This is a genomic window from Mesorhizobium sp. LEGMi-168a (assembly GCF_058312955.1).
Genome location: NZ_JBZEGV010000010.1, coordinates 56,829 through 114,499, shown reverse-complemented (window position 1 = coordinate 114,499; position 57,671 = coordinate 56,829). Strand labels below are relative to the sequence as shown.

General features: G+C 61.3%; 44 protein-coding genes and 1 pseudogene (2 of these 45 cut by a window edge). 16 read left to right on the top strand and 29 right to left on the bottom strand.

Features of this window, described 5'->3' with window-relative positions; translation table 11 throughout:
* The 6 genes from AC4FWB_RS15825 to nadC form a co-directional block, all read left to right on the top strand.
* Nucleotides 1-353: the end of an adenosylmethionine--8-amino-7-oxononanoate transaminase gene (locus tag AC4FWB_RS15825; protein ID WP_491027120.1), read on the top strand. It extends 913 nt beyond the left edge of the window; the window shows 353 of its 1,266 coding nt (coding positions 914-1,266); the start codon falls outside the window, past its left edge; it ends in the stop codon at nucleotides 351-353.
* Nucleotides 350-1,333, top strand: a complete 984-nt coding sequence (bioZ, locus tag AC4FWB_RS15820; protein ID WP_491027119.1) for a 3-oxopimeloyl-[acyl-carrier-protein] synthase BioZ — start codon at nucleotides 350-352, stop codon at nucleotides 1,331-1,333. Before AC4FWB_RS15825 ends, bioZ begins: the two co-directional genes overlap by 4 nt.
* A gap of 147 nt (nucleotides 1,334-1,480) precedes the next feature.
* A complete protein-coding gene (locus AC4FWB_RS15815; protein ID WP_491027118.1) occupies nucleotides 1,481-2,446 on the top strand; it encodes an NUDIX hydrolase in 966 nt (321 codons plus the stop codon).
* 66 nt (nucleotides 2,447-2,512) lie between these two features.
* The gene (nadA, locus tag AC4FWB_RS15810; RefSeq protein WP_491027117.1) at nucleotides 2,513-3,487 is read left to right on the top strand and encodes a quinolinate synthase NadA; all 975 of its coding nucleotides are present in this window, start codon (nucleotides 2,513-2,515) and stop codon (nucleotides 3,485-3,487) included.
* Nucleotides 3,484-5,028 (top strand): L-aspartate oxidase, encoded by a 1,545-nt coding sequence (locus tag AC4FWB_RS15805; protein WP_491027116.1) that lies wholly within the window; start codon nucleotides 3,484-3,486, stop codon nucleotides 5,026-5,028. The genes nadA and AC4FWB_RS15805 overlap by 4 nt, the downstream gene beginning before the upstream one ends.
* The gene (nadC, locus tag AC4FWB_RS15800; RefSeq protein ID WP_491027115.1) at nucleotides 5,025-5,882 is read left to right on the top strand and encodes a carboxylating nicotinate-nucleotide diphosphorylase; all 858 of its coding nucleotides are present in this window, start codon (nucleotides 5,025-5,027) and stop codon (nucleotides 5,880-5,882) included. Before AC4FWB_RS15805 ends, nadC begins: the two co-directional genes overlap by 4 nt.
* A gap of 107 nt (nucleotides 5,883-5,989) precedes the next feature.
* On the opposite strand, the gene AC4FWB_RS15795 is transcribed toward nadC, so the two are convergent.
* Genes AC4FWB_RS15795 through AC4FWB_RS15780 form a run of 4 tightly spaced genes read right to left on the bottom strand, consistent with a single transcriptional unit; the run spans nucleotide 5,990 to nucleotide 10,902 of the window.
* Nucleotides 5,990-7,060 (bottom strand): adenylate/guanylate cyclase domain-containing protein, encoded by a 1,071-nt coding sequence (locus AC4FWB_RS15795; protein WP_491027114.1) that lies wholly within the window; start codon nucleotides 7,058-7,060, stop codon nucleotides 5,990-5,992.
* 3 nt (nucleotides 7,061-7,063) lie between these two features.
* A complete protein-coding gene (locus AC4FWB_RS15790; RefSeq protein WP_491027113.1) occupies nucleotides 7,064-7,558 on the bottom strand; it encodes a Rab family GTPase in 495 nt (164 codons plus the stop codon).
* A 13-nt stretch (nucleotides 7,559-7,571) separates the two neighbouring features.
* Entirely contained in the window at nucleotides 7,572-10,229 is a 2,658-nt protein-coding gene (locus AC4FWB_RS15785) for an OmpA family protein (protein WP_491027112.1), read from the bottom strand.
* 7 nt (nucleotides 10,230-10,236) lie between these two features.
* A complete protein-coding gene (locus tag AC4FWB_RS15780) occupies nucleotides 10,237-10,902 on the bottom strand; it encodes a hypothetical protein (RefSeq protein WP_491027111.1) in 666 nt (221 codons plus the stop codon).
* Between the two features lie 758 nt (nucleotides 10,903-11,660).
* Here AC4FWB_RS15780 and AC4FWB_RS15775 point away from each other — a divergent pair.
* Nucleotides 11,661-14,591, top strand: coding sequence for a trifunctional glycosyltransferase/class I SAM-dependent methyltransferase/polysaccharide deacetylase (locus AC4FWB_RS15775; RefSeq protein WP_491027110.1), 2,931 nt, complete (start codon nucleotides 11,661-11,663; stop codon nucleotides 14,589-14,591).
* 142 nt (nucleotides 14,592-14,733) lie between these two features.
* On the opposite strand, the gene AC4FWB_RS15770 is transcribed toward AC4FWB_RS15775, so the two are convergent.
* Nucleotides 14,734-15,414, bottom strand: coding sequence for a redoxin domain-containing protein (locus AC4FWB_RS15770; RefSeq protein WP_491027109.1), 681 nt, complete (start codon nucleotides 15,412-15,414; stop codon nucleotides 14,734-14,736).
* Between the two features lie 18 nt (nucleotides 15,415-15,432).
* A complete protein-coding gene (locus AC4FWB_RS15765) occupies nucleotides 15,433-18,732 on the bottom strand; it encodes an ATP-binding protein (RefSeq protein WP_491027107.1) in 3,300 nt (1,099 codons plus the stop codon).
* A 239-nt stretch (nucleotides 18,733-18,971) separates the two neighbouring features.
* Between AC4FWB_RS15765 and AC4FWB_RS15760 the strand changes: the two genes are divergently transcribed.
* Complete coding sequence (locus AC4FWB_RS15760) at nucleotides 18,972-20,726, top strand: adenylate/guanylate cyclase domain-containing protein (protein ID WP_491027106.1); 1,755 nt, start codon at nucleotides 18,972-18,974, stop codon at nucleotides 20,724-20,726.
* A 17-nt stretch (nucleotides 20,727-20,743) separates the two neighbouring features.
* Here the strand turns inward: AC4FWB_RS15760 and AC4FWB_RS15755 are convergent, their stop codons facing one another.
* The 3 genes from AC4FWB_RS15755 to AC4FWB_RS15745 all read right to left on the bottom strand — a co-directional run bounded on the left by AC4FWB_RS15755 (nucleotide 20,744) and on the right by AC4FWB_RS15745 (nucleotide 24,000).
* Complete coding sequence (locus AC4FWB_RS15755; RefSeq protein WP_491027105.1) at nucleotides 20,744-22,129, bottom strand: hypothetical protein; 1,386 nt, start codon at nucleotides 22,127-22,129, stop codon at nucleotides 20,744-20,746.
* A gap of 203 nt (nucleotides 22,130-22,332) precedes the next feature.
* Nucleotides 22,333-22,857 (bottom strand): GNAT family N-acetyltransferase, encoded by a 525-nt coding sequence (locus AC4FWB_RS15750; protein ID WP_491027104.1) that lies wholly within the window; start codon nucleotides 22,855-22,857, stop codon nucleotides 22,333-22,335.
* A gap of 75 nt (nucleotides 22,858-22,932) precedes the next feature.
* Complete coding sequence (locus tag AC4FWB_RS15745; protein WP_491027103.1) at nucleotides 22,933-24,000, bottom strand: hypothetical protein; 1,068 nt, start codon at nucleotides 23,998-24,000, stop codon at nucleotides 22,933-22,935.
* Between AC4FWB_RS15745 and AC4FWB_RS15740 the strand changes: the two genes are divergently transcribed.
* On the top strand, nucleotides 23,962-25,380 hold the full coding sequence (locus AC4FWB_RS15740) for an adenylate/guanylate cyclase domain-containing protein (protein WP_491027101.1): 1,419 nt from the start codon (nucleotides 23,962-23,964) through the stop codon (nucleotides 25,378-25,380). The genes AC4FWB_RS15745 and AC4FWB_RS15740 overlap by 39 nt on opposite strands.
* 23 nt (nucleotides 25,381-25,403) lie before the next feature.
* On the opposite strand, the gene AC4FWB_RS15735 is transcribed toward AC4FWB_RS15740, so the two are convergent.
* From AC4FWB_RS15735 to AC4FWB_RS15705, 7 genes are all read right to left on the bottom strand, one after another.
* Nucleotides 25,404-25,883, bottom strand: coding sequence for a class I SAM-dependent methyltransferase (locus tag AC4FWB_RS15735; RefSeq protein ID WP_491027099.1), 480 nt, complete (start codon nucleotides 25,881-25,883; stop codon nucleotides 25,404-25,406).
* Between the two features lie 9 nt (nucleotides 25,884-25,892).
* Complete coding sequence (locus AC4FWB_RS15730; RefSeq protein WP_320302082.1) at nucleotides 25,893-27,074, bottom strand: ABC transporter permease; 1,182 nt, start codon at nucleotides 27,072-27,074, stop codon at nucleotides 25,893-25,895.
* Nucleotides 27,071-28,069: an ABC transporter permease gene (locus AC4FWB_RS15725; RefSeq protein ID WP_491027098.1), complete on the bottom strand. Its 999-nt coding sequence runs from the start codon at nucleotides 28,067-28,069 to the stop codon at nucleotides 27,071-27,073. The genes AC4FWB_RS15730 and AC4FWB_RS15725 overlap by 4 nt, the downstream gene beginning before the upstream one ends.
* 2 nt (nucleotides 28,070-28,071) lie before the next feature.
* Nucleotides 28,072-29,970: an ABC transporter substrate-binding protein gene (locus tag AC4FWB_RS15720; RefSeq protein WP_491027096.1), complete on the bottom strand. Its 1,899-nt coding sequence runs from the start codon at nucleotides 29,968-29,970 to the stop codon at nucleotides 28,072-28,074.
* Entirely contained in the window at nucleotides 29,967-31,862 is a 1,896-nt protein-coding gene (locus AC4FWB_RS15715) for an ABC transporter ATP-binding protein (RefSeq protein ID WP_491027094.1), read from the bottom strand. Before AC4FWB_RS15715 ends, AC4FWB_RS15720 begins: the two co-directional genes overlap by 4 nt.
* A 145-nt stretch (nucleotides 31,863-32,007) precedes the next feature.
* Nucleotides 32,008-33,348: an adenylate/guanylate cyclase domain-containing protein gene (locus AC4FWB_RS15710; RefSeq protein WP_491027093.1), complete on the bottom strand. Its 1,341-nt coding sequence runs from the start codon at nucleotides 33,346-33,348 to the stop codon at nucleotides 32,008-32,010.
* A 369-nt stretch (nucleotides 33,349-33,717) separates the two neighbouring features.
* On the bottom strand, nucleotides 33,718-34,896 hold the full coding sequence (locus AC4FWB_RS15705) for a DUF3095 domain-containing protein (protein ID WP_491027091.1): 1,179 nt from the start codon (nucleotides 34,894-34,896) through the stop codon (nucleotides 33,718-33,720).
* 74 nt (nucleotides 34,897-34,970) lie between these two features.
* Here AC4FWB_RS15705 and AC4FWB_RS15700 point away from each other — a divergent pair, with 74 nt between their 5' ends.
* Nucleotides 34,971-36,059: a glycosyltransferase family 4 protein gene (locus AC4FWB_RS15700; RefSeq protein WP_491027089.1), complete on the top strand. Its 1,089-nt coding sequence runs from the start codon at nucleotides 34,971-34,973 to the stop codon at nucleotides 36,057-36,059.
* Complete coding sequence (locus tag AC4FWB_RS15695) at nucleotides 36,056-36,826, top strand: polysaccharide deacetylase family protein (RefSeq protein ID WP_491027087.1); 771 nt, start codon at nucleotides 36,056-36,058, stop codon at nucleotides 36,824-36,826. The genes AC4FWB_RS15700 and AC4FWB_RS15695 overlap by 4 nt, the downstream gene beginning before the upstream one ends.
* A 51-nt stretch (nucleotides 36,827-36,877) precedes the next feature.
* On the opposite strand, the gene AC4FWB_RS15690 is transcribed toward AC4FWB_RS15695, so the two are convergent.
* The 4 genes from AC4FWB_RS15690 to AC4FWB_RS15675 all read right to left on the bottom strand — a co-directional run bounded on the left by AC4FWB_RS15690 (nucleotide 36,878) and on the right by AC4FWB_RS15675 (nucleotide 41,270).
* A complete protein-coding gene (locus AC4FWB_RS15690; protein ID WP_491027086.1) occupies nucleotides 36,878-37,732 on the bottom strand; it encodes an MBL fold metallo-hydrolase in 855 nt (284 codons plus the stop codon).
* Nucleotides 37,733-37,856: 124 nt separating this feature from the next.
* A complete protein-coding gene (locus tag AC4FWB_RS15685; protein ID WP_491027085.1) occupies nucleotides 37,857-38,306 on the bottom strand; it encodes a cyclic nucleotide-binding domain-containing protein in 450 nt (149 codons plus the stop codon).
* Between the two features lie 38 nt (nucleotides 38,307-38,344).
* Nucleotides 38,345-41,059, bottom strand: coding sequence for an ABC transporter transmembrane domain-containing protein (locus AC4FWB_RS15680; protein WP_491027084.1), 2,715 nt, complete (start codon nucleotides 41,057-41,059; stop codon nucleotides 38,345-38,347).
* Nucleotides 41,060-41,063: 4 nt separating this feature from the next.
* A complete protein-coding gene (locus AC4FWB_RS15675; protein ID WP_491027083.1) occupies nucleotides 41,064-41,270 on the bottom strand; it encodes a hypothetical protein in 207 nt (68 codons plus the stop codon).
* Between the two features lie 80 nt (nucleotides 41,271-41,350).
* Between AC4FWB_RS15675 and AC4FWB_RS15670 the strand changes: the two genes are divergently transcribed.
* Nucleotides 41,351-42,025 carry a class I SAM-dependent methyltransferase gene (locus AC4FWB_RS15670; protein WP_491027081.1) on the top strand — a complete coding sequence of 225 codons (675 nt, stop codon included), beginning with the start codon at nucleotides 41,351-41,353 and terminating at the stop codon, nucleotides 42,023-42,025.
* A gap of 226 nt (nucleotides 42,026-42,251) precedes the next feature.
* On the opposite strand, the gene AC4FWB_RS15665 is transcribed toward AC4FWB_RS15670, so the two are convergent.
* The 6 genes from AC4FWB_RS15665 to AC4FWB_RS15640 all read right to left on the bottom strand — a co-directional run bounded on the left by AC4FWB_RS15665 (nucleotide 42,252) and on the right by AC4FWB_RS15640 (nucleotide 49,814).
* Entirely contained in the window at nucleotides 42,252-43,448 is a 1,197-nt protein-coding gene (locus AC4FWB_RS15665; RefSeq protein ID WP_491027079.1) for a glycosyltransferase family protein, read from the bottom strand.
* On the bottom strand, nucleotides 43,445-44,689 hold the full coding sequence (locus tag AC4FWB_RS15660; RefSeq protein ID WP_491027078.1) for a glycosyltransferase: 1,245 nt from the start codon (nucleotides 44,687-44,689) through the stop codon (nucleotides 43,445-43,447). The genes AC4FWB_RS15665 and AC4FWB_RS15660 overlap by 4 nt, the downstream gene beginning before the upstream one ends.
* Before the next feature lies 1 nt (nucleotide 44,690).
* Nucleotides 44,691-45,905, bottom strand: a complete 1,215-nt coding sequence (locus AC4FWB_RS15655; protein ID WP_491027076.1) for a glycosyltransferase family protein — start codon at nucleotides 45,903-45,905, stop codon at nucleotides 44,691-44,693.
* A gap of 339 nt (nucleotides 45,906-46,244) precedes the next feature.
* Nucleotides 46,245-47,210 (bottom strand): formylglycine-generating enzyme family protein, encoded by a 966-nt coding sequence (locus AC4FWB_RS15650; RefSeq protein ID WP_491027074.1) that lies wholly within the window; start codon nucleotides 47,208-47,210, stop codon nucleotides 46,245-46,247.
* Between the two features lie 16 nt (nucleotides 47,211-47,226).
* The gene (locus tag AC4FWB_RS15645) at nucleotides 47,227-48,735 is read right to left on the bottom strand and encodes an arylsulfatase B (RefSeq protein ID WP_491027073.1); all 1,509 of its coding nucleotides are present in this window, start codon (nucleotides 48,733-48,735) and stop codon (nucleotides 47,227-47,229) included.
* Between the two features lie 77 nt (nucleotides 48,736-48,812).
* Nucleotides 48,813-49,814: a SphA family protein gene (locus AC4FWB_RS15640; protein ID WP_491027071.1), complete on the bottom strand. Its 1,002-nt coding sequence runs from the start codon at nucleotides 49,812-49,814 to the stop codon at nucleotides 48,813-48,815.
* 689 nt (nucleotides 49,815-50,503) lie between these two features.
* Here AC4FWB_RS15640 and AC4FWB_RS15635 point away from each other — a divergent pair.
* The 3 genes from AC4FWB_RS15635 to AC4FWB_RS15625 all read left to right on the top strand — a co-directional run bounded on the left by AC4FWB_RS15635 (nucleotide 50,504) and on the right by AC4FWB_RS15625 (nucleotide 54,115).
* Nucleotides 50,504-51,193: an AraC family transcriptional regulator gene (locus AC4FWB_RS15635; protein ID WP_491027069.1), complete on the top strand. Its 690-nt coding sequence runs from the start codon at nucleotides 50,504-50,506 to the stop codon at nucleotides 51,191-51,193.
* Nucleotides 51,194-51,417: 224 nt separating this feature from the next.
* Nucleotides 51,418-51,741 (top strand): hypothetical protein, encoded by a 324-nt coding sequence (locus AC4FWB_RS15630; RefSeq protein WP_491027068.1) that lies wholly within the window; start codon nucleotides 51,418-51,420, stop codon nucleotides 51,739-51,741.
* A gap of 91 nt (nucleotides 51,742-51,832) precedes the next feature.
* Nucleotides 51,833-54,115: a mechanosensitive ion channel family protein gene (locus tag AC4FWB_RS15625; protein ID WP_491027067.1), complete on the top strand. Its 2,283-nt coding sequence runs from the start codon at nucleotides 51,833-51,835 to the stop codon at nucleotides 54,113-54,115.
* Between the two features lie 5 nt (nucleotides 54,116-54,120).
* Here the strand turns inward: AC4FWB_RS15625 and AC4FWB_RS15620 are convergent.
* The 3 genes and pseudogenes from AC4FWB_RS15620 to AC4FWB_RS15610 form a co-directional block, all read right to left on the bottom strand.
* Nucleotides 54,121-54,401, bottom strand: a pseudogene (locus tag AC4FWB_RS15620) (hypothetical protein); the annotation flags it as partial.
* Between the two features lie 209 nt (nucleotides 54,402-54,610).
* The gene (locus tag AC4FWB_RS15615) at nucleotides 54,611-55,699 is read right to left on the bottom strand and encodes an ATP-binding protein (RefSeq protein WP_491027066.1); all 1,089 of its coding nucleotides are present in this window, start codon (nucleotides 55,697-55,699) and stop codon (nucleotides 54,611-54,613) included.
* Entirely contained in the window at nucleotides 55,699-56,388 is a 690-nt protein-coding gene (locus tag AC4FWB_RS15610) for a response regulator (protein WP_491027065.1), read from the bottom strand. Before AC4FWB_RS15610 ends, AC4FWB_RS15615 begins: the two co-directional genes overlap by 1 nt.
* Nucleotides 56,389-56,865: 477 nt before the next feature.
* Between AC4FWB_RS15610 and AC4FWB_RS15605 the strand changes: the two genes are divergently transcribed.
* Nucleotides 56,866-57,671 carry the 5' portion of an efflux RND transporter periplasmic adaptor subunit gene (locus AC4FWB_RS15605; RefSeq protein ID WP_491027064.1) on the top strand. It continues 322 nt past the right edge of the window, so 806 of the gene's 1,128 nt are visible here — the first part of the coding sequence; it begins with the start codon at nucleotides 56,866-56,868; the stop codon falls past the right edge of the window.

Below are 57,671 nucleotides of genomic sequence, written 5' to 3'. Positions count from 1 at the left end.
CGGCCGCACTCGCCAATGTCGAAATCTGGCAAGACGAGCCGGTCGCCGAGCGGATCACGGCCTTGAGCGCGCTGCATGCCGCTGGTCTTCAGCGTTTTCGAGGAAATCCCTGCTTCAGCGACTGCCGGATGACCGGCACGATCGCGGCGCTCGATCTGCGCACAGGCTCTGGCGGCTATCTGGCCGAGATCGGGCCGAAGCTGCGGGCATTCTTCCTTGAGCAGGGACTGCTCATACGCCCGCTCGGCAACGTCCTCTATCTGCTTCCGCCCTATTGCATCACCGGCGACGAGCTCGACCGGCTTTATGACGCCATCGAGGAGGCCGGCGAACGCTTCGGCTCGAGGCCATGAACAGGTCATCGTGCATCCTCGGGCTTGGCCATTGTGCGCCTGGGCGCAAGGTTGCGAATGCCGAGATCGAGAACAATCTCGGCCTTGAGCCGGGCTGGATCGAACGGCGCACCGGAATTCGGTCGCGCTTCTGGGCAACGGACGACGATACCCTGTCTGGCCTTGCCGCTCAGGCCGGCGACATGGCGCTGGCGAATGCCGGTATCGATCGGAGCGACATCGGCCTGCTGTTGCTGGCCACCTCGACCCCCGACCATCTTCTGCCACCCAGCGCGCCGCTGGTTGCGCATCGGCTTAGACTTGGCCGCGCCGGGGCGATCGATCTGACCGGCGCCTGCGCCGGCTTCATCTATGCGCTGATGTTCGCCGATGGATTCACCCACCTGCACGGCAGACCGGCCCTTGTCATTGCCGCCAACATTTTGAGCCGGCGCATCAACCCGACCGAACGCGCCAGCGCCGTGCTGTTCGCCGATGCCGCCGGCGCAGTCGTGATCGGCCCGTGCGAGGATGCCGATCGCGGCATCCTTGGCGCTTCGGTCGACTCGGACGGTTCGCGCTACGGGCTGATCCAGATTCCGGCCGGCGGCAGCAACAGACCGTTCCACGATGGTCTCGATATCGAACAAACCCGGATGACGATCATCGACGGCCGCGAAGTGTTCAGCAAGGCGGTGGAGATGATGACCGCCTGCTCGCAGGAGGCGCTGGGCGCGGCCCGACTGAAACCGCAAGACATCAGCCGCTTCGTGCCGCATCAGGCCAATGCCCGCATTTTCGACGCGGTCGGTAGAAACCTCGGCATTCCCGATCATGCAATCGTCAAGACGATCGCCGAATACGGCAACTCGTCGGCCGCGACGATTCCGCTCTCCCTATCGCTCGCCAATCAGGCCGAGCCGTTCCGGCCCGGCGAGAAACTGCTCCTGGCGGCGGCTGGCGCCGGGCTCAGCGGCGGGGCGCTTGTGGTCGGCGCCTAGAATTGAAAGTCGCGATCAATACAATCAGAAGGGCTGGAAGGTGTCACATATGTTGCGCAACTGCAGCGCTGATGTACAACTCACCTTGATCTCCTGGAACTATCCGGTTCGCCTGCACTCTTGGGGCCTAGGGTTCACTGAGACGAGATGCAAGACAGGGTGTTATCAACGACGCAACAGCCGGAGAAAGAAGGTCAGCGGCATTCCATTGCAGCGGAACTGATCGCGGTTCTGGTCGCGGTGACAAATGGTCAACCGCGCGTGATGACCATCGATAGTGGCAAGGCCCTGCCGTCCGGTCCGTTCGAACTTACGCATCGTTCGTTGCAGTCCGGCCTGAGGGACTGGGTCGAGCAGCAGACTCGGCATCCCCTTGGCTACATCGAGCAGCTCTATACCTTCGCCGACCGAGACCGCGTGGGCGACGCGTCGCAACGGATCATTTCGATCAGCTACCTCGCGCTCACCCGAGAGGAACAGTCCGAGCCCGCCGGCAAGGCGACATGGCGCGATTGGTATGATTACTTTCCGTGGGAGGATCAACGCCACGGCGTCCCGCCCGCATTGCACCAGGTGATCGTCCCGCGGCTGAACGCCTGGGCGGACGCCGCGGACAATCTCTCGATGCGTGGCGAACGCCGGCAGCGGATGGGCATTGCCTTCGGCCTTGAGGGTCACGGCTGGAACGAGGAGCTGGTGCTGCAACGCTACGAGCTGCTTTATGAGGCAGCACTGGTCGGGGAAGCGCATCGCGGTGCGGGCAGTGACGAGCAATTGGTCCCTGGTCCGTCGATGGCGGGGGATCACCGGCGCATCCTGGCAACCGGCATCGCCAGATTGCGCTCCAAGATCAAATACCGGCCTGTCGTGTTCGAGCTGATGCCGCCTGTCTTCACCCTGCTTCAGCTGCAGCGGACCGTGGAAGCGCTCGCCGGGAGGCTGGTCCACAAGCCGAACTTCCGGCGCCTGATCGAACAGCAGGAGCTGGTCGAGGAAGCGGGAGAGACGGCAGCCGACACGGTCGGACGGCCGGCCAAGCTTTTCCGCTTCCGTCATGCCGTTCTCGACGAACGGGCGGTGGCGGGGACGAAATTGCCGCTGTCGCGGGCTTGACAACCTTTATTCTCACAGTGAGTATATGCGTCAATTATACTCATATTGAGAATAATTGGAGCGCCGATGCCTGTTTCGCTTTCGACCGCCGCGTCCCTCTATGATCGCGTCCGGCGGGTGATCCCGCCGATCGAATGGCCAGCCTTCACCGACGACATCGACGCTATCCTGGCGCTGAAGCGCGAGCGCAACGCCGTCATCCTGGCGCACAACTATCAGACGCCGGAAATCTTCCACTGCGTGGCCGACATCGTCGGCGACAGCCTGGCACTGGCCCGCAAGGCAATCACGGTCGATGCAGACCTCATCGTGCTCGCCGGCGTGCATTTCATGGCCGAGACAGCCAAGCTGCTCAATCCCGACAAGACCGTGCTCATTCCGGATCTGGACGCGGGCTGCTCGCTGGCCGACTCGATCACGGCTTCGGACGTACGCCTGATGCGGCAGCGCCATCCGGGCGTGCCGGTCGTGACCTACGTCAACACCTCGGCCGCCGTGAAGGCCGAGTCCGACATCTGTTGCACGTCTGGCAATGCGCTGGCGGTGGTGGAATCGCTGGGAGCGCCGCGGGTCATCATGCTGCCCGACGAATATCTGGCACGAAACATTGCGGCTCAGACAAAGATCGAGATCATCGCCTGGAAGGGGCACTGCGAAGTGCATGAGCGCTTCACGCCCGCCGACATCCGCGAGCTGCGCGAGGCGCATCCCGGCGTCACGGTGCTTGCCCATCCCGAGTGCCCGCCGGAGGTTGTCGCGGAAGCGGATTTCGCGGGTTCGACGGCGGCGATGTCCGACTATGTCGGACGGCACAAGCCGGCTCGCGTCGTGCTGATGACCGAATGTTCGATGAGCGACAACGTCGCCGTCGAGCATCCCGAGGTCGACTTCGTTCGGCCCTGCAATCTCTGTCCGCACATGAAGCGCATCACGCTCGCCAACATCCGCGCGGCGCTGGAGCAGAACCGCCATGTCGTGACCATCGCTGACGAAGTGGCCAGCCGCGCGCGGCTCGCCGTGGAACGGATGCTGGCGGTATGATCCTGGATGTCCACGACCTCGCCGGCCGGCCGATTATCGTCGGCGGCGGCATTGCCGGGCTGATGACGGCACTCCATCTGGCGCCCGAGCCGGTGGTTCTTCTGTCGCGCTCGCCGCTTGGCGCGGATGCCTCCAGCGCATGGGCGCAAGGCGGGCTTGCCGCCGCCCTGGGCGGTGACGACGACCCGGCGCTCCATCTTGCCGACACGCTTGCCGCCGGCGATGGCCTTTGCGATGCGGAGGCCGTTCGGCGCATCGTTTACGCCGCCCCGTCCGCGATCGAAAACTTGGCGCGGCTCGGAGTTCGCTTCGACCGCACGCCCGAAGGAGCATTGCGTCTAGGTCTCGAGGCAGCCCATAGCTGCCGGCGCATCGTTCATGCCAGCGGCGACGGCAGCGGCCGGGAAGTCATGCGCGGACTTGTGGCCGCCGTGCGGTCCACCCCGACGATAACGGTCCTTGAGGGTGTCGAGGCGCGCCGGCTGGCCGTGGCGGATGGCTGGATCGTCGGTGTGCAGGCCAGTTCAAGAACTGGTCCGGTGCTGCTCACCACAGGGCGGGTCGTCCTCGCCACGGGCGGTATCGGCGGACTTTTCCATGACTCGACAAATCCGCTTGGCAGCTTTGGGCAGGGCCTGGCGCTCGCCGCACGCGCAGGCGCCGTTCTGGCCGACATGGAATTCATTCAGTTCCACCCGACCGCGCTCGACGGACCGGACCGTCCGATGCCGCTCGTCAGCGAGGCGGTTCGCGGCGAAGGGGCAATCCTCGTCGATCAGACAGGCCGGCGCTTCCTCGATGGCGTGCCGGGCGCCGAACTCGCGCCACGCGACATCGTTGCGCGCGCAGTCTGGAGACATCTGGCAGGCGGCCATCAGGTCTTCCTCGACGCACGCCAAAAGCCCGGCCCGGCATTCGCGCGGCGTTTTCCAACGATCGCATCCGCCTGCCGCGCCGCCGGCGTTGATCCGGCGCAAGACCTCATTCCCATCCGGCCGGCCCAGCACTACCACATGGGCGGTATCGCGGTAGACTTGGCAGGACGCACATCGGTCCCTGGACTTTGGGCGTGCGGAGAAGTCGCCTCGACAGGGCTGCACGGCGCCAACCGGCTCGCCAGCAACTCGCTGACCGAAGGGGTCGTCTGCGCGCGCTGGGTCGCCGAGAGCGTGGCCGGTTCGTGCGACACCATCCTTCGAACACCGTTCGCGGCAACTGACCGGGCCGCGCCCGACCCAAGGCCTGCGCGCCCTCTCCTGTCGCGCGCGCTCGGCGTCGCGCGGGATGGCGAAGCGCTGAAGGCGGCGGCGAGCGCTTTGCTGCCGATGGCGCAGCGGAACGACGCGGCATCCGATCCCGCCGCGGTCGGGCTGATGATTGCGATTGCGGCATTGCAGCGCCAGGAAAGCCGGGGCGCTCACTTCCGCACGGATTTTCCTGGACATGCAGCCGTCGCCCGACGCTCCAGAATGACGCTCGACGCCGCCTTGGCGGCAGCGCGTGAGCTCCACCACGCCCCGAGGCTTGAAGAGGCCCTATGAAAAACCTCTCGTCCCTTCCCGAAATCATGTTCGAAGCGCTGGTGCGGACGGCTCTTTTCGAAGATCTCGGCCGGGCGGGCGACCTGACCACGGACGCTATCGTTCCGAAGGACTGCCGAGCCACGACCGTCCTTGCGGCGCGTCAGAGCGGAACTGTCGCCGGGCTCGATATCGCAAGGCTCGCCTTCCGGCTGCTCGACCAGGATGTGGACGTGGTCGTGCACACGCCTGACGGCAGCGAGGTCGCGCAAGGTCAGGTCATCGCATCGGTGAGCGGCCCGGCACGGGCCATTCTCACGGCCGAGCGGACGGCGCTCAATTTCCTGTGCCATCTCAGCGGCATCGCCACGGCGACGGCATCGATCGTGAAGGCCGTTCGCGGGCACAAGGCGCAAATCGTCTGCACGCGCAAGACGACACCCGGATTGCGCGCGCTCGAAAAATACGCCGTGCGCGCCGGCGGGGGCTCCAATCACCGTTTCGGCCTCGACGACGCGATCCTGATCAAGGACAACCACATCGCCATCGCCGGCGGAATCCGCCCGGCGATCGGACGGGCGCGGACCGGCGCCGGCCATCTCGTCAAGATCGAAGTTGAGGTCGACACGCTGGCCCAGCTGGACGAAGCCCTGGCGCTTGCCCCGGATGCCGTCCTGCTTGACAACATGTCGACCGACGAACTGGGGCAGGCGGTTAAATTGGTTGCCGGCCGGGCGATCACCGAGGCGTCGGGCAGGATCACGCCAGAGACTGCGCCGATGATCGCCGCGACCGGCGTCGACCTGATCTCCATCGGCTGGCTGACACACAGCGCGCCGATCCTCGATATCGGGCTCGACTACCCGGAACTCTGAACGCGACTCCTCTCGACGCGGTCCGTCCCGAAACCGGTTCCCACTTTCGGGAGACATGCTCTAGCTTGAGATGCAGTGCGCTCCAGGGTCGGCACGGCCAAGCGGCATCAGGCCAGGAGCCGCCACATTCGCACACGACCGGTACCGCGCAACTCCGTTTCCGCGAGTGGGTCGCAGCCAAAATTTGGTCCAAGCAGTTTGTGAGTTGCATCCGAAATACGGATTTCATCGGGCTCGGCAGCCTTTTGAATGCGCGCGGCGAGATTGACGGTGTCGCCCCACAGGTCATAGACAAACCGCCTTTTGCCTATGACGCCCGCCACGATCGGTCCGGAGTGAATTCCAATTCTGAGACTTAGCGGTTCGCCTGCAAAGCGCTCGCGCCTGGCCGCCTCCCGCAGCTCTAGTGCATAGTGCGCAAGGGCTTCTGCATGATCGGATCGCGCGGTGGGCAGGCCAGCGACCGCCATCACGCAATCGCCGATGGTCTTGATCTTTTCGCAGCCATGTTGTTCCGAGAGCAGATCCGCCGCCTTGAAGAAGTAATTCAAAATAGCGAGCGTCGTCACGGCTCCGACGCTCCGCGCTCTTTCCGTAAAACCGACGATGTCGGCAAAAAGCACACTGACCTCAGCGTGGTTGTCTGCAATTTGCTCGTCCGCTTTCAGCCGCTCCGCGATCGACGCGGGAAGAATGTTGAGGAGCAGGGATTCGGCGCGCCGGTATTCGCGCGATAGACCCTCCTGGCTCTCCTTCAATGCCTCGTTCGTCGATTGCAGCTTCGCATTGAGTTGACGCTCCCTCTCCTGCAGGAGCGTCATTTCATAGGCCTTCTGTTGAAGCCGCTGCTGGTTGTCGCGCTCGGGAGTGGCGTCGAGAAAGAGCAGCCACACCGAGCCGCCGTCGCCAAAGAGGTGAAGGTTCGCGACACGCCCGCCGGGCAGCTCCATCATGGGCATATGATATGGCAGCTCCGGGCAAGGCAGCAGCCCTTCCATGAATTCAAGCTGATCGGCAACAGGCTTGCCAACGCGAAGTGACGAGAGTCCGTAATGTTCAACGTTGCCGCCCTTCGCGGCTATGCATTGCCGGGCGTCAATTTTCAGATATGCGGCAGAGCGCTCATTATAGAAGAAATCGTATATCCAGCTTCTGACTTCTTTCGGCAACCTGGGCATGGTCTACTTGGCGACCATCGAAGCAAGCTGATGAAACGCATCGTCGACATGTTCGCCCGAAAGCGCGCTTGTCAGATAGATTTGCCACCCACGTTGCTTCAGTTCGTCGATCTCACCATCCGATATCGCCCACCGGTCGGCCAGATCGGATTTGTTGAACAGCAATACGAACGGCATGGCGCCGAATTCGGCCTCGGCCCGCTCGCGCAGCGTGAGCGCCACGGCAAGAGTAGCGGGCCGGGTTCCATCGACGACAAGCACCAGCCCGGTCGCACCTCGCACATAACTGACGCGGAATGAGCCGATATCGTCTTCGCCGGCCAAATCCCACAAAATCAGATCCACGGTTTTGTCCGGGAGCACGACACTCTTCTTGTCGATTTTCACGCCTACCGTCGTCAGGTAGTTTTCCGAGAAGATGCTTTGGACAAACCTGCGTACCAGGCTCGTCTTTCCGACAGCGAACCCGCCCAACATGCAGATCTTTTTTTGCAGCATTCCGGGCTCCGCACTACTCCAGGTTCACAGTAATCGAGACCCGGCGATTAGTGGAGCTCCCCGTTCGACTATTTTCGGGCACTACCGGCTCGAAGGTGCCCGCGCCCCGAACCAGCAGCAATTCCGGAGCGACGCCGCGCTTGTTGAGAAGCGCACGAACTGTCTCGGCGCGGGCGGCGCTGATCGACGCGTTGGCCGTCTCACGGCCCGTGGAGTCCGAATGGCCGGTTAACATGAACCGCGCCGTTACGCCTGACTTGCGGGCACTTTGGGCGAATTCCTTCAGCTGATCCGCCAATCTGTCGAGCACCGGCGTCTGCTCTGATCCCGGCACAACTTTGCCGGAAGAGAAGAAAATATCGGTCGCCTGGATGGCCTCTCTCAAATAGTTAAGTTCTGCAAGGTTCAGCTCACGCAGCTGCGAGACATCCAGAACCACTCCGTCCGCCGAAAGTTGTTCGGCGGCGGCCTGCGCCCGGTTGATCCAGGCGGCAGGAGCCTCACCCACGACAACGATGCGACCCTGGATGATCGAAAGCCGAACCGATTTCGGCGGGGTCAGCGACGCCGTCAGCCGCTTCACCACGAACTTCGGATCAAGGCTCTGATAGAATTGCCACTGTGAATGAACGCGGGCAGGATCAACCTCCGTTCCGGACAGCAAAGCTTGCGGGTCGGTGGCAAGCGGGTCTCTCAGGCCCGAAATGTAGAAGTGTCCGCCCCTCGCCGTTTGTTGGGCAACGATGATTCCCGGTTGGGCCTCAAGTCGCGACACATAATACTGCCAATGCTCCGCCGCGCGTGCTTCGGGGCTCACATCATGAACCATGGAGATGTCGAATTCCGGTCCGCCTGCCGAAAGCTGTCGGGCCGCTGCGCGCGCCCGATCTATCCAGGTGTCGGGAGCCTCACCCTCGGCAACGATGTGACCATTGACAATCGAAAGTCGTACTGTATCCGGCGGATACAGCGACGCCGTCAGCCGCTTCAATACGAACTCCGGCTCGAGGCTCTGATAGAATTGCCACTGCGAATGAACGCGGGCGGGATCGACCTCAGTTCTGGACAACAGCGACTGCGGGTCGGCGGCAAGCGGGTCTCTCAGGCCGGCAATATAGAATTGGCCGTCGCGTATCTTTTGTTCGGCAACGATGATGCCCGGCTGGGTCCCCAGCCGCGACACATAAGCCTGCCAGCGTCCCGCCTCGCGTTCTTCCGGGCTCGTCACTTCGCGGACCCCGGCGACATCGAATGCCGGCCCCCCCGCCGAAAGTTGCTGGGCGGCGGCCCGCGCCCGGTTGATCCACGCGGCGGTGGCCTCGCCCTCGGCAACGATGCGGTTGTCGACGACCGAGAGTCGCACCGATTCCGGCGGCGCCAGCGACGCCGTCAGCCGCTTCAACACGAACTCCGGCTCGAGACTCTGATAGAATTGCCACTGCGAATGAACGCTGGCGGGATCGACCTCAGTTCCGGACAACAGCGACTGCGGGTCGGCGGCAAGCGGGTCTCTCAGGCCGGCAATATAGAATTGGCCACCGCGCACCTTTTGTTCGGCAACGATGATGCCCGGCTGGGTCTCCAGTCGCGACACATAGGCCTGCCAGCGCTGCCCGGATTGCCAGGAAAGAAAGAACCAACCGCCTGCCGGAATCAAAACCAGCAGGACTGCAGCCACCACCAGCCACGGAAATCCCTGGTTTGCTTCCTCATGCTTCAGTTCAACACAGGTCTGCAACCGCGTCTCTACGCCGACCAACTGCGAACTGTCGCCGTCAAACTGCTCTAAAGCCTGTGAGCAATCTTCATGGATGCGAAGCAATGCATCGCGAATTATCTCATGCAGTTCCTCCGGCGGATTTCCCCGGATCACCGCAACCAAGGTCGCAAACGGTCCAACTTCCGACCAGAGACGAAGCTCCCCGAAACGGATAGTGTCCAGGCCGCTCTGTTCTTTCTCGTTAAATGAGTCCCTTACAAAATCTTGAATTGCGCTAAGCATCGAAGAAATTAGTTGCGGATCTTCGCTCGTTGCGTTTTCGGCCGTTACATGCGCAATCAAAAGCCCGGAGGCGCGGTGAATGAGAAAGGCATGCTCCACCCGATAGACAAGAGAATGATTAAGGACAACTTCCGAAAAGCTTGCTCCCGTTCTCCAGGCTTCAAATCTCCACTTAAGTCCATGCCAGGTAAATATGTGTCTTAAAGATTCATTCAACGACTGAAAGGTCTGGTCGATTTTTTCGCCGATCGACTTGCGAATAGCCGGCAGAAACACCGGATATAATATATCCGTCAGCGTGCTTGGGTCCTTCTGGATGGACCGTTGCGCAGCCCTTTCGACAGCCGGCGCAAGGGCCTCGCCGAGTTGCGCACGAGAAGCAAGTGCGGCCGCATCGGGGAGAACGCTCCCCACCGCAGCCGCAAGCTGCTCGGGTTCGTCGAGCAGGTGCGAAACTCGTGAAAGCTCCGAAATTTCGCGGCCGACTAGCAACTGGCGCAGCGTTTCCATGCGAGGATCGGCGGTTGGAACGCCGTCGAGACGCGCACGATGATCCGGATCAACGTTCCGGGCAATTTCGATCAAAAGGCGAGCGAGAGCCTCGCGATCAATCTCGGTATCGTTCGAAGCTCTTTGAGGAAGGCTGATTGGGTCGACGGTCGACGTCAAGTTCCGATCAACTCACTTTCCAATTACGCTCCGAGTTGCCCTTGCTGCCGACGGGATCCTGATTCAGGCATTTTGCGACCTCGACAAACAGGCCAGCCAAAAGATTTCGGTCGGTCTTGACGTTGCTGAGATCGGAAAACACTTTCTCTATCAGCATCTGAACGCTTTCGTTCTTGTGCTTGATTTCCTCACGCAGCAAATGATCGTTTCGATTTATCCGGTCCGCAACTTCGCGCTCAAGCTCACTCAATTGATCCGACAACGCGCGCACCTGCTTTTCAAGTGCCTGATTTTGCTCGCGAAGGTTCCGGTCAATCTCCTTGTCGGCCTCGGCCCGCGCATCCTTTTCGTGCCGCAATTGCGTCGCAAGCGAATCAACCTGCTTCTTCGCATTTGACTCGTACGTTTCAAGATTGCGCTTGGCCTCGGATTCGACATCCTTGAAGCGCTGCAAGACCCGTTCTTCAAGCTTGGAAAAGCGGCGGTCATAGTCCTGCATCTGGTTGCCGAACAGCAGATCACGTATCTTGTCGACACCTACAGCGTCGCCAGGGGCCCCGCTCTCGCGAGCTTGACCCGCCATGAAGTTCAGTCCGTTTCCCTCTGCATTCCCTATCAGATTTGCGTCCGCTTTGTTTGCTGAAGAAGCGGCACTCGAAGATTCCTTAGCCATCACTATGCCCCAATTGCCCAGTGCAAAACTCGGAAACGAGAAATTATGTCAGACAAATACCCGACCCGCAAGCTGGAATCCTCTTGACTTGAGTTGATTCGCGCGATCCTTGTTCGACCCTTGGACTAGCAACCAATACACGAGATCCGATTGATGCCCCCTTGCATCTCATTTTTATGGCGGAAATAGCCAGCTAATCCAATTGGTCATTCGTTGTAATCTACCAACGAAAGTAGTATTATGAGGATATATCTACTGATTGGTAAATAAATTTCGCATTATCTTTAGATTAACTGCAATTCGATTATCTAGATACGTAGATACTTTATAGCACCGGCCTGCATACTGTAACCGTCACCTCCCAACGCGGGCCCAACATCGAAAGAAAGGTCTTCTTCCGGATGGAGAATGGCCGTTCGAGAATGCAGGGGCAACGGCTGTTATTGGCGCAAGGCCGCCTGCGACCCTTGCATTAGCGATGTCTACTTTCGATGTATCGACAGGACCTTAGAAATGACTGCCATGCGGCACATGCCAGGCTTGAGCGCTTGCCATTCGAGCCTGTCTTCAAGTCCTTCTTGCCTGCCTCTAATTCGTCCCGATCTTGACAGGGCAGTGCTGCCGTCCGATGCCGTGATCCGTTTTGACATCCGCCGACTCTTGCCGAAGAAAACGGAAGCTCGATGATCGAGGACAATGCTACCGTAGGTGTTTCGGGATCCTCGTTCTACCTTCGAACCAGGCGCGGGTAAGACGGCGTGGCGCACAATCCCTTGGTTTCAATCGTGGTTCTGGCGCGCAATGCCGAAGCAACGCTGGCGCGCGCGCTCGATTGCCTTCTCGATCAGGAAATATTGGATTGGGAGGCGATCGTCGTCGATGACGCCTCCACGGATCGCACCCCCGCGATCATCGCCGGTTATGTGGAGCGCGATGCCCGATTTCGGACGTTGAGCTCTTGCGCGCATAGCGCCGCCGGCGCGCGCAATAGCGGGATTTCGACAGCGCGCGGCCAATGGCTCATGTTTCTGGACGCTGACGATTGGGTGGACGCCAGCTTCCTTGCGAAAATGCTGGCCGCACTGAAAGCCGCTCCCGATGCGATGGCCGCCTATTGCGGTTCTCGGCGCGTGATGCCCGATGGCGAACTCATCCCGTCGAGCATCTCAACGGAGGTTGCGATCCAGCCCTTCGAAACTTTCGCTCGCCAGTGCGCCGTTCGCACTCACGCGCTGCTGGTCGACCGGGAGACGATTGTCGAGTTGGGCGGTTTCGATGTGTCGCTGCGCACCTGCGAGGACTGGGATCTGTGGCAACGCCTCGCACGGCTAGGCAAAAATTGGGTGATGGTCGACGAGCCGCTCGCTTTCCATCGGATCAGCCCTAACTCGCTCTCCCGCAATTCGACGCAGATGCTGGCAGATGCGGAAATCGTGATCGCCTGCGGCTTTTCTCGTGACCCCAGGGTCAAACACCCGGCATCGGCTCACGCCAATGGAGCGATCGAGGCGAATGGCGGCACCGCTTCCGAGGCACTCGCGTGGTTCGCGTTGTGGAACGCCGCGTCGGATTGCGGCCGCGGCCCGCGCTCGATCGACCCGTGGTCCCTGCGCGCGCTCCCGGCAGGACGTAAGTGGGCGCGTGAGATCGCCAAGGTGGCCTTCGATGGCCTTATGGCAGGAAGCCTGTCGGCGCCAGCCCAATTGGCTGCCAGGTGGGACAGGTTTGGCGGCTCCATTACCGAGTTGATCGTTGAACTCGGCAAAGTCTGGAACGATCCCGTCGCGGGTCGCCGCGTCCAGTATCACCTTGAGCAAATGCTTCTTGACTTCGACGACCTTGCCGCGCCGCGCAGGCTGGCGCGGACACTCGGAATTCGCGTCGACGCTCGAAACCCGGCCCCGACCGAACTTCCGGAGGGAATCGATCGAATTTATGCCCATCTGATGATGGATGGCCAGATCGAGGCTCGCGTGCAGTTCGGCGTACTCGGGAAAGTGACAAAGCGTCATTGGATTGAGTTGGCCCTGAATTTCGTGCCCCCTGAGCGGCTTGCACCGCAAACGGGTGCCGGCGCCGACAGGTTAAACAAGTTTGCAGCCAAGGCATCGTTGTCCATAGCGGAACGCTGGCCTGATCGGGACAGCCACTTCGGCAAACTCGCGCGATTGGCCGCGGAGGCGCGGCGGCTGGTTCGGTCGAGCGCCGAACCTGCAGAGCGTTTTGCAGTGCCGCGCCGTGCACGAGCCGCGGATGGGCAGGGCAATGATCGTACGTCGTTCTGGAATCGCCGTTTCGCGACCGAGGATCCCTGGAACTATCGTTCGCCCTATGAGCAGGAAAAGTATGAGCGGCAGCTCGAAATTCTGCCTGCCGGTCGCATCGAACAGGCGCTTGAGCTGGCCTGCGCGGAGGGTCACTTCACGCGGCAGCTGGCGCCGCGGGTGGGCCATTTGACCGCAACCGACATCTCCGGCGTAGCCGTTGGGCGGGCGCGCGCGCGATGCAGCGATCAGCCGAATGTCGAGTTCGGCGTACTGGATTTCTCCGCGGACACGCTTCCGGGCGAGATGGATCTGATCGTCTGTTCGGAAGTGCTCTACTACCTGGATGATCTCGATGAGTTGCGTCGCATCGCCAAAAAATTTGTTGCGGCGTTGGCGCCTGGCGGCAGTTTCGTCAGCGCACACGCATTCGTGCTCCGTGACAATGTCGAAAGGACGGGCTTCGACTGGAACACTTTCGGTGCACAAGCGATCTCGCAGACGCTGGCTGCGACCGAAGGCCTCGTCCTCGAGCAATCGATCCAGACCGAGCTCTATCGCATCGACCGCTTCCGCCGCCTGTCGCCAGACGACGTGGTGGCGGAACCGGTGATTGATCATGTGCCGATCCGCGCGCTCATCGGTATTGGAGTCGCGCGAAATATCGTCTGGGGCGGGGCACGGGCCTTGCGCCGCGACGTCGCACGCAGCGAGCGGCGGCAGCGTATCCCGGTCCTCATGTATCACGGTGTCTCCGACGACGGTCCGGCAGCCCTCGCCCGTTTTCGGCTCACGCCCGCCGCATTCGAAGGCCAGATGAAATGGCTGCGCGCCAATGGCTTTCACGCGGTCATGTCCGAGCAGCTGGAATGGTCCATCGCCAACCGCCAACCTTTCGCTGGCCGCCCGGTGCTCATCACCTTCGATGACGGCTTCCAGAATTTTGCCGACCATGCCTGGCCGATCTTGCGCGCGAACGACCTGACCGCGGAAGTGTTCCTGGTAACGGACCTGGTGGGTGAAAGTGCACAGTGGGACGCCGACAGCGGTCCGCCGACGCAGCTTATGGACGCCGGGACAGTGCGACGCCTCGCCGGCGAAGGTGCGTTCTTCGGAAGCCATCTGGCGACGCATCGCGCGATCGATGGTCTGTCGAGTTCTGACTTGGCCGCCGAGCTCCTGCGCTCCCGTATGTTCATCGAACGGTGGACCGGTCGGCCGACCACGGCGTTCGCGGCACCCTTCTCCGTCACTGATCGACGGCTTGGCCGGCTGGCCAAGGAGTGCGGCTATCGGATCGGCTTCGGCGGCAAACATGGGCCGGCGGACCTCGATTGCGATCCCATCGACCTTCCGCGCATCGAGATTCGCGGGGATCGCTCGCTCGACGACTTTGTTGCCCGTGTCGAGGCCGTGCTCGAATGAACGATGAACTTGTCGGCCGGGTGCGAGCTGGCACGAGCGTGCGGGTCATTGCCGGGACCGTATATTCCGGCTCGCCGAGGCCGCGTCTAGATTTGTGACCCGCTTTTCCTTCCGTGTCCCGCCCGTCACCTCGTTCGCAAGTCTATTGGGTGACTTGGGACACGGCTGACATCAACTCCTGCGGGTTTGCCGCCTCAAACATGTGTCGCCCGCCCTCTGGAACCTCCGTGAAGCTCCAGCGGACGATCCCCTGCCGGTCCAGCAGGAACTGACCTATCAGTTGTCCGTGTCCCGTTGCCATCATCTGCTCGTCGACTTCGGTCACTTCGTAATTGTCCTTCTTGTCGAGGAATTCGCTGGCCGCAAAAGGATCCATGGGACCGGGCAACTCGCTTGGCATGTCGATCCGCATCTCCTTCACCGCTGCCATCGAGACCTTGTACGGCCAGATCGTCTCGTCTTGGGTGAATTCGAGATTGGGCAGTCCAAAGGCACGATGTGAAGCGCGCTCAGGGTCGGAGGCCGCAAGCAGATTCGGCATCGGGTGGTAGCGGAAATAGAGACGCGCCCGTTCGATCGGCGTGTTGACCACCGTCAGGCTCTGCACGCCCTTTTCGCGCAGCTCCGGATCAAGCCGCGCCTGGGCGGCGATATGGCGCCGGCAAAACGCACAATGCAGACCTCGAAACAGGCCGACCAGAACCGGTTTTTGTCCGCGAAAGTCGTCAAGCGCGATCTTGCCTTCCTGGGTAATGGCGTCGAGCACCACGTTCGGCGCACGGTCGCCCGGTTGAAGCGGCATCAAGTCAATATGCGCGGACATTTTCAACCTCCCGCCCGGCTAGTCGAGAAAAGGCAGCACCACAAGCGCTTCCGGGTCGAGCCCGTGCTGGGCGCATATACCCTGCGCCAGGGAAAAGTAGCGTTCGGCCTCGGCCAGATTGTCGAGGTCGAGATTAAGCGTTGCCAGACCATCATAGCACGGAAACAGCAGTTGGGGCTCGCCCGTTTCGCGGGCCACGTCCAGTGCTTCGTGGAACAAGCCAACCGCCAGTTCCGGACGGCCGTTGCACTGGTGGATCTGCCCAAGCACGATCAATGGCACCGGCAGGTGCTCGCGCTGGTCGAGCGCCCGGTCGATCTCGATGGCCTTCTCGGCAGCAGGCACGCCCTCCGTTGGGCAGCGATCCGTGAAGGTACAACAAGCGACCGCCAGATTGGCGAGGAGGCGCGCCTGGAAACCCAAATCACCAATACGGCGCGCCACTTCAAGACCGCGCCGACAGACCTCTATGGCCTGTGCCGGATTGATGGTCGTGTAAAGCACGCCGAGATTGGTGTAGCCGCGGCAGGCCGCGCCCAGCAGACCGGCGTCTTCGGCCAATTCAATGCTACGCTCAACCTGACGCACCGCTTCAAGGTCGCGCCCAAGGCGAGCCAGCGCGACAGCCTTGGTGTTGAGCGCCTCGGCGGTCACAAGAGTGGCATCACGCCCTACCTCGGAGACATGCTCCGTTGTCAGAGCGCGTACGCCATCCAGCGCCGCGTCTGCCCATTTTGCCGCGAGAGCGTGATCTCCGCTACGGAACGCCTGTCGGCCACGTTCCTGCCACAGATGCGCCTGCTCGATCGGGGCATCCGCTCCATCGAGGAGCGCTGCCGCTTCGGCGTAGCGGGATTCTGCGTCGTCCCGCTTGCCGACGTCCCAGAGCAGCCGACCGATCTTGCGCAAAACCCGCGCCGCAGCGACACGATCGGCTGCCTCGCGGTGTGCCTGCAACACCGTCTCGTAGTGGTGGTGCGCGATCTCGCGGCGGCCTACCGGGCCGCTCAAATCGGCAATGCGCTCTGCGATTGCCAGTTTGAGCGGCGTTTGCCCGGTCGCGCTCAACGCGGTCAATGCTCGCTCGTAGAAACGAAGGGCGTCGTCGTTGGCGTATATCATGCGCGCGCGATCGCCCGCCGCCTGCAGGTACTGCGCTCCCTTTTCCCGCTCGGCGCTCTCTGCGAAATGATGACCGAGCACGGTCAAATCCTCGAGCCGCTCCGGCTTGTCGCCGTACAATTGCTCCAAGGCGGCACCGACCCGCCCGTGGATATCGGTCCGGCGTTGCAGGAGCAGATTCTGGTAGATCACGTCCTGCAGCAATGTTTGCGTAAAGCGGTAGCTTTGCGACGAGACCGAGCCTGATCCAGCGACTTCCTCGATGATTTCGGCATCGCAAAGCAGCTCGCAGCCGGCTTCCAGCCGGCCGGGGTCGGCTGTCACGGCTCTCAGAAGTGCGGCATCGAAGCGCGGGCCGATCACCGCGGCCTCCTGGGCCAACCGGCGCACCTCCTGGGGCAGCCGGTCGACGCGAGCAAGCAGCATTGCCTGGATCGTGGCGGGAATGCCGGTTGCGATATCGCCTGCCACGGTGCGCCACCGCTGGCCCTCGCGCGTCAGTACACCGCGATCGATAAGGCCGCGAACGATCTCCTCTATAAAAAGGGGGTTGCCGCCCGCGCGCTCGAGGATCTGGTCGGGAAGCTTTCCTGCGGACTTTACCCAGTTCTCGCCGAAAAGCGCCGCCAGCAGGCTGCGTCCGTCACCGCTGTTGAGCGGTGAAAGCCTGAGCGCCGTGTGACTGACCCGACTTGAGTCGAGCTGGCCACTGTCCGGCGCCGGCCGATGCGTGACCAGCACCATCAACCGCGTGCGTTCCAACCTGTCCATCACGAATCGTAGCGCCTCGAGCGAAACGGCGTCGGCCCAGTGCAGGTCTTCGACGACAATCAACAGCGGCGACAACGCGAGCCGCCGTTCGACGATTGTGCGGACTGCGTAGAGAATTTGCCGCCGCAGCTGCTCGGGCTCGACATGCTGCAAGGTGGCATCGGGGTCGCCAAGGCCAAGCACATGGTAGAGCAAAGGCATCAGCCGCCGCGCCTCCTCGCCCTGCAGGCCGAGATCGGCAAGCAAGGCTGCGAGCTTCCCCCGCATTTCGTCCCCATTGTCGTTTTGCATCATCCCGGCAGCGCTGCGCACCACTGCGCCCAAGGCGCCAAATGATTGCTCGCCCAATGGCGAGCACGTGGCCTGCCGCACGGCGACATTGCGAAAACGATCCTCGTCGCCGACGCGGGCGACGAACTCCTTCACCAGCCGCGATTTGCCGATACCGGCTTCTCCGACGAGGCGGACAAGTTGGGCCGAGCCGCTGCACGCCTGGTCAAGGCTCGCCAGCATTCTCTGGAGCTCCGCACCACGACCTATCATCGGTGCGCTGAGGCCGAGCGCCTCGAGTCCGCGCGCTGCGCGCGGCGCCGCAAGCGGGGCCTCCAGTCGATGGACGAGAACACTGCCGGCCTTGCCGCGAAGCACGACATCACCCAGCGGCTCGTAAGAGAAGGCATGCCGGGTCAGCCTGTGAGTGAGCTCGCCGACCAGCACCTCACCCGGTGCGGCCAGCGATTGCAGGCGTTGCGCCGTATTCACCGTGTCGCCGGTCACGGAATAGGATTTGGCGGTGCCGATGCCCAATCCGCCAGTGACGACGGGACCAGTGTTTATGCCGATGTGGAGCAACAGAGGCGATCCGGAGTGGGGGGCGTTTTCGCCGAGCCGCGCCGTCCGGGTGATCATGTCGAGAGCGGCGCGAAGCGCACGTTCCGGATCGTCCTCATGCGCGACCGGCGCACCGAACAAAGCGAGCAGTGCATCGCCGATGAACTTGTCGACGAAACCACCAAAGCTTCGCACGGCCGCCGTCAATTCCTTGAACAGTTCGTTCTGCAGCGCTTGCATGACCTCGGGGTCGAGCTGCTCGCTGAGTGTCGTGAAGCCGCAAAGGTCGGCGAACAGGACCGTCACCGTCCGGCGATCGGCGTCAGAGACGGGATGCAGCCCTTCTTCGCTTTCGATGGTCGGAAGCAGCGACGGAGTACGAGAAGGCGGCACAATGGTCCGGCTTGGTGTCGGAGCGGGCCGTTCGACGGCTTTTGCGGGCGCACCGACGCTTGCCCCACATTTCGGACAGAACTCGAAATCAGGTGCGCAGAGGTAGCCGCAGTTGGCGCATGGCACGGGCTGGCGCCTGCCACACTTCGGACAGAAAGCGTAACCGCCCTCAACCTCGAAACCGCAGCCCGAGCAGTCCATGGATCAACCTCACTTGGGCCGTGACGGCGTCATCTCGCCACGCACTTCTCGGCCGCAATATTCACAAGGATGAACCCATAACCGTCGACCAGCAAGCGGCAGCGCAAAATGGGCATCGAGCGATCCATGCGGGTCCGGCGGCAGAGCGCTGCCGATTTGGGCGGCTGCTTGGCCGTCGTTTGCGAAATTTCCCTCTTACCCTGCGTCTCCTGCTATCGTGGGGATGAGGTGACGCACCCATGAGCGAGAATCGTAAGCTGGTCGCAATCCTGGCCGCCGATGTGGTCGGATACAGCCGGCTCGCGGGCGCGGACGAAGATCGTACTTTGGCGAGATTGCGGGCGCTGCGCAGCGACCTGATCGATCCGACCATCGAAGTGCATCATGGGCGGGTGATCAAGCGCACCGGGGATGGGGCGCTGGTTGAGTTCCGCAGTGTGGTGGATGCCGTGCGCTGCGCCGTTGAGGTTCAAAACGGTATGATCGAGCGCAATGCCGGCGTGCCGCAGGACCGCCGCATCGAGTTCAGGATCGGCATCCATCTGGGGGATGTGGTCGAAGAAAGCGACGGCGACCTGATGGGCGACGGCGTCAACATCGCCTCGCGTCTGGAGGGCGTCGCGGCGCCCGGCGCCATCTGCCTGTCCGAGGATGCCTATCGCCAGGTCAAGGCCAGGCTCGACCTCTCGGTCAGCGATCTCGGCAGCACACAGCTCAAGAACATCGCCGAGCCGATCCGGGTCTATTCGCTGCAAGTCGGCGCCGGGACCAAGGCGGCCGCGCCCCCGGAAACCGCGACGGCAGCACCGCCGAGACTGTCGATCGCCGTCCTGCCGTTCGCCAACATGAGCGGTGACGCCGAACAGGATTACTTCGCCGACGGCATCTCTGAAGACATCATCACCGCGCTGTCCAAGCTGTCGCAGCTCTTCGTCATCGCACGCAATTCGTCGTTCACCTTCAAGGGCCAGAACGTCCGCGTGCAGGAGGTGGGCACGAAACTCGGCGTGCGGCATGTGCTTGAGGGCAGCGTACGCAAATCGGGGAACAGGGTGCGCATCACCGCGCAGCTCATCGATGCAACCTCGGGCGGCCATCTTTGGGCGGAGCGGTTCGATCGCGACCTGACCGACATATTCGCCGTGCAGGACGACGTGACGCAGCGGATCGTCGCTGCGCTGGCGCTCAATCTGACTGAGGGTGACCGTCAGCGGCTGGCGCCCGAGCGCCCACGCAACATGGAGGCGTATGACTGTTTCCTGCGGGGCCGGGAGCTGTGGTACCGGCTGACGAAGGAGGCGAACGTCGCAGCCCGCGACCTCTTGCAACGTGCCATCGAACAGGACCCGGGCTTTGCCTCTGCCCACGCCTTCCTCGCCCTCACGCACGGGCTCGATTACCTGAACAGGTGGGGTGCGTCGCCGCCGGAATCGATGGCGCAAGCGGAAGAGGCCGCAACACGAGCGGTGGCGCTGGATGACAGCGATCCCTGGGCGCACTGGGCGCTGGCTATCGTCAAGCTTTATACACGACGGCACGATGGGGCCATCGACGAGGCCGAGCGCGCGATAGTCCTCAATCCGAACTTCGCCGAAGGGCACGTCATCCTCGGCGAGGCGCTGCACTATTCGGGCAGATCCGAGGAGGCCCTCGAAAGTTTCGGCCGGGGGAAGACCTTGAATCCATACTTTCCGGATGTGCTTCTGCACTTCCAGGCTTTGGCCTTGTTTCAACTGGGAAGGTACGAAGAGGCCGTCGACCTCTTGATGCAACGGCTGGCTCGCAACGCTGTTACCGACGTCTCTCGCGCGCTCCTGGCCGCCAGCTACGGCCATCTGGGCCGTTTCGCCGAGGCCCGCACGGCATGGCAGGAGGTGCTTCGCGTCAATCCCGACTATTCGCTGGAATACCGTCGCAAGGTCTTGCCCTACAAGAACCCTGCCGATTTCGAACTCATGGTGGACGGGCTCCGCAACGCCGGTATCGTGCAATGACAGGTGAGGCGTGAGGCTCAGGTCGGCTTGATCTCTGCCTGGCCGATCTTGCGCCATCGGGAGTCCTCGCGAACCAGTTTCAGGCCGTCGGTCGTCTCGGCAAATGTCCGCAAACGATATTGCCGGAGCAGGTCCGGGAAGAGCGCCCCTTCCGGCAGACCGGCAAGCTGCGCGCGGACCGAGATCTTTTCATCGATGACCCGCATGCCCCAGGCATTTTCCCGAACTTGCAGCTCCGCGGCCAGATCGCGCTCTTCCGGTGCGTTTTCGTCCAGCACAGCCAGCAGGATCGAGTGGAAAAGCGCCACATAGCCAATCTGTCTCAAGCCGCCCACAACCCGCACGCGCGGCAATATTGCGAGGACGAGGAACATCAGGAACAAGTTCGGCAGCAGCACGCCGTCCAGCAGCGCCTGCTTGAGATGCAGCCGCTCGAACGGGATGGAAAGACCATGCGGCCTGTCAGGCTCGATCAGGTACCCGTTCTCGACGACGAGCTTGCGCACCCGCTCCTCGCGGATGCCCCAGAAATAGGCCGTGGCATCGGGCAGGAATCTGCCAAATGGCCCCGATGCGGCCTCTTGCAAGGCACGTTCGAGACGCTGGCGCCTTGCGGGCTCGATGAGCAGCCTGGAAAGAAGGCTGCCGTCATATTCCAGATGCCGCGCCATGGCAGCCGCGGCGAGCCGATCATCGATGAAAACCGGCAGAACCGTGCCGGAACGATCCCAATCGGCGACCAGATCTTCGTTGAGGGCTGTCAGCGCATCGGCGGCGGTTCCAAACACCTTGTCCTGGCTGGCAAGCAGCGTGCCCAGCCAGCGGCTGGCATCCGTTTCGTCGCCCACCGCTTCGAGCGCGCGCTTGTTGAGGGTGACGGGACCGGCCGCGCAGGCACTTTTGCGGCACAGTTTGTGGCGCCCCATGCCAAACAGGTTGACCTTGTCGTCGCCGACATCGAGCCATCCCGGCCCCTCCCGGCCAATTGTCTCCATGGTCATCGTCGTTCCCATGAAGCCGAAGAAGGCCGACAGCCCGTTTTCGACCGCGCCGAGCCAGGCAAGCAGGAGGGCATCGAAGGTGATCCGGTCCATCAGAAGCAGGCAGTGCAGGCCGGCCTGAATCACCGGTCTGTGCTCGAATTCTTCGAGGGCCTTGCCGATCTCTTCAGGCTGCATGATCACACCGAGGCGCTGATGCAGGACCTCGCGCAGGATCGAGCGGGCAGCGATCGCGGGGCCCGACGCAGGCCTTGCCACCGGCCGCCACAGATGGCGGGCGTAGTCGGAAACCGGTGCATTCCAGTTCTGCTCGATGTCACGCACGACTTCCGGGCAGAGCAGCGACAGCACAGCCAGAATTTCCACCGGAGGCGCAGGGATAGGGTCAACTCCGTCGGTCATTGGTCCCGTCTAGCCGCTTTGCCGTGCAAACGCCAAGGGAGACCAGACTTGCTGGATGCGGCGGGCCATACACAGATCGTCAATTCGATCCGGATGGTGTGAGATGAAATTGACCGTATCCAACGGAGTTCTCCAGCAATCACCTGTTCGCGGTCTCGGCACGAACTGTTAGTCAGCTAAACAGTCGGGCCCAACAGCGGATCTCAGAACCGCAGCCGTGCCATGCTCAGGAGGTCGTGGTACTGCCCGTCAGTAAAACCGGCCTTCACATGCCGGCCTTCGACCTCGAAGCCGTGGCTTGTGTAGAGACGGATGGCGGGTTCGTTGTCGGCATAGACGGTCAATTCAACCCGCTTCAGGGCGCGCCAGTTGTCGGCCACGTCAAGCAGCGCGCTAAGTATGGCAGAGCCGATACCCTTGCCGACAAAGGCATCGTCAAGGCCGATATTGATCTCGCCGATATGCGAACGGCGCGGTGAATCCTGCGCGACCAGCCTGCCATGGCCGACGACCTTGCCGTCCAACTCGGCAACGATCCAGGTGGTCTCCTGGCCGGACTTGGCGATGCGTCGCTCCACCTGCTCCACCATCTCGAAAGGCATCCTGAGCGTGCCCCGGCGGAAGCCCGGCATGTTGAAGATGGCGCAAAGCGCTTCCGCGTCGCTTGGCCGGACGGACCGGAGCTGCGGCTGGATTTTCGCGGAGGACGGCGAGGTCGTGCTGGTCATGGCGTTCCCCGGCGAGAGCAATCGGCCCGGCACGATGCACCGGACGGCACCTGAAAATCCAGTCGTCTCTGCAACCTATGACGCCGGTTGCGAGCTAAAATAGCGGGAGGCGGCGTAGAGTTTGAAGACGCCGCTGATGCCGATCCAGCCGAAAAGGACGAGCCAGCACAATGTCCCGGTCGCCCTCCAGTCGATCCGGTGCACCGCAGCGTCGGTGAGGGCGAGGCCAAGGATGGCTAGCAGGCCAACCAGAAACTGCGCCAAGCCGAGCACCAGCAGTTCCTCGCGCGGCGCGCTTTTCCAGACGAGATATATGCCGCCGGCACCGGCGAGGAAAATGGCGCTGTAGACCTGAGCGTGGAAGCCATCGACCGGCCATGGCCAGAAGCCGCCGAATGTCAGGGGAAAGAGCAGCAGGCCGACGCCATAGAGCCCAAGGATCGCCGATTCCACCGCCATGTAGCCGCGCCATGCGGAATTTAAGGCCACGCCTTTTGCAGAAGGACGGGCCCTGGCCCGCCACAGGAACAGCCCGGATACGGCGACCGAAGCAAGATAGACCAAAAACCAGAGCCAGGGCGCTTTGCGCTCGAAGTTGAAATAGCCGAGATTGATGAACGAAGCCGCCGACACGATAACGGTGAAGATGAAGGCCATAACGAGCACGAGCCTGCCGGGCGACCAGCGATTCCAGACCAGCAGCGCCGCCATCACGACCATTTCGGCGGTGTAGAAGCCGCCGAGGAAGCGGGCATTGAACGGCGTGACGGCCCAGGGCCAGCGCGGCTTGACCAGCACAGGCGCGAAAAACAGGCCGGCGCCTACGATCAGGACGATGATGACAACCGCCGAGAAAAGCCGCAGGGCCGCGGGAAATGGTGGGTTGTCGGGTGTCGACATGGGAAAAGTCCCAAAGATGAATGCCCTATGGATTATCATAATGCCGCTTGCGGCCGGTGAAAATCCGGCGAACGGAAATTGAACTGTCACCAGACCTGTCCATTCGAATGGCCGTACGGTCCGTTTCGAAGTAAGATGGAGCGGTCGGACCGAAGACCGGTCCGGTCGACACGCCTCGGGGGTGCATTTTCCGGAGCCTGCACGATGAACGAAGCTCAGGATCTGTTCTCGCTTCTGCAGCAATCGACCGATGTCGATCCACAGGCAATCGACGCGATCAGGCGAACCATCGCGGAGGGCAAGGACCGCGAACTTTGCCGCATCAATGCGCCAGCCTTCGCCAGCAAGCATGGCCTCGACGAGGAACGCACCATAAGCGCCTTTCTCCATGCGGCGCGCGTGGGCATCTTCGACATTTCCTGGAATGTTCTATGCCCCGGCTGCGGCGGCGTGCTCGACACCAATGCCACGCTGAAAACCCTGCAGAAGGACGAGTACACCTGCGCGCTGTGCTCCGAGGACTATTCGCCGACCCTCGACGAGATGGTCGAGGTGACATTCACCGTCAGTCCCCGCGTGCGCAGGATTGCCGCGCACAATCCACACGAACTGCCGTTGGTGGAATATTTCCGCCAGATCTACTGGGCGTCCGGCGTCGATCTGCCGGAAGAAGAAGATTTCGCGAAGACGATGGAAGCGTTCTCGCTGGAGGATATCGAGCTTGCGCCCGGTGAAAGGGCGGTTCTGCCCATACAGCTTCCGTCCGAATTCATCATCGTATTCGAGCCGGTCACCCATTCAGTGCAGTTCATCGACGTGAAGGGCGAGCCAACAAAAGAGCGCCGAAGCCTCTCTTTGGTTTTCGACCGCGACCATATCCAGAGCCAGACGCTGGAGATGCAACCTGGCCCGTTGCGCATTTCGCTGGAAAACAGGACCGACACCCGCGTGCTGCCGGCGGTCTTCATTGCCGGCCACGAATTGCATGATCTGCTGGGCAAACGCCGGCCCTTCCTGACCGCCAAGCGCCTGCTCACCAACCAGACGTTCCGCGATCTCTATCGCACGGATACGCTCGACATCAACCAGCGCCTGAAGATCACCAGCCTGACCTTCCTGTTCACCGACCTGCGCGGATCGACCGAGCTTTACGAGCGGGTGGGCGACCTTTCAGCCTTCGATCTCGTGCGCATGCATTTCCAGGTTCTGCACGAGATCGTCGCGGCGGAGGCAGGCGCGGTGGTGAAGACGATCGGCGATGCGGTGATGGCGACCTTCCCGACGCCCGATCGTGCGATTGCTGCGGCCCTCAGGATGCGCGATGCCATGCGTGCGCTCAACGACAAGAGCGGCCGCGAGGATCTGCTGCTCAAGATCGGAGTCCATGCCGGCCCCTGCATCGCGGTGTCTATGAACGAGCGGCAGGACTATTTCGGCCAGACGGTCAATATTGCTTCGCGGGTCCAGAACCTTGCCAACCCACAGGCGATCTTCGCCACTCGTGCGGTGATCGACGACAATCTCACCGCCGACCTGTTGCACAGGAACGCGCTGACGCCCGTGCCCCACGAAGTCTCGCTGCGTGGTATTGATCGGGAGATAGCAGTCTATACCATCCCCTGAAGTCTTGGGGTTGTTTCGGCCTCTCACACGCGCCTGCAGATAAAATAACGATCGGCGGGCACCGAGGGCGGCGGCGGGAGGCGTTGCAGCCGCGGGTGATCGAGCGGCGTGCCGCTGACCGCGATGCCGCCGACACGAAGCAGGCGCGCGGTCAGATCGGGAAGCCAGGTAGCGGTCACCGCATCGCGATCTTCATAACCGGTGCCGATGTCGGCGTGAACAAGAGCGGCATCGATGCCAATGAACCTGGTCGCCGTCTCGCGTATTTCGCCGAGCACGAGGTTTTCAGCTTCGGGAATTGAGCTGGCGTGCGCGGCAAGTGCGCGGTCGAACGCCACGATCCGGCGTCCGGGCAGGCGCTCGCGCAGATGGTGGAACGTCCGTCCATTGCCGAGGCCGAGTTCGATCACCGGCCCCTCCATCTTCGCCACTTCTACGCAGACTTGATCGAGAATGTCGCGCTGTGCCGTCATCCTGCGGATGAAACTATCGAGGCGACTCATATGCGATTCTCACTTGTAGGGGTCTGCGGCGTCACGCAAGCCGTCGCCGAGGAAGTTGAACGCCAGGATGACGAGAATGACGGGGAGGATCGGCAAAAGCAGCCATGGATAGAACGCGATCACGCTGACGCTGCGGGCCTCGGTGAGCAGGATGCCCCAGCTGGTTATCGGCGCCCGCAGGCCGAGCCCGAGGAAGCTCAGCGCCGTCTCGCCCAGGATCATGCCGGGTATGGAGATCGTCGCCGCCGCGATCAGATGCGACATGAAGCCGGGAATGAGGTGCCGACGGATAATGCGGCTGCTGCTGGCACCCATCAATTGCGCGGCCAGAACGTAATCCTCCTCGCGCAAGGCTAGAAGCTTTGAACGCACGGCCCGCGCCAGTCCGGTCCAGTCGAGCAGCCCGAGAATGACGGTGATGCCGAAATAGATCAGAATCGGACTCCAGGTTATGGGCATGATCGCCGCCAGGGTCATCCATAGCGGAATGCTGGGGATCGATTGCAGAACTTCGATTATCCGTTGAACGATCAGGTCGAAGATACCGCCGTGATAGCCGGCCAGTCCTCCGATGACTATGCCGAGCAGGAAGCTGAAACTGATGCCGACGAGGCCGATTGTCAGCGAAATGCGTGCGCCATAGATGATGCGCGACAGCACATCGCGCCCCAGCCTGTCGGTGCCGGCCAGAAAGAGCTGGCCGTTTTCGGCAGGGCAGACAAAATGCCTGTCACCTTCGATCAGGCCCCAGAACCGGTAGCTGTCGCCCTTGCAGAAGAAACGGATCCGCTGAACGTCATCCTGTTTGTCGACGTAGTTACGCTTGAGCGTGTCCATATCCAGCATCATCTGGCGGCCATAGACGAACGGCCCGACGAACTGGCCGTTGTGGAACAGGTGCACCCGCTGCGGCGGCGCATAGATGTAGTCCATGTTGCGCGTGTGTAGATTGTAGGGCGCCAGCCACTCGCAGATCAGTATCCCGAAATAAAGCGCTGCCAGGAATATGCCGGATATGAAAGCCAGCCGGTGCCGTCGGAATTTCCACCACATCAGCCGCAACTGCGACGCCTGAAAGACCTTCGACTGCTCCGGCGTCATCGCCTCGACCGACTGCAGGTCAAAGGGCGCGATGGAAACGTAGTGTTGCAGCGGGGCGCCCGGCGCGGGCAGCGGCGATTGTGTGTTCATTTGGTGCTGCCGCCCTGCAATCGAATTCGCGGATCAAGCAGCGCCAGCGCCAGGTCGGAAATCAGGACGCCGATGACCGTCAGGAAGGCGAGGAACATCAGGAACGACCCTGCCAGATACATGTCCTGGCTTTGCAGCGCCTTGATCAGCATCGGTCCGGTCGTTTCCAAAGACAGCACGATCGCCGTGATTTCGGCGCCGGAGATGATGGCCGGCAGGATAGAGCCAATATCCGAAATGAAGAAATTGAGCGCCATGCGCAGCGGATATTTGACCAGCGCCCTGAAGGGATGAAGGCCCTTGGCGCGAGCCGTCACGACATATTGCTTGTGAAGCTCGTCGAGCAGATTGGCGCGCAGCCTCCGGATCATGCTTGCCGTGCCGCCGGTGCCGATGATCAAGACCGGGATCCAGAGATGGGCGAGGATCGACTTTGCCTTGGCCCAGCTCATCGGCTCGCCGAGATATTGCTGATCCATGAGATGGCCGATGGACGTGCCGAACCACATGTTGGCGAAATACATCAGAATCAGCGCCAGCATGAAGTTCGGAATGGCAAGCCCGAGAAGGCCGAAGAAAGTCAGGCCGTAGTCGCCCCAGCTGTATTGATGCGTGGCGGAGTACATGCCGATCGGAAAGGCGATGAGCCAAGTGAAGACGATGGTGACGAAGGAAACCATCACGGTCAGCCACATTCGGTCCCCGATGACGTCGCGAACCGGCAGCTCATATTCGAAGGAATAGCCGAAATCGCCGTGCAGCATCCCGCCGACCCAGAAGAAGTAGCGAATGACCGGCGGCTTGTCGAAGCCATATTCCTTGCGCATCATCTCGATGCGATCGGAATCCACCGCTTCGCCCTGGGCCCGAAGCTCGGCGACATAGCTGTCGAAGTAGTCGCCCGGGGGAAGTTCGATGATCGTGAACACCAGCGCCGATATGATCAGCAGCGTTGGAACCATAACAGCGATGCGCCAGACAATATATCGAAGCACGCTCAGGACTCTCCAAGCCAGAATGTATCCGGCATGTAGACACCGAAATAGGCAGTCGGGTCGTAGCCGTAGAGCGCCTTGTCAGGCAGATTGCGCAGCCGCGAGGATGCCAGGACCGGCTGATAGGTTCCGTTCACCGTGCCGATCGAAAACACCTGATCGGTGTAGATCGATAGCATTGAATTCCAGATTTCGGCGCGCTCCGTGGCTTCGGTCGATGCGTTCCAGCGCTTGAGCAAAGCCATCAACTCGACCACGGGCGGAAGATCGGGCGCCTCACCGACCGTGCCATGCGACAGGTAGTGAGCGCCCCAGAGCGGCCATTGCAGTTGGTCGTCGATGGTGGGGGCCAGTTGGTACGGGTTCATGTCGGCGGTCGGCACGCCATTGTCGATGCCCGACCACATCGACATCATGATCTGGCCGCCAAGCGCGCGGCTGCGGAAGATATCGCGCTGCGAAGTCCGGATGAACAGGGCGATGCCGATCTGGCGCCAGTGATCGGTGATGAGTTCGAGCGCGTCGGTTTCCAGCGTGCTTTCGCCGGCCGTTTCCACCACGATCTGCGCCGGGCGTCCGTCGGGAAGTATCCGCAGGCCGTCATCGTCACGCGACTGAAGCCCGACCTCGTCGAGCAGGGCATTGGCCTGGTCCGGATCATGGGCGACCCAGGCTTTCGCGAATTCCGGCCGGTAGAGCGGGCTCTCCGGCAGGACCGTATCGGCACTTTCCTGCGCCAATCCGTAGAACACGGCCAGATTGATCTCGCGCCTGTCCACAGCGAGCGAAAGTGCGCGGCGCATGCGCACGTCACGGAGAAGGCCACGCCATACCTGGTCGGCACAATTCAGATTGGGCAGCAGCGCCAGCCGCGAACCCTGTGTACGCTTCCAGAGATGCATCTTCACCGGGTAGCGCTTCTCCGCGTCCTTCAGGAAGGCGTAATCGCTGAAGTCGATTCCCATGCATTGCAGGTCGCTCTCACCCGCGCCGGTCTTGGCGGAAATGATCGCCGACGAGCTGACATTCATGACGATCCGGTCGACATAGGGCAATTGCCGGCCATTCTCGTCTACTCGATGAAAGAACGGGTTCCGCTCGAAGACGAACTGCTCAGCCGGCGGCTTGGTCCGGTTCTGCCAGGGATCGAGCGTCGGCAGATCCGGGTTCTCCGGGCGATACTGCCGCGACATGCGGATATGCATGAGCGTCCATTTCTGGACCCGGTTCTCCTTCATCAAACCGGCGAGCCGGAATGGATCCTGGTATTTTTTGTGGAACTGCTTGAGATAGGCGGCCGGCAGAACAAGCGATAGCGGCGAAGCAGCAGCGAGCTTGGGCAGGAAGTCGGGATTGGGCGCATCCCAGCTATAACGGACCGTCAAAGGATCGACGATCTCGAAGCGTGGCGGCTTTCCGTCCGCCAGCAGGGCCGGGGCGAGCCCGCCTTGCGAAAGCTCATCGTTGAGCCAGACATCTTCCCAGCAATAGCGAAAATCCTCCGGCGTCAGCAGGCTGCCGTCGGACCATTTGTGTCCTTCCCGTATCTTGAAAGTGAAGACGCGATCATCCGCTACGTCGAAACTTTCGAGAATGTCGGGCTGCATGTTGAGCTTTTCGTCATAGCCGACCAGGCGAGCATACCCGTAGATCGTCATCATCCGGATATCTTTCTGGCTGCCGATGATCGTGCGCAGCGTGCCGCCATACTGGCCGGGCTGCCGGCCCATCGCAGCGAGATTCAACGCCCGCGGGCTCTTGGGCAGGCGTTCGGCGAGTGCCGGCAGCGCCCTGGCCTTCAGCTGCGGCTGAAGAAATTCCGGCTCCAGATCGCCGGCGCGCAACGTGCCCGGCAGAAATGCCGAAGCCATGAAGCCAAGGACTGTGCGCCGGCTGATCAATGGCGTAGCTCGCTGACATCGGCCGAACGTCGGGCCAGCACGAGGTGGCCGCCGCCAAGATCGAGCGGCGACAGCGTGTCCTCATCGCCCTCGTCGCGGAATTGCGGTCCCCATGCGCTGGTGTCGGAAGCGCCGCTGAGCTTCAGCGTCTTGAAATCCATCGGCCTGTCGAGGTCGGGGAAAGGCACTGCGGCGACCAGTGAGCGCGTGTAGGGGTGGACCGGTTTCCTGAGCAGAATTTCGCGCGGCGCAAGCTCGACGATACGCCCGCCGCACATCACCGCGATGCGGTCTGCCATGTAGTCCACCACCGCCAGGTTGTGGGATATGAACAGATAGGTCAGGCCCAGTTCCTTCTGCAGGTCCTTCAGGAGGTTCAGGATCTGCGCCTGGACAGAGACATCGAGCGCCGAAACCGGCTCGTCGCAGATCAGGAGTTCAGGTCCGAGCGCCAACGCGCGCGCGATGCCGATACGCTGACGCTGTCCGCCGGAGAAACTGTGCGGATAGCGCTTGATGAAGCGCGGATCGAGCCCGATTGCCTGCATCAGGCTCTTGACTGTGGCCAGCCGGGACGCGGCGTTGCCACGTTGATGGATTTCCAGCGGCTCGCTCAAGATGTTCTCGACCGTCATGCGAGGCGAAAGCGATGAAACCGGATCCTGGAAGACCATCTGGATTTTTGCGCGCAGCATGCGCAGGGCGTCTCCCTCGCCTTGCAAGACGTCGATCGCTCCATCGCGGCCGTTGAAGATCACAGAGCCGCCATTAGGGGTGACAGCCCGCATGAGGATCTTGCTGACGGTGGTTTTGCCGGAGCCGCTTTCGCCGACCAGGCCCAGGCACTCGCCCCGCCTGATATCGAAGCTCACGCCGTCCACGGCGCGAACAGTGGTTTGATGATCCCCGCCGAACCATCCGGACTTGTGGATGGTGAAGACCTTTTTCAGATCTCTGACCGACAGCAGGATATCGTCCGGTCCCTTCGATGCCGGCGCCGTCTGCTTGCCGAGCAGGTTCCCGACATTCACCGGCACATCACGGAGCGCCTTCAGCCTTTCGCCAGGCTTCAGGTCGAAATGCGGAACGGCTGCCATCAGGCCTTTCAGGTACGGGTGGCCTGGCCGGCGGAATATCGCCTCGACAGGTCCCGCTTCCATGATCTCGCCATGGTAGATGACCACCACCTCGTCGGCGACATTGGCGACCACGCCGAGGTCGTGCGTGATCAGCAGCATCGCCATGTTCAGCTTGGTCTGAAGCCCACGCAGCAATTGCAGGATTTGCGCCTGGATGGTGACGTCCAACGCCGTCGTCGGCTCGTCGGCGATCAACAGGGCCGGCCGGCAGATAAGCGCCATGGCGATCATGGCGCGCTGACGCAGTCCTCCCGAAAGTTCAAAGGGATACATGTGATAGGCGCGCTTGGGATTGGGAAAGCCGACAAGGCTGAGCATTTCCTCAGTCCGCGCCCTGCGCTCCGCCCGAGCCATAGGCGTATGAATCTGCAGGGATTCGCTAACCTGGTCGCCGATCGTGTGCAGTGGCGACAGCGATGTCATCGGCTCTTGAAAGATCTTGCCGATGCGGCTGCCTCTCAAAGCCCGGATTTCGGGTCCATCACGCGGCATCTGCAGGATATCCTGCGTCGTGCCGGGCTTTTCAGGATCGGAAAACAGGATACGGCCGCGAACATGGGCTGAGCTTGGCAATATGCCCATCACCGCCTGGCTGAGGACCGATTTTCCGGAACCTGACTCGCCCACAAGCGCGGTAACCTTGCCGGGCAGGACGCGAAGATTTGCGCGCCTGACGGCATGCAACGGTCCCCCGATAATGGCAAAAGAGATGCCAACGTCCTCGATCCGCAGCAGATCAACGCCCGAATTCATTCTCACACCAGCCCCACTCTGGCAGGTCCCAGAAAAGCGAGACTAGCGCATTACCAGCCTAGAGCAACTTGGATTCGAAACGGCCGTCGGCAGCATAACCGACGGCCGGACGGCCTGCCAAGGCGTTCGGATCCGATCGTGGCGGTTACTGAAGCTTCCTCGGGTCGCCCTCCGACAGCCGCGCGGCATCGCGATGAAGCAGCATGACCTGCTCGGCGTCCGACATTCGGTCGTAAATCGGCTCCAGCGCACCGTCCTCATCGACTGCGAGAGCAGCCGACAGATCGGGTGAGAGCACTGTCAGCTTCTGCTTGATGCCTACCAGTTCCTCCTTGCCGAGCGTCAGCCAGCTGTTGGCGCCGCAATAGTCGGCGAAATCTTTGCTGGCGAGAACGCTGTGCGGATATTTCTTGGTCAGGGTCTGGAGGCGCTGGACCTCGTTTACAGCCGAGCCGAAGACAGAGAATGTGAGCCGATCGGTAAGCCCGACATTGCCGAACATCACATTGCCGACATGCAGGCCGATACCGAAGTTTATGTCGGACAACCCCTGCTCCTTTCTGCGCAGATTGAGATCCATCATGCGCGCGGTGGCCTTGTGCGCTGCAGCAAGAGCAGCCTGGCAGGCGGTCTCGGACTGCGAGCGGTGCCTTTCGCAAGGGTAGACGGCAATGAAGCCATCCCCGATGAAACTCATGATCTGCCCGCCTTCGCGATTGAAAGGTGCGGCAACGGCGTCGAAAAACTGGTTCAGCGTATCGATATAGATTTCGCGGCCGGAGGTTTCGGCAAGCCTTGACGACCCGCGCATGTCGGCCATGACCAGTGCGGCCCGGATTGTATCGCCCTCGCCGCGCCTGATCTGGCCGTCCAGCACGCGCCTGCCGGCGTCGCCGCCGAGATATGTGGTCATCATGTTGTCGGCGAGCTTGGTGAGCACCGCCATCTTGGTTGCGATAGCGAGATGGTTCTGGATGCGCAGCAGCGCCGAAATCATGCTGTCGCTGAAGCCTGCGGCGCTGTCGGTGGACCAGGACCCCATCATGCCCCGACTGGTGTTGCCGCCGAAAGGATGGACGAAAGCCAGGTAATCGGTGACGCCCATAAGCCTGAGGTCATCGAAAACAGGAAACTCCGACGGCACCGACGGGTCGAACCGACGCCGCAGATGGTCGAGCTTGTTGCTGAGCAGATGGTAGTATGGGCTGGTCAGGAACCTGTCAGACGGCGCGCCGCCCTTTTTGCGGAAGCCTTCCACTTCCATGTCCTGGCCGCGAAACCAGGTGAAGCCTAGCGCGTCATAAAGCGGATGAAGCATCGAAAAGCTCAGATGCACCCGCTTCAGCGGCAGGCCGGCAGCCGCCAGCCGTTCGCAAAAGCCCTTTACCAATGTTTCCAGGTCGTTGCCCGCCAGCGCCGATTGGGTCAGCCAATCGGCAACCTTATCCATGAGAATGGTGGAAATTTCTGCTTGCGCTGTGCTCATGCTATCTCGAAACCCATCGAAGACCGAGCCATTATCCTTTGATCCGCCATAACACAGTCCGCCAACGACCCAAAGATAGGAACCCCGAAGTCAACGAGGCCGGCTTGGCGGCAAAAGCAGCGAAGAATTTTCTCGGATGATTGTCCCTGCGGCCATGGAACAGGCCTAACTGCATCTATCTCCTGGCACGTTAAGTGGCGAGGCTGCCGGCGGAGTGCAACCACAATCCTGACATCGGGCAAAAAAATCACCGGCTCAGACGCCGTCAGGCCTTCACCACCGAGCGGCGCCTCTTGATCGTCATATCCTCCCGAGTGGTCGGGATCTCGGTAACATGCGGATCGTCGAATTCCGCCTTGCAAGCCTTCATCAGACCGGTGCCTTCGCCTTCAGGCTTGCGGCGGCCATCGCATAGCCGCCGGCGGCGCCATCGATGAAATGAATATGATCGCGCTGCAACGGCGAGGCGACGAGGCATGTCATCAAGGCCGATCTCTGGCGGTGCAGGCCATAGCTGCAGATGCCCGCCTCTTCCGCCTGTTTCAGCCGGTTTTCGATCCGTTGCAACACATCCGCGTCAACATCGATGGTCATCTTCAAGCCGTCGTCGAATTTCCGGAAATCCGAATTGCTGGCCACGTCGCGTTTGTAGATCCTCGGATCGAACCGACCGATCGTCCAGCCAAATCGATCGGTGACAGCCGCAAGCGTCAGCAGGAACAATATCCACAGCTTCGACAGCCACCGCCGTCCTGCCGGCGCCACGGCCCTCGCCTCGAGATCGAAGCCGGCGAGCGAAAAACTGTAGGCCGGCCCGTTCACCGGCACCGGATGGCCATCGCGTTCTTGCCTGCCGGCAAGGGCGATGATGTCGGAAACCAGAGACTGAAAACCGCGCAAGTCGCGCAACGCGCCCGGTACGGCGATAATCGAGACGATTTCGCCATGCCGGGCTTCGATCGGGCTCCAGCGGCAGGAGAGACCTGTCAAATCCGGCCGTACGCCGGCCGGCGCCGGATCGATGCGGTAGCGGCCCGCTTTCATCTCGGCTTCCGCCCAATGGCCGCCACCGCCGGCGAACATGGCATAGAAGACCGCTTCGGAGGCCCGGAACCTTGCCACCCGAACGTCGAGGCCTTGCGCTCTTATATCCTCTATCGGCACGATCGCGGCGCGCAAGGTCAGGTCCAGTTCGTCCGCCACCCATCTCTGCACAGCCGCCAGCGCGTTGCGGGTGATCTCCAGCGCCGAGCCCGGAAACGCCACGAGCGCGCCGTCGCCGCCGAAGACAAAGGGGAGATCCTGCCGACCCAGCGCATTGAGCAGCGCCGAAATGACGCTGGCGCCGGCCATATTGACGGTTTTATAGCGCCCAGCCCCGATCGCCTTGGTCGAGCCGACGATGTCGGCGGTGGCCAGCGCCCAGCCATCCGGGAGGGGACGATAGTTATCGATATCGGCAACGCTTTCGAACTTTGCGAAGACCGGCAAAGAAGCGACAAACGGGTCCGACGCGGCAGCTGTATCCATGAACATCAGATAGCACATTCCACTGCTTGAAGGTGATGGCGATCATGCTTCGAAATTGACTTGCGCAGGCTTTCCGATGATAGGGTCTGGCGATGCGAATTGCCTTCTACGCGCCGCTGAAGTCGCCCAACGATCCCGTTGCCTCCGGCGACCGCCAGATGGCACGGATGCTGATCAAGGCGCTGGAGCATGGAGGGCATAGCGTCGAACTGGCATCCGAATTGCGCTTCTATCTACGCGAACCGGAATCGAAAAGTTTCGATGCGCTCAAGATCGCGGCCCGAGAGGAAGCCGCGCGGTTGACCAAGCTTTGGGATCGTGACGGCAAGCCCGATCTCTGGTTCTGCTATCATCCCTATTACAAGGCGCCCGACCTGATCGGGCCCGAGCTGGCGTCGGCCTTTGCTGTCCCCTATGTGACTGCGGAAGCCTCCTATTCGAGGCGGCGCAACGCCGGTTTGTGGGCCGATACGCAAGCGTTGGTGATGCGGGCCGTCGAACAGGCGGCGCTGAACATCTGCTTCACGCAAAGGGATCGTCAGGGACTGACAGACGCGATTCCCGACGCCGCTCTCGGTATGCTTTCGCCCTTCATCGACACATCGCCGTTCCAGGAAACGCCGGCACGGGGTTGTCCGACGCGCCTCGTTACCGTCGCCATGATGCGCCCGGGCGACAAAGCCGAAAGCTATCGCATGCTGGCGCAAGCGCTCGGTTCGATCGGCCATCTGCCCTGGGCCATGTCGGTTGTCGGGGACGGGCCGGCCCGCGACGAGGTCAAAGCGCAATTCGCCGGCTTGCCCGCCGACCGTATCGAATGGCTCGGCGCGATCGAGCCGGCCGCCGTGCCGGATGTCCTCTACAGTGGGGGAATTTACGTCTGGCCGGGTTGCGGCGAGGCCTATGGCGTTGCCTATCTTGAAGCGCAGGCCGCCGGCCTTCCGGTGGTGGCTCAGGACATCGCCGGCGTTCCGGAGGTCGTGCGGCATGGCCGGACCGGGTTTCTCACCCCGCCAGGCGATGTGGCGGCGTTCGCTTCCGCCATTGAAAGGCTTCTGGCCGGTAACGACGAAAGAACCATCATGGCCGCGGAAGCCAGACGTTTCATCCTCGAAGAACGTTCCCTCGGTGCTGCAGTGGCGCGTCTGGCCGAACTTCTGGCGAAAATCCCGGTTTCATGACATCCGATCAGATCTGGCAGCCCCTGGTGGAAGAACTGGCGTGCCGGCAACGGGCGGGCCGTAAGGCAGAGTTCTGGCTGCGCGACGACGACGCCGTGGATCCGACGCCTGCGCTTGATCGACTGCTCGACCTCACCGGTGAATTCGCGGTTCCGGTCACTCTGGCCGTCATTCCGGCCCTGACCGATGAGAAGCTTGTCGCGCGGCTTGACGAGGCTCCGCATGCGACGGTCGCCATTCATGGCTGGGCGCACCGAAATCATGCGCCCGAGGACCAGAAAAAGCAGGAGCTCGGCGCGCACCGGCCGCGCGAGGCGGTGCTCTATGATCTGGCTCGCGGGCTGTCGCACATAACCGGCCTGCACGGCGCACGTGCCGTTCCGATGCTGGTGCCACCCTGGAACAGGATCGACGCCGGCTTGGTATCCGACCTTGGATCGATAGGATTTGCGGCATTGTCGGTCTACGGACCGCCGAAACCCGCTTCGCTGGCGGTCATCAACAGCAATGTCGACATCATGGATTGGCATGGCACGCGCGGCTGCCGCGGTCATGACCAGTTGGTTCAGGCTATCATCGCGCAATTGCGGCACGACGGCGGAGAGCCGGTCGGCCTGCTCACCCACCATCTCGTGCATGATGAATCGGCCTGGCTTTTCCTCGAACGGCTGTTCGCAGTCACCGCACGGACTGAAGTCTGCGCATGGCTTCCGATCAGGACATTGATCGGGCGCAGCGCCGGTAGAGCAATTCCAGGAAAAGTGTGAGCGGTTTTCCGTCCGGAATTGCGTCAAAACAAGGAGGTAGAGGCAAATAGCTCAGCGCTTTTTGTGCAATGAGACTGGAAATTTGAGCGTCTGGCCATCCCGCGCGGCAAAAGCGCCGGCAAACCTGTCTTTGGCCAGTTTCTCGATCTCGTCCAGTTCCTCGTCGGTGCGTGTCGGATCGTGGTGAAACAGCGCAAGCCCCCGCGCGCCGGCAGCCTCGCAGAGCTTGATGCCCTGCTGCCATGTCGAGTGCCCGTTACCACGGCGGCGTTCCATTTCCTCCTCGGTGTTGGTGCAATCGTAAATGACGAGGTCGGCATCTTCGATCAGGCCGAGCACCACCTGATCGAGTTTGTCCGGCTCGTGTTCGGTGTCCGTGATCACCGCCACGACGCGGCCGCCCCATTCGACCCGGTAGCCTATGCAGCCGCCCGGGTGGGTAAGACTGCCGGTTCGGACCACCACCCCTTCGCGCGGCCGAAGCACGTCTCCGGATACGAAATCGCGGCAGTCGAGGCTTGCCTTGCAGACATCCATCGTCACCGGAAACCACGGCGGCCGCATGAACTCATCGACCATCTGCCGGGTCGTCATGCGTCCTGCGAGATGCCCGGACCAGAGCGTAACCTTGACGCTCCGGTCATAGATCGGCGCAAAAGCCGGCAGCCCGATGATGTGATCGTAATGGCAATGGGTGAAAAGCAGGTCGAAATCGTTCACGCCCGACGCCCGAAGCGCCCAGCCGGCAGGCCGTATGCCAGAGCCCGCGTCGAACAAAAGCGTATGCTTGCCGCATCGCATCTCGATGCAGATTGTGTTGCCGCCATAGCGAGCGAATTCTGGCCCCGATATCGAAATGCTGCCGCGCACGCCCCAAAATCTGACCAGGAAAACGTCGTCGTCCATACCAGCCCTTCGCAGTCCCCGTCGCCGATCGTAGCCAAACAACTGCTGCTAGGCGAGGCAGCTTTTTCTCCGGATGATCTTCTCAGCAAGAGGCCATTGCCATCACGACGGCGCGAGTCATTCCTTATTTGGCGATTCGTGCGTCGATTAGGTCCGCGGTCGTATGGCTCAGGCGATCGGCAAGAACCCGCAATATCTCGATGGTCATTTCCGGGAACTCCTTCATAAGCCTCAGAAAATGATCCTTGCGGATTCTCAAGGCTTCCAGCGGACTTGCCGCTCTGACGGTGGCGGTGCGGGAGCTGTTGCACAGTATGGCGATCTCGCCAACAATCGAATTTGGCAGCAATTCGGCAACTTTTATCGGTCCGCTGTCGGAATCTACCAGAATATCCGCCCTGCCTGAAAGGATGACATAGGCGGCGTCTCCCTCGTCGCCCTGCCGGAAAAGGATCTGGCCGGCGCTGTAGCTCACGCGATCGGATGTGAACGCAAGCAGCTTGAGCTTTGTCGGCTCGATGCCGGAGAACAAGGGAACGCGTTGCAGCATTCCAACTTCATCCTTGAGCAGCATGGTCGCAAACCTCAAAAACTCGCGTTTGCCAGACTAGACTACGACAACAGTTCCTTGAAGATACCGTTCCCGGCCAAAAGTGTCTCGTGTGTTCCGTCTTCCACCAATTGACCCGAATCGAAGACGATGACGCGATCGAACATCATTCCCATTGCCGGATTCGTCACGGCCCACACAATTGCCGGCGAATGGCTGTCGCGTCTGGCTTCCTCGAGTACGTTTCGCAGCACCTTATCCTGCATGCGCTGGTCGAGCGCCGACAGCGGGCGGTTGAGAATGAGAAAATCGGGACGCTTTAGCAGGGCCCGGGCAACATCGAGCTTCTGTCGCTGTCCACCCGTCAGCCGTCTGCCGCCGGCGCCGACGTTGAAGTCCAGGCCGACATCCAGAAGTTCGGCATAAAGCCCCAATTCGTCAACAATGTCATAGACGATGGACCGAATGCGGTCCGGCGCGTCGGGATGGTTGTTGCCCACACGCCCGAACAGAACATTATCCATCACGGTGGCAGCGGCAATGTATTTGGCAGGATCATACCGTTCGATCGCATTTTGCAGCTCGGCCGGCAGATTTTCATAGAACCGGTTGCGTGCAGCGACGATCTTGCTCATCAACTCGTCGCTGAGCAGGCCGAAGCGGTGCCGGGGCTCGATATAGGCAAAGCTCAGGGTGACGATCATGGCGCGATCGTTCTCCGAAACCGCCTCGTACGGACGGTTCTTGAGCCGTTGCAGCAAGGTTTCGTAGGCGGGTATCTCCTCGGCGCTCATGAAGGTGAGTTGCTGGAAGAACTGGTGATCGGGCGGCAGGTCGGCAAACAGCTCGATCGCCTGTTCGGCGATCTCCATGCCCATTTCGTAGAGCGTGCGGTCGAGGCCGGCTTGCCCCAGCACAGAAGCAAAATACGGATTGGCCGCGAGAGCCCTGTCGGCCAGCTCGGGGCCGGCGGCGGCGCCGAAGAGCAGGTTTTGGCCGATCGTTGCTTCCTTATTGTAGGCGCCCGGTTCGAAAGGAACCACCAGTTCGCTCAGCCCTTCGCGTTCCAGCCGGGTTCGCAGCGCGGCACGCAGTTCGACGATCCGTCTGGCAAGCTCCGTGTGACGCGTGAGGTCGGCCGAAGAGCGCAAGCCGAGATCCAGGATGTCGCGTGACAGAACAACCGCGTCGAGCACCCGACGCACGGCTTCAAAGAGGTCGTGCGGGCCAGTAGCGCCGGCGGAGGCATAGTTGATCCAGTCGCTGTGGATATCAAGATCGGGATTGCCCGACCGGCGCGCCTCGTCGATGTTCCAGCGCTGCTGCTCTGCCGCGGCACCGTCATAGGGCACCGATGTCAAGGGCGCATGCTTCAATCCGTAGAGCAGGTTGTCGCGCAGGCTTGCCTGGAACAGGAAAACATCCGACGAGGCATAGGACATGCGCCGGCCGGTCACGGCTTCCGGGAGTTCAAGCAGGTCGTCGGCGCCGGAAGCGACCCTTCCGCTGGTCGGCCAGTTCAGCCGCGCGAAGGCTTCCGCAAGCGCCTCCGCTCCGCCTGTTGCGGTACTGACCAGCGCCACAGTCTCACCCGGCTTGACCTGGAGGGAGATACGGTCGAGGAGCATTGCACCGCCATCGTCAGCTATGGATAGACTGATCGCCGACAGCGGGTTGGTCATCGGATCGGGATCGTCGATCGTCAATGCCCCGATTCTCGGCGCGATGAGACCCTCGACGGTGAACTGCTCAACGACCTGCTGATACTTGACCTGGACATCCTGCCGATCCTGATCCCAGTCGATCAGTTCCTTCATCGGTCCGGGCAGGTCCTTGTAGGCGCCGATCACGGCCACGAGCTGGCCGACGTCCAGCCGCCCCTGGATGACCAGGTATCCGCCGATCATGTAGAATAGAAAGGGCGTGAGCTGCGCGAGAAAATTGTTGAGGAACTTCACCATGAATTTCCATTGGTAAAGATCGAAGCGGATCTTGAAGATGAGCCCTAGCCGTGCAGCTATGTCGGCGCGCTCGTAGTTTGATGTATCGTGGACGTGAACCGCGCCGATGCCGTCGACGATTTCGCCAACCCGGCCCGAAAGCGCGCGCGCCGTCAACTGCCGTCTGCGCCCGAGCACGATCAGTCGCCGCCGCATTCGCGGGATGAGCACGATCTGGATCGCCACGATCACAACCGCTATCATTCCGAGCCAGAAGTTCTGGACCATGATGAACAGCATGGCCGTCAGCGCCTGGCCGCCGAGCAGCACCGGCTGCAGGAAGGCATCGCCAATGAAGCCACCAAGCGGCTCCACCTCGTCCTTCACCATGGTCGCCACTTCGGCGGATTTCACCCGCTTGAAATAAATCGGCGGAAATCGCAGCACACGATCGACCAGATCGAAGCGGATACGCCGCAGCATGCGTTCGCCGAGGCGGCCCTTGTATGTGTTGATGTAGAATTTGAACAGGCCGTTGATGATGACTAGCAAGAGGAACACAACGCTGAGGGCAAACAGCGTCGCCGTGCGGTCGAGCTGAACACCGGAGAAGAACTGCACCTCGCCAATGAACGGCAGGTTATAGTGTAGCCTCATGAATGACTGGGTCGCGCCCGGCTGCTCGAAGCCCTTACCTTGGATCGGGCCGTTGACGATCAGCTTCGGCAGGTCGAAGGACATGAAATACGGGATCATCGAAAGCAGGACGATCGTCAATATCCAGAGCTGCTGCTTCTTGGTGTGCGTCCAGATATAGCGGGCTAGGCTGGGTTCCATGCGACTATTTCAGTTGGAAGGAAGCAGGTTGTAAAAAGCACCTGCCGGCGAATGCCGTACCGGCAATTTCTTCGTCGCCAACCACAGGCGGATAACCGAGCAGCACGAGGCCGCTGCTGCGCGGCTGGTGCCGGTCGATGGACGCCGATGATCCGGACAGATGCAAGCGGCTCTCTCCGGCACCGGGCAATGGCGAAGCGGCTTGCAGCATAGTCATGTCCGCGAATCAAACAGCCTTGCCGGAGGCAAGATTGCGTTGTGTCGCCCGTGATCCCAACATACAAGACGAATATGATGGATGTTACGCAACCACGCAATGCCGGCATGGACTGGCACGAGCAAGCCTTGGACCTCACGCGGGGAATTGCTGCCTATGTCGACCGCCCTCTCGTGGCGGGGCTGGCGCGCGTCATCGCCAAGCATCCGAAGGCCGATATCGCCAACGCCTTCAACCACAAGCAGGTCGCCTGCAAGATGTGGGCGCTCGACAGGTTGTTCGAAAGCTGCGGCGGCCGGTTCGGCCGCATATGGGTTGTGGGTGGATGGTACGGCGTTTTGCCGGCAATGCTTTTCAACGACGCCCGCTTCGACATCGCGGCGGTCGATAGCATCGACATAGACCCCGAAGTCGAACCGGTCGCCCGGACCCTCAACCGGGACGCCGGCGACCGGTTTCGAGCGCTGACGGCAGATATGTATGCAGTCGACTATGCGGCCGCCCGGCCCGACCTGATCGTCAATACGAGCTGCGAACACATAGCCGATCTGCGCGCCTGGCTTGCTCTGCTTCCGCGGGGCACGAATGTGCTGCTGCAATCGAACGATTATTTCAGCGAGCCGACGCATATCAACTGCGTGGCTTCACTTGCAGCCTTCGAAGCAATGGCGGCGCTACGGGAGGTGCGGTTCTCCGGCGAGCTGCCGACAAAAAATTATACGCGCTTCATGCTGATTGGAACTGCTTGATGCATTTCGCCCAAAAGCGCGTAGCGTTCATGGGACAATGACATCCATAAAGACAAGGACTTGAAGCGCGTCGCACAAATCTCGCCGGACGCGACGCGCGTCAGAGCGTTTCACCGTTTCACGGAAACGGCGAACCGCTCTATCTCTTTGTTTTTACGCAATTCCGAACGGAAGGCTACGGCGAAGTCGCCGAGCCCAACCGTTACACACTTTTCCTGGAATTGCTCTAGCGTCCAGCGGCTGTTTGATCATGAACTTGTCCGGAATCGGGCCCCACTTTCAGGGACCATGTTCGATATCGCTCGCGCAGGATTTGCGCCGAGCGACGGGCGCCTTCCAGATCGAGACGATGCGCGGATGGCGTCGGTCCCACAAGCGCCTGTTCGATCGCTTGCGCCAAACCTTCAGCCGTCAGGTCCTTTTCCATCAGCACCGTTGCAAGACCGAGTTCCTCGAGCATCAGGGCGCGTACCGTCTGTTCGGTTTCCCCGCCGGCTGCAAATGGAACGAGCAGGGAGCGACAACCCGCGCGCAGGACATCGCAGACCGTGTTGTAACCCGCCTGCGAGACTGACAGGCGGGCGCCGGTCAGGAGGCTGGCGAAATCCTCGCGGAACCGGAAGATGGACAGCCCCGGCGTGGCATCGCGCGCGATCGCGTCAAACTCGTCTTTCGGCAGGTTTGGGCCGGTGATCAAACACCATTTCCGGGCGTTGCTGGCATTCCGCGCCGCTGCGATGGTGGAGCTGACAAGGCTCTTTCCGGCAGCCCCGCCGCCAACCGACACCAGAACGTCGAAGCGCTCGGAGGCTGTGGGCGGTGGCGGCGCGGCAACGAGCCCTGTGTAGGTGACCTCGGCCCTGATCGCCCCAGCCAGTGGAAATGTCTTGTCGATGGTTGCGAAAGCCGGATCGCCGTGGACCATGACAAGGTCGAAATGCCTGTTGACGAGATCGACCGTTTCCTCGTTTCGGCCCGGCTTGACGCGCTCCTGAAGGATATCTCGGACGGACGTCGCCAGCAGCGGTCTGGGCGCCGTCGCCTCGATGGCCTCGATCAGCGGCAGGAGTTCGAAACGCATCTGCCGGCGTCCAAATGGAAACGCCTCGACAATGACGATATCGGGCCTGCAATCCCGGAATGCCTGCAGCAGCATCTCTGAACGGCATTTCTTGAAATCATCGTCGATGGGCTTGCCCTGCAGGTCGACAAGCGCGGAAAACCCTTCGTCACCGGAGGTGACAGGTGGCAGGGTTACGGATTTTACACCCGGTCCCGGAAACCCCGCGATCGGCGCTCCGCCGGTCACGACGGTTACGTCAAACCCGTCATCGACCAGAGCCGCCGCAACGCGGCTGGCGCGCGCGAGATGGCCGATACCGAGCAGGTGCTGGACATAGAAGAAAGCGCGCAGCCGCTTCATTCGGCAGCCTGCCACTCCTGCTGGAACAGTTCCTTGAGCTGTCCAATGCTTGCCGTATGATCGAAATTGCTTCGCACGCGCCGCTCCGCGGCCTCGCCGAGGCGGGCGCGCAGCGCGGGATCACGGATCAGGCGCTCCAGCGCCCGTGCCAGAGCAATTGGGTTTTCCGTCGGAACCAGCAGCCCGGTTTCATCCGGCGACAAAAGCTCCGGCACGCCGGAAATATCGGTCGACACGCAGGCAAGCCTCTGGCTGGCCGCCTCCACCAGAACGTTCGGCAGACCGTCCCGGTCGCCATTTGCGGTGATCCTGCAGGCCAGGGCGAAAACGTCGGCGCCTCGGTAGTGCCCAAGCACCTCCTCCTGCGCAAGCGCTCCTTTCCAGGAGACGCGACCATCCAGTCCGAGCTTTTGCGCCAGCGCCTTAAGCCGTTCAAGTTCCTCGCCGCCGCCGACATGCTCGAAACGCCACGCCAAATCGGCAGGCAAGAGGGCAAGCGCCTCCAGCAAGGTATCGTAACCTTTCTTTTCAACGGCGCGCCCGACGCTCAGAACGACAACCGGTTCGCCCGGCTCCGAGCCGTCATGCTGTTTTCGCGCCGCGCCGAAACTGCCGAAGCGATCAAGGTCGAGCCCATGATAGCTCAGATGCACGGACGAGTTGCCGTCAGCGAGTTTTTTCAGACGGTCGAAGCCGGCTTTCGTGCAAGTGACCGTCCAGCGCGCCGAGGAAAGCTTGCGAGCCAGATCCCAGTCCGCCGAAGTCCAGATGTCCTTGGCATGGGCCGAGCAGCTCCAGGGCAGGCCACGAAGCTGGCTGGCATAGCGCGTCACCGATGCCGGTGTGTGTGCGAAATGCGCATGCAGCCAGCCGGCGTCTTCCGGCCATTCGGCCGCCAGCACCAGCGCTTGCCCGAAGCGGCGCGCGCGATTGCGCGTAAAGTCGCGGGGGATATCGGTAGCCAGCGATCCGAGCGCGCGCCAGAAGCCCGGCCGCAGCAGATGAGCAAACAGCGAGCGAACCACGCGCAGCGGCTCTTCATGCAGATATTCCGGCAGATAATGGACGGGCGCTTTGATCTCGTCATGCACGGGGTGGCGTTTTGCGTCGGTCGGCCGCCTGAGCGCGACGAGTATCAGGTCGAACCCCGCACGCTCCAGGCCGAGCAGTTCCTGCGCGATGAAGGTTTCCGACAGCCGCGGATAGCCCTTCAGAACCACGACGATCTTGCGCTGCTGCAACTCAGTTCATGCCTTCGATGACCGAAAGGTGATGGCCGGCCCGCCGGTCGAGCAGTTCCGCGACGATTTCGGAAATATGAGGCAGCCCTTCCAGCGTCAGATGCGGATTGCTCTGCGATGGGCGGGGCCGGTCCGGCAACACCTCCAGCGCATCGGCAAACCGCTGGGAATCCTGGGCCTCTTCCGGCAAAAGCATCTCGATGAGGCCGAGTTCGGCTGCGCGCCGTGCACGGATCAGTTGTTCCTCGCGGGGCTCGACGCGCGGCACGATCAGCGCCGGCTTGTCGAAAGACAGTATCTCGCAATAGGTGTTGTAACCGCCCATCGCCACGACCGCCTTGGCGCCGGCGATCAGCTCTTCCATGCGGTTGTCGAAGTCGATGATCCTGATATAGGGGATCTTGGCCCCCTTCTTGCGCAGCTTGTTGCGCTTGCGCGCCGGCATGTAGGGCCCAAGCACGATCAGCGCCCTGTGCTGCAATCGCGGATCCTGCTGATAGGCATCGATGACGTCGTGGATCAGGTCGGCGCCGTCGCCGCCGCCACCGGTGGTAACGAGGATATAGTCGCCCTCGGGCCGGTGGCCAGGCAACTCGTTCTGCGGCAGGCTCCGTTGCAGGAAGCCGACGAACTTCATCTTTGCCCCGACCGCCGGCGGCACATCCAGGCCGGTCAATGGATCGTAGAAATCCGGCGGACCATAGACCCAGACCTTGTCGTAGAACAGGCCTATCTTGCGCATCACATCCCTGCGCGCCCACTCGGCTTCGAGCAGATGCGGCGCGTCCATCACCTCGCGCAGGCCAAGCACGAGCGTGGTGCCGCGCGTCTTGAGATAGGACAGCGTGTCCTCGATCTCACCGCGCAGGCCGAGCGGTTCCTTGTCGACGATGAAGATATCCGGCCGGAAGGTTTCGGCTGTGTGGCGGATGATCGACTGGCGCATCCTTAGCGTCTCATGCAGATCGATATCCTTCTCCAGCGAGGTGTATTCGCCGTTGCGCAACTTGATGACGCTGGGGATCTTCACGAAGTCGACACGGGCGCGGTAGTCGAAGGCGCCAGCGATAGTCGCACCCGAAATGATAAGCACCTGAAGTCCGTGGAAATCCTCGACCAGGGAATGCGCGATCGTCCGGCAGCGCTGCAGGTGGCCGAGCCCGAACGTGTCGTGGCTGTACATGAGAATTCGAGCGTCTTGTACGTGCTGGGTCATTGTTGAACGTCTTTCAGAATTCTCGCCCTGGGAACCGTGGGCCACCCCGCAGGATTCGAACCCCCCTCGCGGGTCTACCGACCTCTTTTGAAACATGAGGGCGCAATTTTCAATTTGTATTACTCAAGGGGGTCCATATGCCGAAGCCAGGAAGATCGTTCGCCAGACCAACGTCCCTCATGACAAGCCTGACGAGGCATTCCTCCGCCCGTTGATGTGCGGATCCACTCGCCATTACCGCCGCGAATTCGACAGCCCGTCATATTCTGCAGCAGCATTTCAAGCGTGAGGCCGCGCGGCAAACCGAGATTGCTACCCTTCCGCAGGCCAAAAACAGGCTCACCGTGTTTTGGGTCGAGGCCATTTTTCGCGCGCGATGCAACGAAACCCAAGGTGGCAAGTGGATGTATCCACCGACTGCGCCATGCGAGCGGCCGGGCGGTAACGTCGGCAGTAGTTGGGAGCGCACAGGAAGGAACCACCTTTGGTGACCTTGCGTGGAATCCTGATGTCCGGCGTCAGCGGGTCATAGCTCGCCTCGCGCTCGCCACCGCGAGGATTGGTCATCGTGCAACACGGACTCTCGATCCGACGGTGCTCCTGATACCAGTCCACGGTCCACTGCCAGACATTGCCGGCCATGTCATGGAGCCCATAGCCATTTGCTGGAAAAGAACCGACCGGTGCGGTCCATTCGTAGCCGTCCTCGCAAGTATTGCCGTAGGGGAACTCACCCTGATACGTGTTGGCCATATGCTGGCCGCCGGGGGTCAATTCGTCGCCCCACACGAACTCGGCGCCATCCAATCCGCCGCGAGCCGCAAACTCCCATTCGGCCTCGGTCGGCAGCGCCTTTCCCGCCCAGGTGGCATAGGCTTGCGCGTCCTCAAATGCGATGTGCACGACAGGGTGGCTATCCAGCTTCTTGAGGCTGCTGGCGGGTCCGCGCGGATGCCGCCAGTTCGCGCCACGGACGTAGGCCCACCAGTTGTAGTGGTCGCCGCGATCGATGCCGCGCGGAGGTTTGACGAACAAGGCCGAAGCAGGGGCCAATGATTCAATGCGAGCTCCAGGATAGTCCGCTGCATTTGCCGGGCGCTCGGCCAGCGTGACATAACCGGTGGCCTCGACGAACCGCCTGAACTCGTTGTTCGTGACCGTCGTGCGATCCATCCAGAAGCCGCCGACGGCTACGCGATGCGCCGGCGCCTCTTCCGGATAGTGGCTGTTCGAGCCCATGAGGAATTCGCCGCCGGGGATCCACACCATGTCCTCGTGCACCGGCGCCTCGGTCGGCCTGCCCATCCCGTCGTTAGCGCGATCAGTCCCCAACGTTGAACATGTCGGAAGCGTCGGGCAGCAAGGTCGGCGAGTGCAAAAGCAGTTTCACGGCATCCTGCATGATCAGCGGGGGAGCCATCTGAGACGCAAGTTCCGTGATTCGTGCCTGCAGCTTCTTCACCATTTCGGGATTTTGATCAGCAAGGTTGCTGCTCTCTTTGCTATCCTTGGAAAGATCGAAGAGCTCGATTTTCGGCGGCAGTGTCGCTTTCCAGACGAGCTTCCAATCGCCCTGGCGCACCGCGCCATCCATCGGCTCGAGGTTGTAGACGACCTCGGTTCGTGGCGAGGGCTTTCCTTCACTGAGCACCGGCCACATGTCCATGCCGTCCAGCGGCTTGTTCTTGCCAAGTTTGGCGCCGGCCAGGCCCGCGAGCGTTGGGTACATGTCGACGACGTGCATCACTCCATCGACCGATGCAGGCTTGATCTTTCCCGGCCAGTTGACGAGGCCAGCAACTCGTGTGCCTCCTTCATACGTTGTACCCTTGCCCTCCCGATAAGGGCCATTGTCGGCGGGAAGTTTGCCTTTGACCTCGCTTTCGCCCGCAAAGAATGCGTTGACAACGCCGCCATTGTCACTCTGGAACACTATCAGGGTATTCTCGCGCATGCCGCGCTTTTCGAGAGCCTCGACGACCTTGCCGACTTGGTCGTCCACCACCGAAATCATAGCCGCATACTTGCGCCGACTCTCGTCGGCGATGTCGCCGTTGCGGCCAAGAAATTCGTTCGGTGCTTGGAACGGAGTATGTGGCGCCGTAAAGGCTAGATACAGGAACAGGGGCTTCTTCTGATCGTGCTTGTTGATCACGCGCACAGCTTCGGCGCCGATCAAGAGGTTGTCGTATCCCTTCTCGCTCAGAGCCTTGTTGTTCCGATACCAATCCGGATTGCCATTTGCCGCCTTATGCGTGAAGTGGTCGATCTCGCCGAGCAGTGCACCATAGAATGAATCGAAACCGCGCTGGCGCGGCCAGTATGCGGTCTTGGAGTGCCCCAAGTGCCACTTGCCACTCATCGCTGTGGCGTAGCCCGCGTCCTTGAGCATTTGTGGCAGCGGATATTCATCGAGCGCCAAGCCGTAAGAGCCCACCTGAGGGATAACGGCGGTTTGCAGGCCATACCGGAAGGGATAGCGGCCAGTCATCAACGCCGCGCGGGTCGGCGTGCACATGGGCTGGGCGTAGTACTGCTCCAACCGCGCACCTTCGGCGGCAAGCTTGTCGATGTTGGGCGTCTTGATGTCCGAGCCGTGGAAGCCGACGTCCTTCCACCCCTGATCGTCGGTGATGATGTAGACGATGTTGGGGCGCGATGTCTGGGCCGCCGCTTGCTCAACGCCAGCGAGGCCGGCGAGTGCGCCCGAAAGGCCGACCGGTGCGGCAAACCGCGAAACGGCAGCCGCCGTCCCAGCCATCAATGCGTCCCGCCGCGTAATTTTGTTGGTTATGCCGGCTTCAGCCGGGAAGTCTCGATCGCTACTCATGGTTTTGCCCTCCCTCAATTTGTCGGCGCTAGCCAACTTTGGCTTAGACCGACTGAAAGTATGTGCCCGTCCCCCGCTCAGTGCCCAGCTACCCAAAGCGGCATGGCAACTGTCAGAAAGACTGAATCGCCTTCGAGGCGATTCTTGGCATCGAACTCGTGGTAATATTTGATCCGGGTTGAGACCGGCAGCTTGCCGACCTGAAAGTTATAGCCCGCGGTGGCTCCGATCGCCGCCACCTCGCCTCTAAACCCGCCAAGCACCGGAGGGACGCCCGATCCGGTGTCGTCGGTCAGCTGGTCGTAATAGTAGCCAACCAAGCCGACGTCGAAGGCTTTGCTGAAGTGTTGGTCGATTGTTCCCTCGAAGTGGAAGTCCGTACCGTTCTTGTAGTGGGTCGCAGGATCCTCGCCGTTGAAGGTGATGCCGGTTGCCGCCGAGAGTTCAAGGCCCGTGGAGGAGTTCAGCCATGTGCCCGATGCGTAGATGTCCGCGGCCCAATGGTTGAACGACAGGTTGGCGATGGCGCCCTCGTGATAATCACCCACCGGCACGTTAACGCTCACTCCGGTCTGCCAGTGAAAGTCCCCGCTGTGCCAGCCGACGAAAGTGCCGAGCACCGGATCGCCCAAAGTCGTGATGCTGTCGGAGACTGAAAGCGGGCTCGGGAGAATTCTGCCCGTGATATCGGGGCCGCCGATCGGTAAGGTCGCCGTGAACGCCAGGTTGCCACCCATGACCTGCCAGGGAGAAACCCACAGGGCGGTCGAGAGATTGATTAGGGCCTTCGCATGGACGTCCGCCACCAGCTTCCCGCCGAGGTCGAGATCGGCTCTTGCATCGCCGGAATAGATGTAAAAATCGTTCTGGAAATAGACGCCCGGCGGCGGGGTGAAACCAGCCATAGGGCCACGTGAGCCGAGCAGATAGAAACTTGCGCCCCCTTCCGCTGCATGAACACTCGGAACTATCGCCAAGCTGGCCAGCACCGTGATGGCAGCGCCAAGGAAGCCACTGATTCTGAAAGGCACCTCAGTTCCCGATGCTCTTGCCGCGCCCTTCCGAAATTCTCTGTCCATAAGTCCCCCACTAACCTTGTGTCGGCAATGTTGCGCCATTGATCTGCGCAATCTAGACATAAGCTATTCCTGATCTGATTGTATTTCTATCCACGATTTCTGACGCCCACAGATACGGGCCGACAGTGAAGGTCCAACCTGCCTGTCACCAAGACCTCGCCATGGCCTGCGTGCCGCGTCATTTGCAAGATCGTAACGCAGAGGGCGCCTCGTTTCGCCCGTGCGTCGTAGACCCCGTAACGAAGCCGGACGTCCACTGCGCGCCCTTACGACAGAGGCTTTGTCCATTGTCCCCACCAGCCGTTCTTCGGCGCTTCTGCGCGCTAATCATCTGGCGCAATTCGTGTTTAAGGTATAGCTAATGCAGTATGGGCGCTATCCACTTTGCGCAAAGGACAGCTTCTTTGACCTCGTGGCCTTCATCGCCTTCATACCGGGATGTCGAGCTTGGCCCTGATGAGCTTACAAGCGCTGCCTCAGGTCTGCCCGTGAAGGTCGATAGGCTCTCGCCCGGCTGGCTTCCGTCGCGCATAAGGCAAATCCAGTCCCCCGGCCAATGGGCGCTCGACCTGCCCGAATTCCATTGTGCCTTCCGCGCCATTGGCGGTTTCAATCCGGGCTCCGTGGCGCTAGTGGCCATTGAGCGGGCCTGCGGGTCGACGATATGCGCCATCCCTCTCGAAGACGACATGATCCTGGCAATCCCCGCTGGCACCAGCGTGACGGCAATGGTTCGCCCTGGCTTGACCTATGTAGCTGCTATCATTCCCACCGCCACTTGGGCGAAAATTCAGGCGAGTGCCACGGGGGCGGTCATAGAGCAGGTCAGCGATCGCCCGACGGCAGTTCGGCTCGCCGCCAACGATGCTCGAAAAATCCGAAGCCAGATAATGTCGATGGCAGACCACCTCGGCAGAGTGGCAAACGATTCGGTCCTGCCGCAGCAACTTCCAAGCGCATTCGTTGAATATCTGGGGGCAGTGGCTGACGCCTTCGCGGGCACCGATCGTCGCGAGACCGGAACAGCCGGATCTGCGAGTCGTCATTTCAAGCAAGCGTCTGCGGCCGAGGATTTTATTCGCGCTCACATCCGAGAGGACATACCTATTATTCGACTGTGCAAGGAAATCGGTGTCAGCCGTCGACAGTTGGAATATGCCTTTCGCACCACATTCGCTGTAACGCCGCTCGAATTCATCAGGACGCTTCGTCTCAATGAGGCCAGGCGACTCCTCGCCACCGCCCGTGAAAGCGGCTTAAGCGTCACCAGGATCGCGATGGACGTGGGCGTCAATCATCTCGGCCGCTTCTCCGCGGACTATCGTCTCTTTTTTGGTGAGTCCCCCAAAGAAACTCTTCAGCGCGCCGGAAGGTCGTGACCGACATAAGCGCCCGCGAAGAATTTGCGCGCTCATGAGCGATTTGCGCAATGCGGATAGAACCCAACCGGAAATTAGTATGTTCTAAAGTAACAAGCGGCATTGAGGCTTGCTTGAGTTTGAGTTGCCCGGAGGGCTCGCGCGAATGGCTCGGCTGCTTCAGATTTCCGAAACGCCTGCAGCGGCGAGTTCATTGGGCGACGGTGTTGTTGAGGGAACGGACGATGACAATATCTAGATTGAGACTGACTGGCGTTGCTGCGATTGCCCTGGTGCTGACGGCTGGCGATCTGGTGGACGCTGTTGCACCCTTCATTTCTTTCGTCAGCCAGGCGCAGGCGAGGGTTGGCAATCCACTTTCACCTGGGAGTGTTGCAGGCGTCGCGAGGCGCACCACCCGCCGAACGATCCGCCGTTCGACTATTTACGCGACCAGGCTCCCGGCAGCGTGCGTGAAGACCTCGATCAACGGTACTGTACTTTGGCATTGTGGCAGCACGTACTATCAGCCCTATCAGGGGCGCTATGTCGTCGTCTATATACATTGAATGGCAAGCTGCCCGGGACAAACGCGCTCCGAATCGGACATGCGCCTGAAATGCCGTTGCTTGCCGATTTGACCGGAAGGCTAACAGCACGATGCCATTCATGATTCGAACATTGGGACCCAAGAACCTGGCGCGGCGTCTCGGAGATCTGACGGCGATGTTGGTCCTGATTGCCAGGTCGCTCGTCTTTGGAACCGCCCTCATGTTGGCCGGTCCGGCGCAGGCGCAGACGCTGGCAACCGTCCCGCCTGAAAAGGTCAAACAGCTATTCGAGCTTCTCGACGATCCGTCGGTGAAGGCCTGGGTGGCCGAACAACGAAATCAGGGCGCCGGGTCAACGGGAGCGCCTGCCAAGGCAGGCGCTTCGCCGGCAGACGCGTCGTCCGACGCCGTGGCCGCACCAGGCCAGATGAATACGATGGCCTCCTCGACGCTCGATCGGATCAAGCATCATATCGAACGGATCGTGCAAACTTTGCCCCTGCTGCCAGCGCAGTTCGCGCGCGTTCGGGCAAAGACCATGGAGGATATGTCCAGCAAGGGACCTGCCGGCGTGTTCATGCTGATTGCGACGTTCATCGCAGCCGGCCTGGCGCTGACTTGGGCAACGTTCAAATTGACCCGTCCGTTTCGCCTTTGGATTATCGCGCAACCGAAGGATACGCCCATTGGCCGAGCCAAGAAGATTGGTAGTCGCGCGCTTTATTCCAGCTTGCTGATCGTCTCGTTCGCATTGGGCAGCGCCGGCGCGTTCATGTTGTTCGACTGGCCAATGCTTATCCGCGAGATTGTACTGACATTTCTGATGGCGGCGGTCGTTACCTGGGGTGTGCGCCTATACATCATGGCCATGCTCGTCCCTTCCTTCATGAAGGTCGAGAGCGCCATTGAGGTTCGTGCTTTGCCGATCACCAACGAAACGGCTGACCATTGGTCCTATTGGCTGCCCCGGATCGTCGGCGTCTTCGCCTTCTTCGGCGCCGCGTTTATCCTCTTGCCGGGTCTGGGCATCGATCAGGACGGAATGATGGTCCTTTCACTGGGTGCCGATTTCGTACTGCTGTTGCTCTTGTTGCTTGCCGTTTGGCGTCGGCCAAGAACGCAGCGAGAAGGCGCGCACCACCCGGCAACGACATGGATATTGACTGCATATTTCGTCGTTCTGTTCCTGCAGCGCATCGCTGGCCTTTATATACTCTTCTGGTTTACCTTCGCTGCATTCTTCCTGCCTTTGGCAATCGTGCTGACGCAGCGCGGGGTCAATTTCGTCCTGCGGCCGGGTTCGGAAGAAGCTGGCCGGCCTACAATCCCGGCAGTGACGATCGCTGTCATCGATCGAGGCATCCGGATGATTTTCATCCTGGCGGCGGCTTACGTTCTCGCGCGTGTCTGGGGTCTGGACATGCAATCCATGCGGGACAGCGATAAGACGACGACGATAATATTGCGCGGCTTGATCAATGTTGTGGTCATTGCCCTCGCAGCCGATTTCGGCTGGTCGATCATCAAAGCTTTGATCGAGCGAAAGCTGGGCATCGAAACGCCGCATGCGGTGATCGACGAAGAGAACGTCCCTACCCTCGATCCGAAGCAGGCGCGGCTGCGCACGCTCTTGCCGATCATCCAGAACATTCTGCTCGCAGTGATCGTCGTGATGGCGGTGCTGATGATGCTCGCCTCGATGGGTATCGAGATCGGCCCGCTGATCGCCGGCGCCGGCGTCGTCGGTGTCGCCGTGGGATTTGGGGCGCAAACCGTCGTCAAGGACATCATTTCGGGTGTGTTTTTCCTGCTCGATGATGCGTTTCGTGTTGGCGAATACATTACATCCGGCCGTTATGTGGGAACGGTGGAGAGCTTTTCGCTGCGATCGGTGAAGCTGCGCCACCATCGTGGCCCGCTGTTCACCATACCTTTCGGCGAACTCGGAGCGGTCCAGAACCAGAGCCGCGACTGGGTTATCGACAAATTCAACATCACCGTCGGCTATGACACCGATATCGACTTCGCTCGCAAGCTGATCAAGAGAATCGGACTTGAACTGGCGGAAGATCCGGAGTTCAAGCCCTGGGTGCTCGAACCGATCAAGATGCAGGGCGTACAGGAGTTCGGCGAGTACGGTATCGTATTGAGGGTCAAGGCCAAAACCATACCGGGAGGCGCCTTCAATATGAAACGCAAATTCTATGTACGCATCCGCCAAGTCTTCAAGGAGCAAGGCATCGAGCTCCCATATCCGACGGTCCACGTCGAGGGGCTGCAGAACCCACCTGGGGCGGAGAATGCGCCATCAGCGATCACGCCTGAGTTAAAAATCGCCGTCGCGCAGTCGCACGCCAATCGGCGCAGAAAAAAGGCCAGCACACCGGAGTAGGAAGACTGGCCCTCGATCGTCCTGAAATAGACCTGCATCAGCAAGGCAATGGCGAAGGGTTCCAAGAGAGCCGCCTTCAGCGCCCAGGCAAAGACGATCGCCAGCACGAAGCTCCAGCCGCTTAACTGGCCGGGCAAGAGGAGACGACCGCACCAGCCGGCGCCAGCATGAACAGGAAGATGCCGAAGGTGACGCCCCACAGGATCAGCGCCAGCCACACCGCGTTCTTGACCATCTTCGTACCGTTCTGGGCATAGAGCACGACGCCCTGCCGGGCGGTCTCGAAGGATCAGAAGCAGCAGCGCCGAACGCGGTCAGCGGAACATCGATCCCCCGTCGGCATCGAGCGTCGATCCGTAGGCGAAGCTGGCCGCGCCGGAGGGGAATTGCTCTAAAGCGCGTCGCGATCTTTCAGATGCGCGCCGTGCGCTTTAGGTTTTTGATTTTACGCATGTCTTTGTCCCGAAACCGGTTCCCACTTTCGGGAGACATGCTTTAGGCTTGGCTTGAGACATCCTTGCGGCTGGCTGCCGTCAAAGGCAACCGCATTTCAATGACGGTGCCGCCTTCTGGTCCGGAACGGGCCGACGCATCGCCGCCATGAGCTTGTGCGATCCCACGAACGACGGAAAGGCCCAGACCGGTGCCGCCTCCCGCTCGAGAGCGCGAGGCGTCAACGCGCCAGAAACGCTCGAATACCTTTTCGTATGTTCCGTCGGGCAATCCGGGTCCGGTGTCCGAAAACCGCACGAGACCGATCGAATCCACCGACTGTGTCTCCACCCGAACGATGCTTCGCGGCGCGTAGCGGCGGACATTGTCGAGAATGGCCAGCATGGCTTGCCGAATGCGGGCACTATCCACCTCGGCACAAGTGACATGCAGCTCTCGCTCCACGACTATCCCGGCGTCCCGCAATTCGGGTTCGAGGGCGGTGATAACGGCATCCGCCTCACGAGAAAGGTCAACGGGCTCAAGCTGCAGATCAAGCCGCCCGGCATTGACCAGGCCCAGTGTCCGCAAATCTTCCACCAGACGGGCGAGGTCGTCGACGTGGGAAATGAGACTGCCATAGAGTTCATCGGAAGGCTCGAACAAGCCATCGGCCAGCCCCTGCAAACGACCTCGCAGGATCGTCAAAGGGGTCCGCAACTCGTGGGCGATCGCCGAGTTCGAAAATCGCAGCTCCGCCTCGGCACGTTCGAGACGGCTCGCCATCGTGTTGAAGTCCGCGATCAACAGATCGGCTTCCCCGAAGCCCTTTTCGACAGTTTCCGCCCGGGCGCTGAAATCGCCCGCGGCGATGGAGCGAGCCGCGGTCGCGACAACGGCGAGCGGTCGCACCACTTTGCGCGCCAACTGCCTGCCAACCAGGCCTGCGGTTGCCAAGCCGATCGTCCCCAGAAGGCCCAGAGCGGCGAAGTCCTTCGTGGTAAACCACGTGTCGGTATCGGTCTCGTTGGGGAACAGCCAGTCATAGTTGACGATGTAAAAGTACCAGCCAAGGCACATGACGGTCAGGGCGGCCAGAGTGACCGCGCTCATGGAAAGGACGACCTGCCAATTCAGTTTGGTCTTTGCCATCAGAGCATAGCCAGCCGGTAGCCGACTCCGCGCACACCGCTCAGGATCCCATTGGCACCGGCAGATGCCAGCTTGCGCCGCAAGTTGCTCACGTGACTGTCGACGGTGCGCTCCAGCGCCTCGCCTTCAGGAAGACAGGCATCCACGAGCTCGCTGCGTTCGAAGGCGCGATTCGGCCAGCGCGCCATGTGGGCCAAAATCCTGAACTCGGTACGCGTGAGATCGAGGACGCGCCTCCCGCCCGGCAAATCCAGGTAAGCCATATGGGCAACCATGTCGACGCTGAGCTCACCCACGCGCAGCACCGGTTCGACGCTCGATCGCCTGGTCCGCCGCAGGATGGCTTTGGCGCGCGCGACAACCTCGAGCGGATTGAACGGCTTGACGACATAGTCGTCGGCTCCGATCCGCAAGGCCTGGAGCTTGTCAAGATCCTCTGCCAGCGCGGTGGCCATGAGTATCGGCGTTTCTGCCTGTCTTCGAATTGCGGCAAGCACCTCGTAGCCATCAAGACCGGGCAGCTTCACGTCGAGGATAACAAGATCGGGCTTCAAACGTTGATGATGGGACAGGCCGGTATTGCCGTCCGCCGCGCTGACGGTACGAAAGCCCTCGCGGCCGAGGTAGGCTTCGAGTATCTCGACTATCTCCGGCTCGTCCTCGACAATCAAAACAAGCGCATTCTCCATGTCAGTCCTTCCCGATCGACATTTTGCATCTATCGCTTAGCACCGGCCCGACAGAAGTAAACGCCCGCAAGCTCGCCTCCATCAAACCTCCACAATACTTCCCCGCTTTCTCAAAACGCGCCGAGCATCGGTACCTTCGTTCAACGGGATAACGACTGATGCTCGCTCGCAGGTTTGGCCTCGTTTGCGTGGTCGCAGCCGTCTTCGGAGTGGCGCTCTCCATGATCGTCAGCCAATCGAAATCGGGCGACCGGCCGTCGTGGGGACTGGAATTTCGCCCTTGCGCGTACGCTTATCCGTTTCAGCCAAGCTGCCAGGCAGAGGCGATTCATTATTTCAATTGAACAGACGGACGGCGGGAGTGTGGCTTTCACCCGAACCGGACGCGCACCTATCAGGTAGAAAATGGCCCATATAAGATCCAGCGGCTTCGCACGCATCGCAAAAACTCTGGCAGTGGTGGGAATGCTTGCCGCAATGGCCTGCGGCGTTGGCGCGGCGACGGGATTCTTCGTCTCCGACGCTCGAGAGACCGTCCTGACAGCACCGATCAAGTTGGGGTCGGTCGAGGAGACCGTGCTTGCCAACGGGACATTGGAGCCGGCGCGCATGGTCAATGTCGGAGCCCAGGTCTCCGGTCAGATCAAGGTGCTGCATGCAAGGCTCGGACAGGCGGTCAAGCAAGGCGATCTCATCGCCGAAATCGATTCCGTCACCCAGAAGAACGCCTTGCGTATCGCCGAAGCCGCGCTCGCCAACGTCACCGCCCAGCGCAGGGCGCGCTTGATCCAGCTTGGCCAGGCCGAGGCTGCCTATCGCCGGCAGGCTTATCTGATGGAGCAAAAGGCAACCTCGAGCTCGGTGTTCGAGACTGCGGAAGCTGCCAATCAAACTCTGGCTGCCGAAGTCGCCTCGCTCGACGCACAGATCGGACAAGCCGCGGTCGAGGTCGAGAACGCGCGCGTCAATCTTGGCTACACGCGCATCGTCGCACCGATGGATGGCGTCGTCATTGCCGTCGTGACCAAGGAGGGGCAAACGCTCAACTCTACCCAATCGGCGCCGACCGTCGTCGTTCTGGCGCAGCTCGACGTCATGACCGTCAAGGTCCAGATCTCCGAGGCCGACGTCGGGCGGGTGCTTCCGGGCCAGAAGGCCTGGTTCACCGTCCTGGGCAACGAGCGCGCACGTCACGAAGCCAAACTGCGCCAGATCGAGCCTGCCCCCGCGTCGATGTCCACGGAAGCGGGCGTGCAAGCCTCCGCGACGGCGCAGGGAACCAC

What these genes read in the sequence shown, in the direction of transcription:
- bioZ (WP_491027119.1), top strand. Translation starts at nt 350, where the DNA reads ATGAACAGGTCATCGTGCATCCTCGGGCTTGGCCATTGTGCGCCTGGG.
- AC4FWB_RS15815 (WP_491027118.1), top strand. Translation starts at nt 1,481, where the DNA reads ATGCAAGACAGGGTGTTATCAACGACGCAACAGCCGGAGAAAGAAGGT.
- nadA (WP_491027117.1), top strand. Translation starts at nt 2,513, where the DNA reads ATGCCTGTTTCGCTTTCGACCGCCGCGTCCCTCTATGATCGCGTCCGG.
- AC4FWB_RS15805 (WP_491027116.1), top strand. Translation starts at nt 3,484, where the DNA reads ATGATCCTGGATGTCCACGACCTCGCCGGCCGGCCGATTATCGTCGGC.
- nadC (WP_491027115.1), top strand. Translation starts at nt 5,025, where the DNA reads ATGAAAAACCTCTCGTCCCTTCCCGAAATCATGTTCGAAGCGCTGGTG.
- AC4FWB_RS15795 (WP_491027114.1), bottom strand. Translation starts at nt 7,060, where the DNA reads ATGCCCAGGTTGCCGAAAGAAGTCAGAAGCTGGATATACGATTTCTTC.
- AC4FWB_RS15790 (WP_491027113.1), bottom strand. Translation starts at nt 7,558, where the DNA reads ATGCTGCAAAAAAAGATCTGCATGTTGGGCGGGTTCGCTGTCGGAAAG.
- AC4FWB_RS15780 (WP_491027111.1), bottom strand. Translation starts at nt 10,902, where the DNA reads ATGGCTAAGGAATCTTCGAGTGCCGCTTCTTCAGCAAACAAAGCGGAC.
- AC4FWB_RS15770 (WP_491027109.1), bottom strand. Translation starts at nt 15,414, where the DNA reads ATGTCCGCGCATATTGACTTGATGCCGCTTCAACCGGGCGACCGTGCG.
- AC4FWB_RS15765 (WP_491027107.1), bottom strand. Translation starts at nt 18,732, where the DNA reads ATGGACTGCTCGGGCTGCGGTTTCGAGGTTGAGGGCGGTTACGCTTTC.
- AC4FWB_RS15760 (WP_491027106.1), top strand. Translation starts at nt 18,972, where the DNA reads ATGAGCGAGAATCGTAAGCTGGTCGCAATCCTGGCCGCCGATGTGGTC.
- AC4FWB_RS15755 (WP_491027105.1), bottom strand. Translation starts at nt 22,129, where the DNA reads ATGACCGACGGAGTTGACCCTATCCCTGCGCCTCCGGTGGAAATTCTG.
- AC4FWB_RS15750 (WP_491027104.1), bottom strand. Translation starts at nt 22,857, where the DNA reads ATGACCAGCACGACCTCGCCGTCCTCCGCGAAAATCCAGCCGCAGCTC.
- AC4FWB_RS15740 (WP_491027101.1), top strand. Translation starts at nt 23,962, where the DNA reads ATGAACGAAGCTCAGGATCTGTTCTCGCTTCTGCAGCAATCGACCGAT.
- AC4FWB_RS15735 (WP_491027099.1), bottom strand. Translation starts at nt 25,883, where the DNA reads ATGAGTCGCCTCGATAGTTTCATCCGCAGGATGACGGCACAGCGCGAC.
- AC4FWB_RS15730 (WP_320302082.1), bottom strand. Translation starts at nt 27,074, where the DNA reads ATGAACACACAATCGCCGCTGCCCGCGCCGGGCGCCCCGCTGCAACAC.
- AC4FWB_RS15715 (WP_491027094.1), bottom strand. Translation starts at nt 31,862, where the DNA reads ATGAATTCGGGCGTTGATCTGCTGCGGATCGAGGACGTTGGCATCTCT.
- AC4FWB_RS15710 (WP_491027093.1), bottom strand. Translation starts at nt 33,348, where the DNA reads ATGAGCACAGCGCAAGCAGAAATTTCCACCATTCTCATGGATAAGGTT.
- AC4FWB_RS15705 (WP_491027091.1), bottom strand. Translation starts at nt 34,896, where the DNA reads ATGTGCTATCTGATGTTCATGGATACAGCTGCCGCGTCGGACCCGTTT.
- AC4FWB_RS15700 (WP_491027089.1), top strand. Translation starts at nt 34,971, where the DNA reads ATGCGAATTGCCTTCTACGCGCCGCTGAAGTCGCCCAACGATCCCGTT.
- AC4FWB_RS15695 (WP_491027087.1), top strand. Translation starts at nt 36,056, where the DNA reads ATGACATCCGATCAGATCTGGCAGCCCCTGGTGGAAGAACTGGCGTGC.
- AC4FWB_RS15690 (WP_491027086.1), bottom strand. Translation starts at nt 37,732, where the DNA reads ATGGACGACGACGTTTTCCTGGTCAGATTTTGGGGCGTGCGCGGCAGC.
- AC4FWB_RS15685 (WP_491027085.1), bottom strand. Translation starts at nt 38,306, where the DNA reads ATGCTGCTCAAGGATGAAGTTGGAATGCTGCAACGCGTTCCCTTGTTC.
- AC4FWB_RS15680 (WP_491027084.1), bottom strand. Translation starts at nt 41,059, where the DNA reads ATGGAACCCAGCCTAGCCCGCTATATCTGGACGCACACCAAGAAGCAG.
- AC4FWB_RS15675 (WP_491027083.1), bottom strand. Translation starts at nt 41,270, where the DNA reads ATGCTGCAAGCCGCTTCGCCATTGCCCGGTGCCGGAGAGAGCCGCTTG.
- AC4FWB_RS15670 (WP_491027081.1), top strand. Translation starts at nt 41,351, where the DNA reads ATGATGGATGTTACGCAACCACGCAATGCCGGCATGGACTGGCACGAG.
- AC4FWB_RS15665 (WP_491027079.1), bottom strand. Translation starts at nt 43,448, where the DNA reads ATGAAGCGGCTGCGCGCTTTCTTCTATGTCCAGCACCTGCTCGGTATC.
- AC4FWB_RS15655 (WP_491027076.1), bottom strand. Translation starts at nt 45,905, where the DNA reads ATGACCCAGCACGTACAAGACGCTCGAATTCTCATGTACAGCCACGAC.
- AC4FWB_RS15650 (WP_491027074.1), bottom strand. Translation starts at nt 47,210, where the DNA reads ATGGGCAGGCCGACCGAGGCGCCGGTGCACGAGGACATGGTGTGGATC.
- AC4FWB_RS15645 (WP_491027073.1), bottom strand. Translation starts at nt 48,735, where the DNA reads ATGAGTAGCGATCGAGACTTCCCGGCTGAAGCCGGCATAACCAACAAA.
- AC4FWB_RS15640 (WP_491027071.1), bottom strand. Translation starts at nt 49,814, where the DNA reads ATGGACAGAGAATTTCGGAAGGGCGCGGCAAGAGCATCGGGAACTGAG.
- AC4FWB_RS15635 (WP_491027069.1), top strand. Translation starts at nt 50,504, where the DNA reads ATGATCCTGGCAATCCCCGCTGGCACCAGCGTGACGGCAATGGTTCGC.
- AC4FWB_RS15630 (WP_491027068.1), top strand. Translation starts at nt 51,418, where the DNA reads ATGACAATATCTAGATTGAGACTGACTGGCGTTGCTGCGATTGCCCTG.
- AC4FWB_RS15625 (WP_491027067.1), top strand. Translation starts at nt 51,833, where the DNA reads ATGCCATTCATGATTCGAACATTGGGACCCAAGAACCTGGCGCGGCGT.
- AC4FWB_RS15615 (WP_491027066.1), bottom strand. Translation starts at nt 55,699, where the DNA reads ATGGCAAAGACCAAACTGAATTGGCAGGTCGTCCTTTCCATGAGCGCG.
- AC4FWB_RS15610 (WP_491027065.1), bottom strand. Translation starts at nt 56,388, where the DNA reads ATGGAGAATGCGCTTGTTTTGATTGTCGAGGACGAGCCGGAGATAGTC.